Below are 57,671 nucleotides of genomic sequence, written 5' to 3' on the forward strand. Positions count from 1 at the left end.
GCTCGGGGCGATGTCGACATCCAGGCTGCGCAGGGCCAGGATCGCGTTCGACATCAGGGAGACCGCAGTGGTCCCCGGACGCAGCTCGGGAGCCCGTTCGAAGATCTGGACCTCGACACCGACCCGGCGCAGCGTGGCCGCGGCCGCGAGACCGCCGATCCCGGCCCCGACGACGAGGGCCTTGAGTGTGGGGTGCTGCGTCATTTTCCCGCTCCTCTCGGCCGGCCGCCGGTCGGGCGGCCGGCCATCGCTTCGGCGACTTTCCGGGGCTTACCGCTCAGCCGGCCACGGGCTTGCGGGCGCGGAGGATGACGTCGAACCGTCCGGGGTGCAGGCGGTCCACCGGCTCGAAGCCCGCCTCGGTGAACCACTGCTCGAATTCCCGGGGCGTGTACGTGCGGCCCTCGGGCGACGCGACGGTGTGGACGTACGCCGACATGAACGCGGCGTGCGCGGGGCCGGTCTCCTCGTCGTCCTGGGCGACGGCGACGATCACCATGTGACCGCCCGGCTCCAGCGCGCGGTAGGTCTTCGCGAAGAGGTCGCGGACCTGCTCGGGGGACCAGATCTCGAGGAACCGGGAGTACACGACGCAGTCGTGGGACGACGTGGGGAACTCGTCCGCCATGATGTCGGTGCCGACCGCGCGGACCCGGTCGGACAGACCGGCCTCGGCGATCCGCTCGTTGGCCATCTTCGCCACGTTGGGCAGTTCGAGGATGGTCGCCCGGAGGTGCGGCCAGCGCTGGGCGAAGCCGATGGAGTTGGTGCCGGTGCCGCCGCCGACGTCCAGGACGCGCTGGTACGCCGAGAAGTCCACGGCCTCGACGAGGTCCTCGACCACCGAGCGGCTCTGGTGCTCCATCATGGCGGTGAACACCTTCTCGAGGTTCTCGTCCTCGGCGAGGCGCTCGTAGAGCGTGGTCGCCGACGAGCCGGCGAGCAGTTCGCGGTGCAGACCCAGGTTCTCGTTGTTCACCAGCGACTCGTAGAGCCAGGCCACCGGCCGGTACAGCATCTCGTGGGTGTAGCGGACGATGACGGGCATGAAAGCGTCCTGATCACCCGCCAGGAGATCGGTCGCGGGCGTGTTGTGGTACCCGTCGCCGTCCTTGCGTACGAGCTCGAAAGCGCTGCAGCCCAGCATCAGCACATGACCCGCGCGTTCTTCGAGACCCAGCTCAGTGGTGATCTCGTCGAGAGTGCTGCCCGGCCGTTCCTTGAGCAGGGTGAACAATTCCAGGCGTTGTGCGGCATGCAGGAACGGAAACCGGAAACTTGTGTACACCAGTTTCCACAGCTCGTCCATGGCGGTCGCCGACGGTTCGGTCATGGTGATCCCCTTCAGGTTTCGACGCCGAAGAGGCAACAACAAACTCCGGTGGTCACACAAGGCCCCTCGGGCCGGGGACTTCTCCGTCGGTGGCGTGAATCGTGTGGTGCTTCCTCCCGCATCCCTGCACTTAGCGGCGCCGGAGCCGCACCTGCGACCCGTAACCCGTTCGCCCACAAGACCGAAAAGCTTTCCCGGAAAAGCCCGCCAGCCAAGTACTCCGACTACCAGGATTCCCGCGCTCTGGATGTGTTCCGCACGGCCGGGCAGGATCGGGCGCGGATCAGCAGACTTTGTGCGTGCGAGGGGACCGAGCTTGTGAATGCCATGGCGCATATCCCACTGACGGCGTATCAGCGTGACGTCTGGGCGGCCAATTCCAATTTTCCGGAGAATCCCCAGTTCAACTGCCAGATCTACGACAGCTTCCGGGGCTCCGTCGACCTCGGCGTCCTGGCGGAATGCCTGCACCGGGCGGCCGGGGCCGCCGACGCCTTCCGGCTGCGTTTCGGCGAGGTGGAGGGCACGCCCCACCAGTGGCTCGCCGACGCGCCCGAGGTCCGTACCGTCGACCTGAGTGCCGAACCGGATCCGGCGGCCGCCTGCCGCCGGTGGATACGCGACTCCTTCGACCGGCCCTTCGACCTGGGCGGCGGACGGACGTCCGAGCTGACGCTCCTCGTGGAGTCCGGCTCCGTCGTCCACGCGCACGTCAAGGCCCATCACATCGTCGCCGACGCCTGGGGCCTCAACCTCTTCATGACGCGGGTCCGTGCCGACTACGAGCACGTCCTGCGCACCGGTCTCCCGCTCACGGCCGACGCCCCGCAGTACGCCGACTTCGTCCGCGCCGAGAGCGCGTACCGCGCCTCTCCGGAGCACCAGGCGGACCGGGACTTCTTCCGCGCGTCCATGGCGGGCGTCGTCCCCGAGTTCTTCCCCCGCAAGGAGGCCAGCGGCGCACGCCGCAGCGCACGCCACAGCTTCGTCATCGAGCGGGCCCTGGTGAACCGCATCCGCGAGCGCGGCGAGTCGGTCTTCGCGTTCGTATCGGCCGCCTTCTCCGTCTACCTCTCCCGCGTGCTGCGCACCGACGAGGTCGTGCTCGGCGTCCCCCTGCTCAACCGGCCCGCCGACGAACAGCGACGCACGGTCGGCCACTTCGCCAACACCCTGCCGCTGACGGCCCGCCCGTCGGGCCGCAAGACCATGACCGAGCTCGTGGCCGAGGTCCAGGGCGCCACCCGCGCCCTCAAGCCGCACGAGCGGCTGGCCCTGGGCGACGTGCTGCGGGACCTCGGCCCGCACGGCGGCGACGGGCCGCGCCGCCTGTTCGACGTGACCGTCGCCCACCTGCGCTGGCCGCGGCAGCAGGAGATCCCCGGCCTGTCCTATGGGACCGTGGTGCAGGCCCGCGCCCACGACACGGACGCCCTGGCGGTCGTCGTCAACGAACTCGACGACGTCAGCGACCTCCTCGTCGACATGGACTACGGCTGCGACGTCTTCGACGAGGACTTCCCCGTCGAGGCGGTGGGCCGCCACCTGAAGGCCATCGTCGAGCGCACCCTGGACGCCCCGGACCGGCCGCTCGCCGAGATCTCCATGCTGGGCGCCGACGAGCGGGCGGCCCTCGTGGACGGCTGCAACGACACGGCCCGGGACTACGCCGCGGACCGGACGCTCCACGGGCTGTTCGAGGAGCAGGCGGCCCGCACCCCGGACCGTACGGCCGTCGTCGACGACGTCACCGGGCAGTCGCTCACCTTCGCCGCGCTCGACGAACGGGCCGACCGGGTCGCGCGGGTGCTGCGGGAGCGCGGCGTACGGCCCGGTGACCGCGTCGCGGTGCTCATGGAACGCTGTCTGTCCCTGCCGGCCGCCATCCTCGGCGTACTGAAGTCGGGCGGCGCCTACACGCCGGTGGCCCCGGACTACCCCGCGGAGCGGATCCGTTTCCTCGTCGAGGACTCGGGCGCCAAGGCCGTCCTGGTCGCAGGCGGCGCGGCCGGTGCGGCGGTGGCCGGCTTCGGCGAGGTCCCCGTCCTGGACGTGGAGGAGCTCCCGCGGCTCTCCGGCGCGCCCCTGGAGCCGGCCGCCGGGCCGCGCGACCCGGCCTACGTCATCTACACCTCGGGCTCCACGGGCAGGCCGAAGGGCGCGGTCGTCGAGCACCGTTCGGTGATCAACCGCCTGGCCTGGATGCAGCGCCGCTACCCCCTCGGCGAGGGGGACGTCCTGCTGCAGAAGACGCCCGTCTCCTTCGACGTCTCGGTGTGGGAGCTGTTCTGGTGGGCCGTCGAGGGGGCCTCGCTCGCCCTTCTGCCGCCGGGCGGCGAGAAGGACCCGCGGGAGATCCTGCGCACGATCGCCCGCCGTCGGGTGGGCGTCGTCCACTTCGTACCGTCGATGTTCGCCGGCTTCCTCGACCTCCTCGAGGACTCGCCCGCGCTGCTCGACGACGCCCGCTCGCTGCACCACGTGTTCTGCAGCGGCGAGGCGCTCCCGCCCGTCCTGGTCGACCGCTTCAACCGGCTCTTCGCCCGGGACGGGAGGACGGCGCCCCGCCTCGTCAACCTGTACGGGCCGACCGAGGCCACCGTCGACGTCTCCTCCTTCGACTGCCCCGCCGACCCCGCACGGCCGGTGGGCCGGGTGCCGATCGGCCGGCCCATCGACAACACCCGCCTGTACGTGCTCGACGCGGACGGCGGCCCGCAGCCGGCCGGCGCGCCCGGCGAGCTGTGCATCGCGGGCGTGGGCGTGGCCCGCGGCTACCTGAACCGGCCGGAGCTGACCCGGGAGAAGTTCACCGACGACCCGTTCGTGCCCGGCGGCCGCATGTACCGCACCGGCGACCTGGTGCGCCGCCTGGCGGGCGGCGACCTCGAGTACCTGGGCCGGATCGACGGACAGGTGAAGATCCGCGGCAACCGCGTCGAACTGGGCGAGGTCCAGGACCGCCTGGCGACCTGCCCCGGCGTCCGGGCGGCGGCCGTCACCGACCACCGGTCGGACGGCCGCGGCACCTTCCTCGTCGGCTACTACACCGCCGACGAGGAGCTGGACCCGGCGGTGCTGCGCGGTCACCTGGCCGCCACCCTGCCCGGCTACATGATCCCCGCCCACTTCCGGCGTCTCGACGCGATCCCGCTGACCCCGAACGGCAAGACCGACCGCCGCCGGCTCCCGGCGCCCGAGCTGTCCGCGGCCGCCGACGAGGCGCCGCGCGACGAGGTCGAGGCCGCGCTGGCCGCCGTCTGGTCCGAGGTGCTCGGCGTGGAGCGGGTGGGAATCCACCAGAACTACTACGCCCTGGGCGGCGACTCCATCCTCATGCTGAGGATCCGCGCCCTGGCGGAGAAGCGGGGCGTCCACTTCACCCTGGCCGACCTGGTGCTCGACCCCACGGTGGCCGGTCTCGCCGGACGCGTGCGCGGCTCGGCCGCCCCGGCGGACGCGGCGCCGCTCGAACCCTTCGCCCTGGTGCCGGCCGTGGACCGGGCCCGGCTGACCGGTCTGGCCGACGCCTATCCCGCGACCCGACTCCAGCTCGGCCTGCTCTACCACAGCCGCGAGCACGAGAACTCCGCCGTGTACCACGACGTGTTCCGCTACTCACTGCGCCTCCCGTGGCAGGAGGAGGCGCTGCGCACGGCGTTCGGCCGGCTCACCGCGCGCCATCCGGTGCTGAGGACGGGCTTCGCCCTGGCCGGCTTCTCCGAGCCCCTGCAGACCGTCCACCCGCAGGTCGACGGCGGGCTCGAGACCGTCGACCTGCGCGCGGCCGGTGCCGAGGAGGCCGAGGCGGTCATCCAGGCGCACATCGAGGAACGCCGCCACCACGCCTACGACTTCGAGCGCCCGCCGCTCCACCTCTTCCGCGCCCACGCGCTGCCGGACTCGGTGGAGCTCGTCCTCAGCTTCCACCACGCGATCCTCGACGGCTGGAGCGTGGCGACCCTGGTCCGGGAGCTGATCCAGGACTACCTGCACGAGCTGGGACGTGACGTGGAGCCCGTCGCGGACGGTCCGATTCCGTCCGCCGCGCACTACGTGCTCGACGAGCGGCGGGCCCTGGCCTCCGAGGCCGGCCGGAGCTTCTGGCGGCACAAGCTCGCCGGGGCGGAGCCCGTGCAGTTCGACGGCTTCCGCCCGTACGAGGCGCCGGGCTCCGAGGGCGTCTTCGCGCACCGGGTGGAGCTTCCCGACGGGCTCGGGGAGGCGCTGCGGCGCCTCACCCGGGAGCGGTCCGTTCCCGTCAAGTCCGTGCTGTTCGCGGCGCACTGTCTGCTGCTGCGGCTGTTCGGCGGCACGGACGACGTGGTGACCGGCCTGGTCATGCACGGGCGGCCGGAGCTCGCCGGTGCCGACCGGGTCGCGGGCCTGTTCCTCGGGACGACGCCCATCCGCATCGGTCCGGGCCGGCGCAGCTGGCTGGACGTGGTGCGCGAGGCCCATCTGCAGGAGCAGGAGGCGCACCCCCACCGCCACTACCCGCTGAGCGCCATCCAGGAGGACCTCGGCGGCGACACCGTGGTCGAGACGGCCTTCAACTACGTCAACCCGCGCGTCCTCAGCGAGCTGCTGCAGAACACCGGCGTGGAGCTGACGGACTTCCGCACCTACGAGGAGACGAACTTCAAGCTCCTGGTCAACGCGGTCGTCGACCCCGCGGACAAGCGGATCTGGCTGCGCATGGACCACGACGGCCGCGTCTTCACCCGGACGCAGGCCGAGCAGCTGGGCCGGGTCTACCTGGATCTGCTGCGCCGGATCGTCGAACGGCCCGACGAGGCCGTCGACTTCGGCTTCCTCGCCGAGGCCGTCGCGCCGGCACCCCGGGACGCGCTGCCCGCCCTGGTCACCGACCGTTTCGACGAGCGGGTCGCCACGACACCGGACGCGATCGCCGTGGCCTTCGAGGACCAGCGGTGGACCTACCGGCGGCTCGGCGAGGCCGCGGACCGGGTGGCCCGGCGCCTGGTGCGCCTGGGCGCCGGGCCCGGGGCACACGTGGGGCTGGCGATGGACCGCTCGCCCGAGGTGATCGCGGCGGTGCTCGGCATCGCCAAGGCGGGCGCGGCCTGCGTCCCCATGGACGTGACGTATCCCGCGGAGCGGCTCGCGCTGATGGTCGACCGCGCGAAGCCCTTCCGGGTGCTCGCTCCCGAGCGGCACGCCGCCCTCTTCCCGGGCGCCGAGGTGCTGCCGCTGGACGAGGCGCTCGCCGCGGACGACGGCCGGGAACCGGTGGCGCTGCCCGCCGTCGACGGGGAGACGACCGCGTACATCCTGTTCACGTCCGGGTCGACCGGTGAGCCCAAGGGCGTGATGCTGCCGCACCGGACGCTGGCCAACTACATGGAGTGGCAGATCCCGGCGGCCAGCGGGGCGGCCGGCGGGAAGACGCTGCAGTTCGCGCCGCTGAGCTTCGACGTCTCGTTCCAGGAGATCTTCTCGACGCTGTGCGGCGGCGGGACCCTCCAGCTCGTGCGCGAGGAGGAGCGGCGGGACATGCCCGCGCTGCTGCGGCTGCTCGACCGGGAGGCGGTCGAGCGGGTGTTCCTGCCGTACGTCGCGCTCCAGCAGCTCGCCGAGGCGTCCGAGGCCCTCGGCATCCGTCCGGCCGCGCTGCGCGTGATCGTGTCCTCCGGCGAGCAGCTGCGCGTCACGGACGAGATCCGCCGCTTCTGCGCCGCCGTGCCGGGAACGGTGCTGGAGAACCAGTACGGCCCCACCGAGACGCACCTGCTCACCAGCTTCACGATGTCCGGCGACCCGGCGGAGTTCCCGGCGCTGCCGCCGATCGGCAGGCCCCTGGACGGCATCGACCTGTACGTGCTCGACGCCGACATGCGGCCCGTGCCGCCCGGCGCGAAGGGCGTCATCCACATCGGCGGCGTGTGCCTGGCCCACGGCTACCTGGGGCGGCCCGACCTGACCGACGAGCGCTTCGTCCCCCATCCCTGGGGCCGGCCGGGCGAGCGCCTGTACCGCACCGGCGACCTGGCCCGCCTGCTGCCGGGCGGCGACCTGGTCTGGCTCGGCCGGGAGGACTCCCAGGTCAAGGTGCGCGGCTTCCGCGTCGAACTGGCGGAGGTGGAGCTGGCGCTGACCAAGCTGACCGACGAGTACCCCGGCGTCCGGGAGGTCGCGGTCGTGGCCCGCCACCGGGACGGCGCCGACGCCTTCCTCGCCGCCTTCCTGGTCGGCGAGGAGGGAGCGGCACCGGTCGACGACCTCAGGGCGCGGCTGCGCGGGCTGCTGCCCGACTACATGGTGCCCTCGCACTTCGCGTGGCTGCCCGCGCTGCCGCTGACGCCGAGCGGGAAGCGGGACGACGCGCAGCTGCGCCGCACGGCCCTGGCCTCCCGCGTGGGCGCCGGCCGGGTCGCGCCGCGCGACGACCGGGAACGCGCGCTGGCGGAGGTCCTCGCCGAGCTCCTGCACGTGCCGGAGGTCGGTGTGCACGACGACTTCTTCGCGCTCGGCGGCACCTCGTTGACGGCGATGCGGCTCGTGGTGTCGATCGAGAAGCTCTTCGGGGTCAACGTCCCGCTGTCGGCCCTCATCGCCACTCCCACCGTCGCCGGGCTCGCGGAGCGGTTGCGGGAGCGGGAGGCGGGCGTGGCCTACGACCCGGTCGTCCCGATCCGGACGACGGGCAGCCGCCCGCCGATGTTCCTCGTCCACCCGCTGGGCGGCAACGTGCTCTGCTACCTGGGGCTGACCCGGCACCTGCCCGAGGACCGGCCGGTGTACGCGCTCCAGGCCGCCGGCACCCACCCGGGCGTCGAACCGTCCGACTCCGTACCGGAGATCGCCGCCCGCTACCTGGAGGCCGTCCGGCGGGTCCGGCCCGAGGGCCCGTACGTCATCGGCGGCTGGTCGTTCGGCGGGTTCATCGCCTTCGAGATGGCCCGCCAGCTGCGCCGTACCCATCCCGAGGACGTCGCCTCCCTGATCCTCATCGACCCGATCGCCGTCGCCCCCGGTGAACGGCCGGACATCGCCGACGGCTCACTGCTCGAGTGGTTCTTCTGGGAGCTGCTGTGGATGGAGCAGGGCGGCCAGACGCCGCTGGAGGCCATCCCCGAGGGCCTCGACGCCGACGGCAAGTTCGACTTCGTCGTGGAGCGCGCCACGGCCGCGGGCATCCTGCCGGCGGAAGGCTCGCGGAGTGCGGTGCGCCGTCTCTTCGCGATGTTCAAGGCGCACTGGCACGCGCTGCTGACCTACCGTCCCGAGCGGAGCCACGAGGACCTGGTGCTGCTGCGGGCCACCGCTCCCCTGCCCGAGGTGCTGCAGCCGATGCACGGGGCGGCCCACAGCCTCCACGAGGACCCGTCGAACGGCTGGCGGGAACTGACCACCGGCCGGGTCGAGGTGGTCGAGGTGCCCGGCGACCACCTGGTGCTCCTGGAGGAGCCGCACGTCGCGGCCGTGGCCGAGCACGTGGCACGGGCGGCGGAGGGTCTGTAGCAGGACGAGCGGCGGAGCCGGCTGCCCCGACCGGCTCCGCCCTCCCTGCCGCGCCCCTCCATGGTTTGCAGCCGGAATTACACAGAAAGGACGGTCCCGGTACCCGCCGAGCACGGCCTCCAAACGTTGACTTCTCCTCAATTCATCCGCCACGTATGCCTTAAGGCTGCCTTAGGACATGCGTAGAACATGGACACACGGCGGTTGTATTGGAATTCTCAATCGGGGAAGAAGAAGTTTGATGAATGGCGTTGCTTTTGACAACGAAGTCAGCAGGCAGGAACTCGCCAGTTTCTTACGGACTCGACGCGAAAGCCTCAGCCCGGCGGACGTCGACCTCCCGAACGGACCCAGGCGGCGCACACCCGGCCTGCGCCGGGAGGAAGTCGCGGCACTCGCGGGGCTGAGCCTCACCTGGTACACGCTGCTCGAACAGGGAAGGAACGTTTCTCCTTCCTCCAAGGTCCTGGACAGCCTGGCCGGTGCGCTCAATCTGGCCGAACACGAGCGCGAGTACATCCACCAGCTCGTCCACAGCAGGACCTTTCCCCAGCGCATCGAAAGGCGGCACGCCCCCACCGAGGCCGCGCTGCAGCAGGTGGCCGACTCGCTGAGCCCCAACCCCGCCTACATCGTCAACAAGGTGGGTGACGTCCTCGGCTGGAACGAGGCCACCGCCGAGTGGTACACGGATTTCGGGCGCATGCCGGAGACCCGCCGGAACCTGCTCTGGTGGCTGTTCACCACGCCCGAGGCGAGGGTGCGACTGGCCGACTGGCGGCGCGACGCCCGGGACCAGGTGGGCCGGCTGCGCGCGGTGTCGGCCGGCCACCCCGGCCGCAGCTACGTCAGCGAGATGGTCGAGGACCTCAGGCAGGTGAGCGCCGACTTCCGGACCTGGTGGGACGAGTACCGGGTGCTCAACACGGGGCCGCAGTTCCGGCGGCTGCGCCACCCGAGGCGCGGCACGGTCCCGATGCGACTGGTCATCCTCGCCGACGGCATGCATCCGTCGCTGGAGGTCGTCTACCACCTGCCGCAGCTGTCCGGCCGCTGAGCGGCGACGAGCACGGGCAGCGGCGGGCCGGAAGGGAGACGGGCGGAACAGGGACGGACCGGAGCACGGCAACCCGTTACGGGGACGGACCGGAGCAGGGCAACCCGGGACGGAGACGAGCCGGGGCCGGGGAGCGGACTCCCCGGCCCCGGCGGACGGGAACGGCTCAGCGGGCGCCGACAAGAGAGCGCGGGCTGATGACGTGGTCGATCAGGCCGAACTCCAGGGCCTGCTCGGCGGTGAGGACGTTGTCCCGCTCGACGTCCTCGCGGATCTGGGGCAGGTCCCGCCGGGTGTGCGCGGCGAGCATGCCCTCCACCAGCTCGCGCTGGCGCTGCACCTCGCCGGCCTGGATCACCAGGTCGGAGATCTGGCCCTGCGTGCCGTGGCTGTGCGGCTGCTGCAGGGTGATCCGGGCGCTGGGCAGGGCGGTGCGCTTGCCGGGCGTACCGGTGGCCAGGATCACGGCGGCCACCGAACTGGCCTGCCCGAGGCAGACGGTCTGGATGTCGGGCTTGACGAACTGCATGGTGTCGTAGACGGCGGTGAGCGCCGTCAGCGACCCGCCGGGCGAGTTGATGTACAGGGAGATGTCCCGGTCGGGGTCGATGGACTCCAGGCATAACAGCTGGGCCATGACGTCGTTCGCCACGACGTCGTCGACCTCCTGGCCGAGGAAGATGATGCGCTCCTCGAAGAGCTTGGCGTACGGGTCGTACTCCCTGGTGCCCTGCGACGTGCGCTCGATGAAGCGCGGCACGATGTAGCGGCTCTGCGGGAGCATGGCGCCGGAGCCTGCCGGACCGGGTGCCGGGGAAGAGGTGGGCGTGCTCATGGGCGGGGTCCTCCGGGTGGGATGGGTGCTGGATCCGCCGGGAGGCGGGAGAGGGTCAGCGGGGCAGGACCGCGCCCACGCCGGGGGCGTCGGACGTCGCCTGGATGACCTCGTCGATCAGGCCGTAGTCCTTGGCCTCCTGGGCGGTGAACCAGCGGTCGCGGTCCGAGTCGCGGGTGATCGTCTCGGTGGTCTGCCCGGAGTGCTGGGCGATGAGCTCGGCCATCTCCAGCTTGGTGCGCTTGAGCTGGTCCACGTAGATCTTGATGTCCGAGGCGGAGCCGGCGAATCCGGCCGAGGGCTGGTGCATCAGGATCTTGGTGTGCGGCAGCGCGAAGCGCTTGCCGGGCGTGCCCGCGGTGAGCAGGAACTGGCCCATGGAGGCGCAGAACCCCATGGCGATGGTGACGACGTCGTTCTTGATGTACTGCATCGTGTCGTACACGGCCATTCCCGCGGTGACCGAGCCGCCGGGGGAATTGATGTACAGATAGATGTCACGGGTCGGGTCCGTGGCGAGCATCAGCAGCTGAGCGGTGATGCGGTTCGCGATTTCGTCGTCGACTTCCTTTCCGAGGAAGACGATCCGGTCGTTCAGAAGCCGGTTGTAGACGGCGTCACCGCCGTGGCTGTCACCGGGTCCTTCGAGGCCGTAAGGCGGCATCCGGTGTGACGCGAGCGGGAACTGCTGAGCGCCCATCTGATTTCACTCCTCTTTCCTTGCGAGGCCCCGGTCCGGCCGGGCTCCGTCCGTTCGGTCAGCGAAGCGGGAGTGAACACCCCCACCCTCACATATGGCGAAGCTAACACGCGCTCAAGCCGGTGGCGCCGTGGCTGCCGATTCGTTCGCTGAGAGCGGAGACAGTCCCCGGTTGTGAGTTCCGAATGGCTTGAAAGGGTGTCTGTTTGCGCTTGCGACAGGGCTGGTGGCCACAGGTCACCGGCCGAGGTCCCACCGAGAACGGTGCATACCGAAAGAATGGGAAAACAAATTCGGCCAGGTCCGGTGCGGCCCGCTCACCATGGCGCCGGCTCGACGATCACTAGAATCCGGCCACATGACGACGGTGACCACGCGGACGATCGCGTACCCGGCGGACGGCCTGACGATGGTCGGGCACCTCGCGCTCCCCGCCGGCGCCGACCGCAGGCCCGCGGTCCTGGTCGGACCGGAGGGGCCGGGGCTCAACGACTTCCAGCGCCGCCGGGCCGACGCCCTCGCAGAGCTGGGGTACGTGGCGCTCGCCTTCGACATCAACGGCGGGCGCTGGTACACCGACCCCGAGGAGATGCTGGCGCGCGTGCTGCCCCTGCTCGCCGACCCCGACCGGATGCGGGCCATCGGCCACGCGGCGCTCGACGTGCTGCGCGCCGAGCCGCGCACCGATCCCGACCGCATCGCCGCCGTCGGCTACGGCACCGGGGGCGCCATCGCGCTGGAACTCGGGCGCGACGGCGTCGACCTGCGCGCGATCGGGACGGTCAACGGCCTGACCACGGGCAGACCGGGCGAGGCCGCACGCATTCGCTGCCCGGTCTGGGCCGGCGTCGGATCCGCGGACCCGATCATGCCGTCCGCGCAACGGGAAGCGTTCACCGCGGAGATAGAGGCCGCCGGCGTCGACTGGCGGCTCGTGGTCTACGGCGGCGCCCTGCACGCCTTCCACCACCCGCCCGTCGACCAGGCCGTGGTCCCCGGCGTCGGGTACCACCCACGGCACGCGCGGCGGGCCTGGCGCGACGTCGTCGACCTGCTCGCCGAGTGCGTGCCCCTGACGGAGTGCCCGCCCGTGACCGAGCGGCCGCTCGTGCCGGAGTGAGCGGGGATCCGGAGTGATCGGGGATCCCGTCGGCGACCGCGGTCCCGGCTCCTGCCGGGACCGCCGCGCCGTCCTAAGGTGGGCCGATGCACGCTCAGCGAATTGACCGGCCGGCCGATCTCGACGTCGTACGCGAGTCCTACGACCGGGTGGCCGACAACTACGCCGACATGGTCGTGACCACGGGAATCGGCGACATCCGCCGCCATCCCTGGCTCAAGGCGTCGATCGACGCCTTCGCCGACAGCGTGGGCGGCCTCGGCCCCGTCCTCGACGTCGGCTGCGGCCCCGGCACGGTGACCGCCTACCTCGACGAACGCGGTCTCGACGTGTCCGGGGTGGACCTGTCCCCCCGCATGATCGAGAACGCACGCCGCCTTCATCCGCAGTGCCGCTTCGACGTCGCCTCCGCCACCGACCTCGAGCTCGGGGAGGCGTCCCTCGGCGGCGTGCTCGGCTGGTGGTCGCTGTTCAACCTGCCCCGTGACGTGCTTCCCCAGGTCCTCGCCTCGTTCTCGCGCGCGTTGAAGCCCGGCGGGTTCCTCATCGCCGCGACCCACGTCGGCGACGGCGACCTGCTGCGCACCGAGGCCTACGGAGGCGTACCCGTCCGCTGGACGACGCACCGATGGCAGCCGGAACAGCTCGTGGACCTGATCGAACGGGCCGGACTGCACACGGTGGCCGAACTCCGGATCCCGGCGGACGAGCACACCGGGCCGGGCGTGGTCGTCATGGCCGGAAAGGAGGTCTGAGATCCCGGTCCCTCCGGCGGCCCGGCGGAAGTGGTAGTCGGACTACCACCATGGCGACGTTCTGGTTACGCGCGCTCCCGCCGTGAAGGGTGATCCCCGAACAGCTGTCAGTTCGAGGGAGCTTCCATGCAGGAACGCCTTGCCGTCGTCACCGGGGGGACCAAGGGAATCGGGGTGAGCCTCAGCCGGCGGCTGGTGGCGACGGGCCACCGGGTCGTCGCCCTCTACCGGAGCGACCAGGAGTCCGCCGACCTCGCCGCGAAGGAACTGGGCGACGGTTTCACGGCGTTACGGGCCGACGTGGCCGACGCCGACGACGTCGCCCGGGTGACCAGGCTCGTCCTGGCGGACCACGGGACCCCGGCCGTGCTCGTCAACAACGCGGGCCGCAACATCGACGGGCCCTTCCTCGACATGACCGTCCCGGACTGGGACCAGGTCATCGCGGCGAACCTGTCCGGCCCCTTCTACATGACCAGGGCCCTGGCCCCGGCCATGCTCGAGGCCGGCGGCGGATCCGTGATCAACGTGGCCGCCACCACCGGCATCCGGCCGCGGCTCAACGGCGCCAACTACTGCGCCAGCAAGGCCGGTCTGCTCCACCTCACCAAGTGCCTGGCGCTGGAGCTCGCCCCGGCCGTCCGCGTCAACGCGCTGATCCCCGGAATGATCGACACCGAGGAGATGCGCACGCGCTTCCGTACGGACGAGCCCGAGCACCTGGACCGGCTGCTCGCCGAGATCCCCCAGGGCCGGATCGGCAGTCCGGAGGAGATGGCCGACGCGCTGGAGTTCCTGGTGGGCCCGAAGGCCGCCTACATCACGGGCCAGAAGTTCATCGTCGACGGCGGCCAGTTCATGTGGTAGCGGCGCACCCGTCGCGAACCCCCGAGGTCCCCCACCCCCAGGACCTCACCCCTCACGGACAAGCGAAAGGGAACACCCCCATGCAGTCGCGCATCGATCGGTACGAGGAGTTTCTGACCAAGCAGTACCGGGACGGCTTCCGCAAGCCGGACGAGTACTCGATCGCCGAGATCACCCCCGCCCTCCGGGACCGGATGAAGAACGGTCACTTCAAGCGGGTCGTCTTCACCGGCATGGGCTGCTCGGCCATCGTCTCCGACGTCGTGCGGGCCTTCTTCACCTCCGTCGACACCGAGCTCGAGTTCCACGTCTTCAACGACTACGACTTCCGCTACCTCATACCGGAGTCCGTCATCGAGGACGAGCGCACCCTCGTCATCCTCAGCTCCTACAGCGGCCACTCCAACGAGCCGCTGCACGTCTTCCACCGGCTCGCGCACGCCCACGACCGGGTACTGCTGCTCACCTCGGGCGGCAAGCTGGGAGACCTGGGCAAGGAGCACGGAGTCTCCATCGCCCGCTGGCAGCTCAGCGAGCCGGACCGCGAGTACCCGCTGTTCCACGTCGGGCAGTACTTCGCGATCCTCCTCGACATGTTCTACGAACTGGGCCTGATCTCGCAGGACTTCCGCGCCGAGGTGGCGGCGCTCCCCGACCACCTGGCGAGCGACTTCACCCCGGCCCACCGCGAGCTGGCCCGCGCCGCCGCGGCGCGCAGCGAGAACGCCAACGTCATCATGGTGGCCTCCCCCAAGTGGCACGAGAGCCTGCTGAAGCTGGCCAAGATGCACCTCAACGAGATCGCGATGGTCCCGGCCACGCGGAACTACTTCCACGAGTTCTGCCACAGCGAGGTCGCGACCCTCTCCGACCCCTCGCGCAAGCACAGCGTGCTGATCCTCCAGGACGACGAGGACGACGCGTACACGAAGGAGAAGATGGCGAACCTGATCGGCCTGCTGACCAGCGACCTGCCGCAGAACCGCAACATCGAGGTGACCGCGGTCCCGCTGGACCAGCCCACCTTCATGCGGAAGTACTTCACCGCGCTCGAACTGATCCAGTACCTGACGCTGGACCTGGGCCGGGTGTACGACACCGCGTCGCGCAACCTGATCTCCGAGGCCGCCGGCAACCCCTGGTACCACGGGGACACCATCCGCGCGGAACTGGCCCGGGACTAGGACGGAGGCCCCGGACACCGTGCGCGAGCCCGACCGCCCGCCGGCCCCGGTCCGTGACCGGGCCGACCGTATACAGCACTTCCGGCCCTCGGTCTTCAGCGAGATGAGGGAACTGGCCGTCCGTACCGGGGCCGTCGACGTGGGACAGGGAGCGCCCGCCATGGCCGCTCCCGCCGGCCTGACGGCCGCGGTCACCGCGGCCGTGGAGCAGGGACTCAACCAGTACTCCCCGGCGGCCGGGCTCCCCGAGCTCCGTGAGGCCGTGGCCTCCTACCGGCGGCGCACCACCGGTGTCCGGTACCGGCCGGACACCGAGGTGGTCGTCACCGCCGGCGCCACCGAGGCGCTGTCCGCCGCGATGCTCGCCTTCTGCGACCCGGGGGACGAGGTCCTCACCTTCGACCCCTGCTACGACGCCTACTCGGCCTGCGCCGACCTGGCCGGCGCCCGGCTGGTGACCGTACCCCTGGCCGCGGCGGACGAGGGCTTCGTCCTGGACGAGGCCGCCCTGCGGGCCGGCTTCGGGCCGCGCACCCGGGTACTGCTCCTCAACACCCCGCACAACCCGACCGGAAAGGTGTTCACCGACGAGGAACTCGCCGTCGTCGCCGGCCTGTGCAGGGAGCACGGGGTGGTCGTCGTCGCCGACGAGGTCTACGAGCACCTGACCTACGACGGCCGGCGCCACCGCACCATCGCCGCGCTGCCCGGCATGCGGGAGCGCACCCTCGTCGTCTCCGGGGCGGGCAAGACGTTCAACGTCACCGGCTGGCGGATCGGCTGGGCCTGCGGGCCGGCCCCGCTGGTGGACGCCCTCCTCTCCGTCAAGCAGTTCGTCACCTTCGCCGCCGGCACGCCCTTCCAGGCCGCGGTGGCCGGGGCGCTGTGGGACGTCGAGGAGTGGGCCGGCGAACTCCGCGAGGAACTGTCCTGCCGCCGCGACCTGCTGAGGAACGGCCTCGAGGCGGCGGGGCTGCCCGCCTTCCCCGGCGAGGGCGGCTACTTCGTCCTGGCGGACGTGCGGGGCTGGGGCTACACCGACGACGTGGAGTTCTGCCGCGACCTTCCGGTGCGCGCCGGAGTGGTGGCGATCCCCTGCTCCGCCTTCCACCGGCGGGCCGACGCGCCCCGGTGGCTGGCCCGCTTCGCGTTCTGCAAGTCCGCGGAGGCCGTCGCCGAGGCGGTGGCGCGCCTCGGGGCGGCGGCGAAGGAGGGCGCGGGGGCGAGGTCCACGGGCGCCGCGGAGCGGTCCTCCTGACACTCGAAAAAAAATCTTCGCCGGAGGCGAATCCTTTCCGGACCTCCCCTCCTCCTATGTGTGTACCGGCCGAACGGGCCGGCCGAACCGGGAGGAAACACCAATGATCACTGCGCTCATCGTCGTCGGAGTCCTGGCTGTGGGCGCTTGCAGCTGGCACCTGCTGCGCCGCTTCAAGAAGAGCCGCGCCTGACCCGCGCCCTGCGCGCGGGGCGCCTTCCGGGTATGAGTTAGCACATGAATCCACGCTTCCAATGGCCGGACGATCGCTTGATCAAGGCCGCGCAGGACGGTGACGTCTCGTCGCTCACCACCGTCGTCATGGAGTCGCAGCCTCATGTGCGCAAGTTCGCCATCTCGCTGTGCGCCTCGCCGCAGGACGCGGAGGACGCGGCACAGGAGGCGTTGATCATCCTCTACAGGAAGATCGGCACCTTGCGGGCCACCGGCGCGCTTGCCTCATGGATGTTCCGGATCGTGCGCAACGAATGCCTCCGGCAGGTACGGCTGCTCGTCTCGCGGAGCGACGAGACGTCGGCCGAGCCGGAGGTCTGCGCGGAACCGTCCGCCGAGGACGCGGTGCTGCACCGGCTGGAGGTGGAGCGGATCGCCGCGGCGGTCAGCGCCCTTCCGCGTGACCAGCGACAGGTCCTGATCATGCGTGACATCCAGGGCCTGCCCGGCAAGACCGTCGCCCATGCGCTCGGTCTGAGCACCGCCGCGATGAAGTCGCGGCTGCACCGGGCCCGCGCCACGCTGCGCCAGTCACTCACCGCGACCGAACAACCACTCGACCAAGCCGCCGATCGGGCGTCGGACGACGCCGTCGGCCAACAAGTCGGAGGAGAACCACGACCGTGAACACCGTGAAGACCGCTCCCACGCAGCTCCAGGTCACCACGCCCGCGAAGCCCGCGGCGCCCAACTTCGCCAGCAAGTCCGTCCCGCGCCACCTGGCGCGCGGTGTCATCGGCTTCGGGCTGATCATCGGCTCGATCGCCATGGTGCCGGTCGCCGGCCCGGCTGTCCTGCTGGCGGCCCCGCTGTCCCTGATCGCCTTCAAGGGCTGCCCCACCTGCTGGATGGTCGGCCTCGCGCAGACGATCTCCCGCGGCCGCCTCGAGCGCCAGTGCGTCGACGGCGTCTGCACCATCACCAAGGCCAACCCGGCGGCGAAGGCCGGCGAGGGCCACACCGCCGACACCAAGGTGCCGGCCGCTTCCCGGTGACCGGTCCACGGCCTGCGCCGTGGACCGCCCGCCGGAGAACACCCGTCCCGTCGGCATCAACCCCTTGCGGGGACGCGCCGTTTACGCATCGTTGACGGGATGGTTACGAGAATCACCGACACTCCCCCCGGCTGTCCGGAATGCCTATTTCCGCAGGCCGACTCCATGCCGTGGCCATTGGTTTACGGAGCGCCGACTCGGTGCTAGGGTCCGAATTGAATCTGGCTGGACCGCCGAGTCGGCCGCGCCGTTCAACGTGCTTCACGGGGGGAGCAAGAACACCATGATCCGCCATGCCCGAATACCGGCGGCAGCACCAACACCTGATGGTATCGACGACCGGACCGTTGCCGTCGTCGGACTCTCCTGTCGCTTTCCCGGCGGGGCCAACCCCGCCGAATTCTGGGACCTCCTCAAGAACGGCCGCGACGCCATAGCGGAACCGCCCGCGGATCGTGCGCATCTCGCCACTTTACCGGACGGCTCGCCGCGCCCCGGCGGCTTTCTCCCGCGTGTCGACGCCTTCGACGCCGAGTTCTTCGGCATATCGCCGCGGGAAGCCGCCGCGATGGACCCGCAGCAGCGGCTCGTCCTCGAACTGGCCTGGGAGGCGCTCGAAGACGCCCGCATCGTGCCGGCCGCGCTCGCCGGCACCAGCACCGGCGTCTTCGTCGGCGCGATCGCCGACGACTACGCGGCCCTGACCCACGCGGCCGGACCCGACGCCACCTCCGCGCACACGGTCACCGGCCTGCACCGCGGCATCATCGCCAACCGGGTCTCCTACGCCCTCGACCTGCGGGGCCCCAGCATGGTGGTCGACACCGCGCAGTCATCGGCGCTGGTCGCGGTGCATCTGGCCTGCGAGAGCCTGCGCCGTGGCGAGTCCGTCGTGGCACTGGCCGGCGGGGTCAACCTGAACCTCGCCCCCGAGAGCACCCACGCCCTGGAAGCCTTCGGCAGCCTCTCGCCCGACGGGCGATGTCACGCTCTCGACTCCCGTGCCAACGGGTACGTACGCGGCGAGGGCGGCGGGGTGGTGGCGCTGAAGCTGCTCCGCCAGGCCGTCGCCGACGGGGACCGCGTCCTCTGTCTCCTGCACGGCGGCGCCGTCGGCAGCGACGGCGCGAGCGACACCCTCCCCACACCCAGCGGGAAAGCGCAGGAACGCGTCATCCGAGACGCGTGGGAAGACGCGCGAATTCCACTGGAACAAGCTCAGTACGTCGAAATCCACGGGTCGGGCACCCGGGTCGGTGATCCCATCGAAGCCTCTGCTCTGGGCGCCGTTTTCGCCTCGTCCCGCACTCCGGACAATCCACTCCGCCTCGGTTCCGTCAAGACGAACATCGGTCACCTCGAAGGCGCCTCCGGTATAGCGGGACTCGTCAAGACCATTCTCTGCCTCAAAGAGCGGGAACTCGTCCCGACCCTGAATTACCGCGCTCCTAATCCGCAGATTCCCTTTGAGGATCTACGGATCACCGCCATCACCGAGAACAGGCCATGGCTCGATTCCGACGGTCCGCTTGTGGCGGGTGTGACGTCGGTCGGAATGGGCGGAACCAACTGCCATCTGGTACTCGGCGAGTGGGCCGGAACTCCGGTTACCGCCGGAAACGATCAGGAATCGCGCGAGGAATCGGCAACCGGTGAATCCGTCGCCTGGGTGCTGTCCGGACGCGGCGAGAAGGCCCTGCGCGCCCAGGCGGGGCGACTGCGCGAGCACCTCGCCGCCCACGAGGACCTCGGCGCCGCCGAGGTCGCCCGGGCCCTCGCCCACGACCGCACCGCCTTCGGCCACCGGGCCGTACTGGTCGGCTCCGACCGGAGCGAGCTGCTGGCCGCCCTCGACGCCGTCGCCGACGCCAAGGTCACCCAGTCCGCCGTCCAGGGCAGCAGCCACCGGAACACCCGCGAAGCGGTGTTCGTCTTCCCCGGCCAGGGCTCCCAGTGGGCCGGCATGGCCGCCGGACTCCTCGACAGCGCCCCCGTCTTCGCGAAGGTCATCGAGGACTGCGAGCGCGCGCTCCGCCCGTACCGCGACTGGTCGCTCACCGACGTGCTGCGCGGCCGCCCGGGCGCGCCCGCCCTCGACCGCGACGACGTCGTGCAGCCCGCCCTGTGGGCCGTCATGGTCGGGCTCGCCGCGCTGTGGCGGGCGGCGGGCGTCGAACCCGCCGCGGTCGTCGGCCACTCCCAGGGCGAGATCGCCGCCGCCACCGTCAGCGGCGCCCTCACCCTGGACGACGCGGCCCGGCTCGTCGCCGTGCGGAGCGCCGCCCTCGGCGAACTGGCCGGACGCGGCGGCGGCATGCTCACCGTGTCGCTGCCCGCCGACCGGGTGCGCGCCGACCTCGCCGCGTACCCGCAGCTGAGCGTCGCCGCCGTCAACTCCCCCGGCATGACCGTGGTGGCCGGTGACGGGGACGCCCTGGACGCGTTCGCCGCGCAGTACGGCGAGGACGTCCGCACCCGGCGCGTCCCGGTCGCCTACGCCTCGCACAGCCCGCACGTCGACGCCGTGCGCGACACCCTCCCGGCCGCGCTCGCCGGGATCGCGCCGCGCGCCGTAAGCGTGCCCCTGCACTCCACGGTGACCGGCACCGCACTGGACGGCTCCGAGCTCGACGTCGACTACTGGTACCGCAACCTGCGGGAACCCGTGGGGTTCGAGCCCGCCGTACGGGCCCTGCTCGAAGCGGGCCACGAGCTGTTCATCGAGATGAGCCCGCACCCGGTGCTCGCGCTCGCCGTCCAGCAGACCGCGGAGGCCGCGGACCTGCCGGTGACGGCGCTCGGCACCCTGCGCCGCGAGGAGGGCGGTCCGCAGCGGCTGCTGCTCGCGTTCGGCGAGGCGTTCTGCCACGGCGCGGAGGTGGACTGGTCCGCCGTCCTGCCCGCCGGCACCACGCACGCCGACCTCCCGACGTACGCCTTCCAGCGGCGCCGCCACTGGATCACCGGAAAGCCCGGCGGCGCAACGGCCCCGACGGCGCGCGCCACGGCGCTGCCGGACCTGACCGTGGACGCAACGGACGGCGCGGACGACGCGTACGCCGACGAGGCCGGGGCGCACGGCCCGCTGACCGGACCGGCCGCCCTGGAACTCGTGCGGGCGCACACCGCCGCCGTCCTCGGCTACGAGTCCGCCGCCGAGATCGAGCCGCGGCGGACGTTCAAGGAGCTGGGCATCGACTCGGCGACCGTGGTCGAGCTGCGCAACCGGCTCGTCACCGCCACCGGGCGCAGGCTCCCCACCACGGTCGTGTACGACCACCCCAGCCCCGCCCGGCTGGCCTCGCTTCTCGCCGACGCGCGGAGCGACGAGGCGGCGCCCGAGGCCGGTCCCGACCAGGACGACCCGATCGTGATCGTCGGCATCGGCTGCCGCTTCCCGGGCGGGGTGGACTCGCCCGAGGCGCTGTGGCAGGTCGTCGCGCAGCAGCGTGACGTGATCTCCGGCTTCCCGGCCGACCGCGGCTGGGACCTCGACGGCCTGTACCACCCGGATCCCGCCCACGTGGGCACCACGTACGTGCGCAACGGCGGATTCCTCGAAGGCGCCGCGGAGTTCGACGCCGAGCTGTTCGGGATCTCGCCGCGCGAGGCGCTGGCGATGGACCCGCAGCAGCGCGCCTTCCTCGAGGTGTCGTGGGAGGCCCTGGAGCGGGCCGGCATCGCCCCGGACTCCCTGCGCGGCACGCAGACCGGTGTGTTCGCCGGTGTCATGGCGCAGGAGTACGGGCCGCGGCTGGGCGAGGCGGGTGCGGGTGCCGCCGGGTTCGGCCTGACGGGTACCACGTCGAGCGTCGCGTCGGGCCGCGTGGCCTACACGCTCGGCCTCCAGGGCCCGGCCCTGACCGTGGACACGGCGTGCTCGTCGTCCCTCGTCGCGCTGCACCTCGCGGTCCGCGCGCTGCGCTCCGGCGAGTGCTCGCTGGCCCTGGCCGGCGGCGTGACCGTCATGTCGACGCCGGGCATCTTCGTCGAGTTCTCGCGTCAGCGCGGACTGGCGACTGACGGCCGCTGCAAGTCGTTCTCGGCCGACGCGGACGGAACGGCGTGGGCCGAAGGCGTCGGCGTGCTCGTCGTCGAGCGCCTGTCGGACGCCCGGCGCCGCGGCCACCAAGTCCTGGCCGTCGTCGCCGGCTCGGCCGTGAACCAGGACGGCGCGTCCAACGGGCTCACCGCGCCCAGCGGCCCCGCCCAGGAGCGCGTCATCCGCGCCGCCGTCGAAGACGCCGGTCTGACCTTCTCGGCCGTCGACGCCGTCGAGGCGCACGGTACGGGCACGGTGCTCGGCGACCCGATCGAGGCACAGGCCCTCCTCGCCACCTACGGCAGCCGGCGCGACGGCGGCGAACCGCTGCGGCTCGGCTCCCTCAAGTCCAACCTGGGCCACGCCCAGGCCGCCGCCGGCGTCGGCGCCGTCATCAAGATGGTCATGGCGCTGCGCAACGGCGAACTGCCCGCCACGCTCAACGTCACCAAGCCCAGCGAGCTGATCGACTGGGAGTCGGGCGGCGTGGAACTCCTCACGGAGCGGCGTCCGTGGCCCGCCAAGGACGACAGGATCCGCCGCGCAGGCGTCTCCTCCTTCGGCATCAGCGGCACCAACGCCCACGTCATCCTCGCCGAAGCCCCCGACGACACGGACTCGCCCGAGGACACGGCAGAAGCACCGCTCGACGGCGCGACCCCGCTGTGGGTGCTGTCCGGCCGCACCGAGCCGGCGCTGCGCGCCCAGGCCACGGCACTCGTCGAGGCCCTCGACGAGCTCGGCGACGTGCCGGCCCGTGACCTCGGCCGCGCCCTGGCCACCACCCGTACCGCCCTGGACCACCGCGCGGCGATCACCGCCGAGGACCGCGCCGAGGCCGTCGCGGCGCTGACCGCACTCGGCCGCGGCGAGCCGCACTCCGCCCTGGCCCTCGGCACGGCCCGCCCCGACGACGGGCTCGCCTACCTGTTCACCGGACAGGGCAGCCAGCGCCTCGGCATGGGCAGCGAGTTGTACGCGTCCGAGCCGGTCTTCGCCGCCGCCCTCGACGCGGTGTGCGCCGAACTCGACGCCTGCCGCGGCTCCGTACCCGGTACGCCGCCGATCCTCGACGTGATGTTCCACGACGCGGAGGCGCTCGACCGGACCGAGAACACCCAGTGCGCGCTCTTCGCGCTGCAGGTCGCGCTGTTCCGGCTCCTGGAGCACCGGGGCCTGGCGCCGGACGCCGTACTCGGCCACTCCATCGGCGAGTTCGCCGCCGCGCACGTCGCCGGGATCCTCACCCTGTCCGACGCCTGCACCCTGGTCACCGCGCGCGGCCGGCTCATGCAGGCCCTGCCGGCCGGCGGTGCGATGACGGCGGTGCAGGCCTCGCAGGACGAGGTCCGGCCGCTGATCGAGGGCCGCGAGCACGAGGTGAGCATCGCCGCCGTCAACGGCCCGACGGCCGTCGTCGTCTCCGGCGACGTCGAGGCCGTGGAACGGGTCGCCGCCGTCTTCGCCGAGGCCGGCCGCAAGACGCGCCGCCTGGTCGTCAGCCACGCCTTCCACTCGCACCGCATGGACGGGATGCTCGACGCGTTCGCCGCCGTCACCGCGGGAGTCCGCTACGCGGAGCCGCGCATCCCCATGGTCTCCACCGTCACCGGGCGGCCGATCGAGGTCACCGCCGACTACTGGATCCGGCAGGTGCGCCAGGAAGTCCGGATGTCCGACGGCCTGGCCGCCCTCCACGAGCTCGGGATGCGGACCTTCCTCGAACTCGGCCCGGACGGCGTGCTGTCGGCGCTGGGCCAGGACTGCCTGGACGACGACGCGCTGGCCTTCGTGCCGGTGCTGCGCCGCAACAGGCCCGAGGGCCGCACCCTGGCCGCCGCGCTCGGCGCGCTGCACGTGCGCGGCCGGAGCGCGGACTGGCAGGCCGTGTTCGGCCCGGGCCGGACGCCCGTCCTGCCCACGTACGCCTTCCAGCGGGAGCGCTACTGGCTGACCGCGCAGGGCACCGAGGGCCCGGCCGGCCACCCGATGCTCGGCCCCGCCGTCGAGCTCGCCGAGTCCGGAAAGACCGTGCTGACCGCGCGGCTCGGCCGCCGTACGCACCCCTGGCTCGCCGACCACGCCGTGCTCGGCTCGGTCCTGCTGCCCGGCACCGCGTTCCTGGAACTCGCCGCCCGCGCGGGCTCGCGGACCGGTACGCCGCGGGTCGCCGAACTCACCCTGATCGCGCCCCTGGTGATCCCCGAGGACGGCCGCACCGAGGTACAGGTCGTCGTGGCCGCGCCCGGCGAGGACGGGCAGCGCACGCTGACCGTGCACGCCCGCGTCGAGACGGCGGACGGCGCCACCGAGCCGTGGACGCTGCACGCCACCGGCGCGCTCGCCCCGCACGACGGAACGCCCGCGACCGCCGCGGGGCTGCCCGTCGCCGAGGCCGAGCCGCTGGCCGTCGAGGGCTGCTACGACGGCCTCGCCGCCGCGGGCTACGCCTACGGCCCGGTCTTCCAGGGCCTGCGCGCCGCGTGGCGGCACGGGTCGGACCTGATCGCCGAGGTCGCCCTGCCGTCGTCCGTCACCGACGCCGCCTCGTACGGACTGCACCCCGCGCTGCTCGACGCGGCCCTGCACCCGATCGTCATCACCGCGCTGGACGACGGCGACCGCCGTCTGCTGCCCTTCTCGTGGCGCGGCGTGACCGTCCATCAGCCCGGCGCCCGCGCCGCCCGTGTCCTGATCGCCTCCACCGGACCGGACGCGGTGTCGCTGACGCTGCTCGACGAGTCGCACGCGGTGGTCGCCGAAGTCGAGGAACTGGTGCTGCGCCCGGTCAGCGACGAGGTGACCGTGCCGCGGTCGCTCCACCGTCTGGACTGGAAGCCGGTCGGCGCGGACCGGACGGCCGGCGCGGAGCCGGCTCCGTCGGCCGCCGCGCTCGGCGCCGCCGACCTGGGCGTCGGCCCGCGGTACGCCGACCTCACCGCCCTGGGGCAGGCCCTCGACGCGGGGCTTGCGGCCCCCGCCGTGGTCTTCGCACCGGTGACCGACCTGGGTGACCGGGCCGACCCCGCGGACGGTCCGGACGGCGGCACCCGGTCCGCCGTGCACCGCGCGCTCGCCCTGCTCCAGGCCTGGCTGGCCGACGACCGGTTCGCCGACTCACGGCTCGTTCTCGTCACCCGGGCGGCCGTGGCGACGGCACCGGACGCCGACGTGGAGCCCGAGGCCGCGGCCGTCTGGGGCCTGGCGCGCTCCGCGCAGACCGAGAACCCGGGCAGGGTCGCACTGCTCGACGCGGAGTCGGCGGCGGACTGCCTCACGGCACTGCCCGTGATCGGCGCCGAGACGCAACTCGCCGTACGGGACGGGGCTTTGCTGGCGCCCCGGATCGGCCGGGCGACGGCCGACGGCGCGCTGGTTCCGCCGGCCGGAGTGGCCGCCTGGCGGCTCTCGGTGCGCGACCGCGGCACCCTGGACCACCTGGCGCTCGAACCCTGCCCGGAGTCCGAGGCACCGCTCGGCGACGGCGAGGTGCGCATCGCCGTACGCGCCGCCGGCGTCAACTTCCGCGACGTCCTGAACACCCTCGGCCTCTACCCCGGCGACCCCGGTCTCCTCGGCCTCGAAGGGGCCGGCGTGGTCACCGAGGTCGGTCCCGGCGTCACCGGATTGGCCGTCGGCGACCGGGTCATGGGCCTGCTCTCCGGGGCGTTCGGCCCGGTGGCCGTCGCCGACCACCGACGGGTCGCCGTCATGCCCGCCGACTGGACGTACGCCCAGGCGGCGTCCGCGCCCATCGTGTTCCTGACCGCCTACCACGCCCTGGTCGACCTCGCCGGACTCGCGGCGGGCGAGCGCGTCCTGATCCACGCCGCCGCCGGCGGTGTCGGCATGGCCGCCGTCCAGCTGGCCCGGCACCTGGGCGCGGAGGTCTACGGCACGGCCGGCCCCGGCAAGTGGGACGCCCTGCGGGCCATGGGTCTGGACGAGGCGCATCTGGCGTCGTCCCGCACCCTGGACTTCGAGACCGCGTTCGGCGCGGCCACCGAGGGCCGCGGCATGGACGTCGTACTGAACTCCCTCGCCGGTGAGTTCGTGGACGCCTCCCTGAGGCTGCTGCCGCACGGCGGCCGCTTCGTGGAGATGGGCAAGACCGACCTGCGCGACCCGGACGTGGTCGCGGCCGATCACGCCGGGGTGGCCTACCGCTTCTTCGACCTGCTCCAGGAGCCGACCGAACGGATCGCCGAACTGCTCACGGCCGTCCTCGGGTTGCTGTCGTCGGGCGCGCTCACCCCGCTGCCGGTCAGCACCTGGGACGTCCGCCGGGCGCCGGAGGCGTTCCGCCACGTCAGCCAGGCACGGCACATCGGCAAGGTCGTCCTCACCCTGCCCGCGGCCATCGACCCGGACGGTACGGTCCTGATCACCGGCGCCACCGGCGCCCTCGGCGGTCTGGTCGCGCGGCACCTGGTCACCGAGCACGGTGCCCGCCGGCTGCTGCTCGTCAGCCGTCGTGGTCCCGACGCGCCGGGCGCGGCCGAACTCGCCGCCGAGCTCACCGGGTCGGGCGCCGAGGTCACCCTCGCCGCCTGCGACACCGGCGACCGCGACGCGCTCGCCCGGCTCCTGTCGGACGTACGGCTCACCGCCGTCGTCCACGCCGCGGGAGTGCTCGACGACGGCGTGATCACCGCGCTCACTCCCGAGCGGCTCGACACGGTGCTCGCGGCCAAGGCCACCGCGGCCCGCAACCTGCACGAACTGACCGTGGACCAGGACCTGGCGGCCTTCGTCCTCTTCTCCTCCGTCATGGGCGTCATCGGCGGTGCCGGACAGGGCAACTACGCCGCTGCCAACGCCTACCTGGACGCGCTGGCGCAGCACCGGAAGGCCCGGCGCCTGCCCGCCCTGTCCCTGGCCTGGGGCATGTGGGCGGACACCGCGGGACGGCCGGGAGCCGCCGGAATGGCGGGCTCGCTGTCCGAGGCCGACCGTGGACGGATCGCCAGGACCGGTCTCGCGCCCATCGACCGGGCGGAGGGCCTGGCCCTGCTCGACGCGGCCATGCGCACGGACGCCGCCGCGCTCGTGCCCGCGCCCTTCGACCGTGCCGCCCTCGGCGCGCTCGGAGCGCAACTGCCCGCCGTGCTCCGTGATCTGGCCCCGGCCGCACCGCGACCGGCCCAGGAAGCGCAGGCCACCGCCGCCGCTCCGGCGACGGCGACCCTGCGCGACCGGCTCGCCGTGCTGAACCCGGCCGAGCGGCAGGACCTGCTCCTCGACCTCGTCCGGGTGCAGACCGCCGCCGTGCTCGGCCGGTCCGACGCGGCCGGCGTACCCGCCGACCGGCCCTTCAAGGACATGGGCTGCGACTCGCTCACGCTCGTGGAGCTGCGCAACAGGCTGCAGACCAGTGCCGGTCTGCGGCTGCCCGCCACCTTCCTCTTCAACTATCCGACGCCGCTCGCGGTCATGGCCCACCTGCACGAGGAACTGGCCCCGGACGAGGCGGAGTCCGCCGACCCCGCCGTCCCGACGGCCGAGACGACGGCGGGCCTCGGCACCGCACCCGGACTGGTCGAACTCGACCGGCTGGAAGCGGCACTCGGCAGCCTGCCCGACGACACCCAGGACGACGTCAGGGACGAGATCGTCCAGCGCCTCCACGCGCTGGCCGCCCTCACCCTGGTGCCGGCCCAGCGGGTCCGGTCCGACGACGAACTGACCGCGCGGGTCGAGTCGGCCTCGGTCGACGAGCTCCTCGCGTTCATCGACTCCGAACTCTGATCCCGGTCCGCTCCGGCGGACCTCTCACTCTGCTCGTCCTGTTCGCCGCGCGCGGCTCGAACGGGCACGTCGCGCGGACATCCGCGCGACGTGCCCCGCCCGCGCGCACGCACGGCTCCACAACGCCTACGGGGGCATCAAGACCATGACAACTTCGGACAACGAGAAACTCGTCGCCTACCTCAAGCGCCTCACCGTCGACCTCCACCAGTCCCGTCAGCGGGTCCGTGAACTGGAGGCGGGAGCGGCAGCCCACGCCGACTCCACGTCCGACCCCGACCCCCACGCCGACGACCCGATCGTGATCGTCGGCATGGGCTGCCGCTTCCCGGGCGGGGTGGACTCGCCCGAGGCGCTGTGGAAGGTCGTCGCCGAGCGGCGCGACGTGATCTCCGGGCTGCCGGCCGACCGCGGCTGGGACCTGGACGGCCTCTACCACCCCGACCCGGAGCACCCCGGCACGTCCTACGTGCGCGACGGCGGTTTCGTGACGGGCGCCGCCGAGTTCGACCCCGAGTTCTTCGGCATCTCGCCGCGCGAGGCGCTGGCGATGGACCCGCAGCAGCGACTGCTGCTCGAAGTCTCGTGGGAGGCCCTCGAGCGGGCCGGCATCACGCCCGGTTCCCTCCACGGGTCGTCGACGGGCGTGTTCCTCGGCGCGATCGCCCAGGAGTACGGTCCGCGCCTCGGCGAGTCGGGCACCAGTGCCACCGGCTTCGCGCTCACCGGTACGACCTCGAGCGTCGCGTCGGGCCGCGTGGCCTACACGCTCGGCCTCCAGGGCCCGGCCCTGACCGTGGACACCGCGTGCTCGTCGTCCCTCGTCGCACTGCACCTCGCGGTCCGCGCGCTGCGCTCCGGCGAGTGCTCGCTGGCCCTGGCCGGCGGCGTGACCGTCATGTCGACGCCGGGCATCTTCGTCGAGTTCTCGCAGCAGCGCGGACTCGCGGCCGACGGCCGCTGCAAGTCGTTCTCGGCCGACGCGGACGGAACGGCGTGGGCCGAAGGCGTCGGCGTGCTCGTCGTCGAGCGCCTGTCGGACGCCCGGCGCCGCGGCCACCAGGTCCTGGCCGTCGTCGCCGGCTCGGCCGTGAACCAGGACGGCGCGTCCAACGGCCTGACGGCGCCGAGCGGCCCCGCGCAGGAGCGGGTGATCCGTGCGGCCGTGGAGGACGCCGGGATCTCCTTCGCCGGTGTCGACGCCGTCGAGGCGCACGGTACGGGCACGGTGCTCGGCGACCCGATCGAGGCCCAGGCCCTCCTCGCCACCTACGGCAGCCGGCGCGACGGCGGCGAGCCGCTGCGGCTCGGCTCGCTCAAGTCCAACCTGGGCCACGCCCAGGCCGCCGCCGGCGTCGGCGCCGTCATCAAGATGGTCATGGCCCTTCAGAAGGGCGAACTGCCCGCCACCCTCAACGTCACCAAGCCCAGCGAGCTGATCGACTGGGAGTCGGGCGGCGTGGAACTCCTCACGGAGCCGCGTCCGTGGCCCGCCAAGGACGACAGGGTCCGCCGCGCAGGCGTCTCCTCCTTCGGCATCAGCGGCACCAACGCCCACGTCATCCTCGCCGAAGCCCCCGACGACGCGGACTCGGCCGAGGACGCGGCGGAGGCCCCGCTCGACGGCGCGGCCCTGCCGTGGATCGTCTCGGGCCGTACGGCCGACGCCCTCGCTCAGGCGGCGGGCGAGCTGGCCGCGTTCGTCCGGGCGCGGCCCGAGCTGAGCCCGGCCGACGTGGCGCACTCCCTGGCCACCGGGCGCTCGTCCTTCGAGACCCGCGCCGTGATCCCCGGTACGGAAGGACGTGACGGGCTGCTCGCGGGCCTGGACGCCCTCGCCTCCCGCGAGGTCGACCCGGTGGCCGCGGCCGTGTCCGGTGCGAAGCCGGGTCGTGCGTCGGGTGCCTCCGTCGTGTTCGTGTTCCCGGGGCAGGGCTCGCAGTGGGTGAGCATGGGATCCGAACTCCTCGACTCCTCCCCCGAGTTCGCCCGCGTCATCGCCGAGTGCGAGACGGCCCTCGAACCGTTCGTGGACTGGTCGCTCACCGCCGTCCTCCGCGGTCAGGAGGACGCGCCGGGTCTCGACCGGGTGGACGTCGTCCAGCCCGCCTCCTGGGCCATGATGATCGGCCTCGCCGCCCTCTGGCGCGCCAACGGCGTCAACCCCATGGCCGTCGTCGGCCACTCCCAGGGCGAGATCGCCGCAGCCGTCGTCGCCGGCGGCCTCTCCCTCGAAGACGGCGCCCGCGTCGTCGCCCTGCGCTCCAAAGCCCTGCGCGTCCTGTCCGGCGGCGGAGGCATGGCCTGGCTCGGCATCCCCGAAACCCAGGCCGAAGAACTCCTCACCACCTGGTCCGGCCAGATCTCCATCGCCGCCGTCAACGGCCCCTCCTCCACCGTCGTCGCCGGCAAGCCCGACGCCCTCGACGCCCTCCTCGCCCACTGCGAGGCCACCGACGTCTGGGCCCGCCGCATCCCCGTCGACTACGCCTCCCACTCGGCGCACGTCGACGAGATCCGCGACACCCTCGCCCACGAACTGGAAGGGGTCAGCCCGCAGTCGGGCCGCATCGCCTTCCACTCCACCGTCACCGGCGGCCCGATCGACACCCGCGAGCTGGACGGCACGTACTGGTTCCGCAACCTCCGCAGCCGCGTGAGGCTCGCCGAGGTCATCGAACAACTCGCCGCACCCGACGTCGTCTTCATCGAAGTCAGCGCCCACCCCGTCCTCATCAACGGCATCACCGAGACGTTGGAGGCCGGGGGCGGGACCGGCGCCGCCGTCGGCACCCTCCACCGCAACACCGGCGGCCTCCACCGCTTCACCGAATCCGCCGCCCAGGCCTGGACCCACGGCGTCACCGTCGACTGGCCCACGCTCCTCAAGCCCTACCGCGCCGGCACCGTCGAGCTGCCCTCCTACCCCTTCCAACGCCGCCGCTACTGGCTCGAGACCGAACCCGCCTCGACCGACGCGCGCGGGCTCGGCCTGGCCTCGGCCGGGCACCCGCTGCTCGGCGCGGTGGTCGAGCTCGTCGAGGAGGACCGGCTGGTGTACACGGGGCGGCTCGCCCTGGACACGCAGCCGTGGCTCGCCGATCACGCCGTGCACGGCACCGTGCTGCTGCCGGGCACCGCGTTCCTCGAGCTCACGATGGCGGTGGGCGCCCGGACGGGCTGGCGACGGCTCGCCGAACTCACCCTCCAGGCACCGCTGGTGCTTCCGGCCGGCGAAGCCGTACAGCTTCGTGTGACCGTCGAGCCGCCCGCCGCCAACGGGCAGCGGGAGCTGGCCGTGCACTCCCGGTCGCAGGACGCCGACCCGGGTGACCCGTGGACGCGGCACGCCGCCGCGGTGCTCGACATCGACGACGACGCGGCGGACTTCGACCTCGTCGAGTGGCCGCCCCCGGGCGCCCAGGAGATCGACGTCGAGACCCGTTACGACGCGCTCGCGGAGGCGGGCTACGACTACGGCCCCGCCTTCCAGGGCCTGCGCGCCGCCTGGCGCTCCGGTCGCGACGTGTTCGCCGAGGTCAGCCTGCCCGCCGAACTCGACGCCGCCTCCTTCGGGCTGCACCCGGCGGTGCTCGACGCGGCCCTGCACGCGGTCGGCCTGCTCCGCGAGGACAGCCGTACCGTCCTGCCCTTCTCCTGGTCCGGCGTCACCCGTCACGCCGACGGCGCGGACGCGCTGCGGGTGTGGCTCGGCGCCCGGGGCGAGGACGGCGTGACCCTGCGCGTCACCGACAGCTCGGGCAAGCCCGTGCTGTCCGCGGAGTCCGTCACGATGCGGCCGTTCACCGCCGCTCCGGACGCCTCCGGTGGCGCCGACTCGCTGTTCCGGCTGGACTGGCAGCCGGTCCCGGCCGGCCCGGGCGGCCTCGACGTGTGCCTGGTCGCGGACCTGTCCGAGGTGCCGGACCCGGTGCCGCAGGTGGTCGCCGTCCGATGTCCGGTCGACGAGCGATGTACGGACGCGTCGCAGCACCCCACCCACACGGGCGCCGGCCTCGCCGGTGCCGCGCACCGGGCGGCGGGCTGGGCGCTCGACCTGGTCCAGCAGTGGCTGGGCGACCCCCGCTTCACCGGCTCCCGCCTCCTGGTGCTGACCGAGGGCGCCGCGGGCCCCGAGGTCACGAACCCCGCCCAGGCCACCGTATGGGGTCTGATCAGGACCGCGCAGTCCGAACATCCCGACCGTTTCGCCCTGCTGGACTCCGACGCGGAGCACCGGGCGGACACCGTCCCCGGGGCCGTGCTCACCGAGCCCCAGCTCGCCCTCCGGGCGGGCGCGACCCTCGCCCCGCGACTGGTCCGGCACACCGACGTCGCCGGTCTCGACGCCGTCCGGCTCGACCCCGAAGGCACCGTCCTGATCACCGGCGGCACCGGTGTGCTCGGCGCGTCGGTCGCCCGCCACCTGGTCACCCGGCACGGCGCCCGCCACCTGATGCTGGTCAGCCGCCGCGGCGCCGACGCACCGGGCGCCGGAGAACTCTCCGCCGAACTCACCGGGTTGGGTGCCGAGGTCACGCTGGCCGCCTGCGACACCGCCGACCGGGAGGCCCTCGCGCAGCTCCTGTCGGGGGTACGGCTCACCGCCGTCGTGCACACCGCGGGTCTGCTGGACGACGGCGTGATCGGCTCCCTCACCGGGGAACGGCTCGCCGCCGTGCTGCGGCCCAAGGTGGACGCCGCCGCGCACCTCGACGAGCTGACCGCGGACCAGGACCTCGCCGCCTTCGTCCTGTTCTCCTCGGTGGCGGGCGTGCTCGGCAACCCGGGCCAGGCCAACTACGCCGCCGGCAACGTCTTCCTCGACGCGCTCGCCGCCCGCCGCCGGGCCGCCGGCCGTCCGGCGACCTCGCTCGCCTGGGGCCTGTGGGCCGAACGCACGGGCCTCACCGGCCACCTGGACGACGACACGATCTCGACCCGGGGCATCGCCCCGCTCTCCACCGACGAGGGCCTCGAACTCCTCGACCGGGCGCTCGCCGACGACCAGGCGCTGCTCGTGCCGGCCCGTCTCGACCCGGCCGGGCTGCGCTCCGACGCGCTCGCCGGCACCATGTCGCCGGTGCTGCGCTCGCTGGTGCGGGTCCCGCAGCGCCGGGCCGGCGAGTCCGGTCTGCGTCGCAGGCTCGGCCGGATGTCCGAGGAGGAGGGCCGCCGCCTGCTGCTCGACCTGGTGCGCACCCAGCTCGCCGCCGTCATCGGGCGCGACTCGGCGGACGGGATCGACCAGGACCAGCCGTTCAAGAACCTCGGCGTGGACTCGCTGCTCGCGGTGCAGCTGCGCAACCGCCTCAACTCCGCCACCGGTCTGCGGCTTCCGGCCACCCTCGTCTTCGACCACCCGACGACGGCCGCCGTCGTCGACTTCACGCTCGCGCTGGCGCTGGAACGCGCCGAGACCGCCGCCCCGCAGCCCGCCGCCGTCGCGGTCGCGCCGCGCACGGACGAGGACGACCCGGTCGTGATCGTCGGCATGGGCTGCCGCTTCCCGGGCGGGGTGGACTCGCCCGAGGCGCTGTGGAAGGTCGTCGCCGAGCAGCGCGACGTGATCTCCGGTTTCCCGGCCGACCGCGGCTGGGACCTCGACGGCCTCTACCACCCCGACCCGGACCACCCCGGCACGTCCTACGTGCGGCACGGTGGCTTCCTCCACGAGGCCGCCGAGTTCGACCCCGCGTTCTTCGGGATCTCGCCGCGCGAGGCGCTGGCGATGGACCCGCAGCAGCGACTGCTGCTCGAGGTGTCGTGGGAGGCCCTGGAGCGGGCCGGCATCGCGCCCGGATCGCTCCACGGCAGCGACACCGGCGTCTTCACCGGTGTGATGTACCACGACTACGGAGGCGGCGGCCGGCTGCCGGAGGAGGCCGAGGGCCACTTCCTGACCGGCACCGCCGGCAGCGTCGCGTCGGGCCGCGTGGCCTACACGCTCGGCCTCCAGGGCCCGGCCCTGACCGTGGACACGGCGTGCTCGTCGTCGCTCGTCTCCCTGCACCTCGCGGTCCGCGCGCTGCGCTCCGGCGAGTGCTCGCTGGCCCTGGCCGGCGGCGCCGCCGTGATGTCCACTCCCCACACCTTCGTCGAGTTCTCGCGTCAGCGCGGGCTCGCCGAGGACGGCCGTTGCAAGTCGTTCTCGGCGGACGCCGACGGCACCGCCTGGGCCGAGGGCGTGGGTGTCCTGGTCGTGGAGCGGCTGTCGGACGCCCGGCGCCTGGGCCACCGGGTCCTGGCCGTCGTCGCGGGCTCGGCCGTGAACCAGGACGGTGCGTCCAACGGGCTCACCGCGCCCAGCGGTCCCGCCCAGGAGCGCGTCATCCGCGCCGCCGTCCAGGACGCCGGTCTGACCTTCTCGGCCGTCGACGCCGTCGAGGCGCACGGTACGGGCACGGTGCTCGGCGACCCGATCGAGGCCCAGGCCCTCCTCGCCACCTACGGCAGCCGGCGCGACGGCGGCGAGCCGCTGCGGCTCGGCTCGCTCAAGTCCAACCTGGGCCACGCCCAGGCCGCCGCCGGCGTCGGCGCCGTCATCAAGATGGTCATGGCCCTTCAGAAGGGCGAACTGCCCGCCACCCTCAACGTCACCAAGCCCAGCGAGCTGATCGACTGGGAGTCGGGCGGCGTGGAACTCCTCACGGAGCCGCGTCCGTGGCCCGCCAAGGACGACAGGGTCCGCCGCGCAGGCGTCTCCTCCTTCGGCATCAGCGGCACCAACGCCCACGTCATCCTCGCCGAAGCCCCCGACGACGCGGACTCGGCCGAGGACGCGGCGGAGGCCCCGCTCGACGGCGCGGCCCTGCCGTGGATCGTCTCGGGCCGTACGGCCGACGCCCTCGCTCAGGCGGCGGGCGAGCTGGCCGCGTTCGTCCGGGCGCGGCCCGAGCTGAGCCCGGCCGACGTGGCGCACTCCCTGGCCACCGGGCGCTCGTCCTTCGAGACCCGCGCCGTGATCCCCGGTACGGAAGGACGTGACGGGCTGCTCGCGGGCCTGGACGCCCTCGCCTCCCGCGAGGTCGACCCGGTGGCCGCGGCCGTGTCCGGTGCGAAGCCGGGTCGTGCGTCGGGTGCCTCCGTCGTGTTCGTGTTCCCGGGGCAGGGCTCGCAGTGGGTGAGCATGGGATCCGAACTCCTCGACTCCTCCCCCGAGTTCGCCCGCGTCATCGCCGAGTGCGAGACGGCCCTCGAACCGTTCGTGGACTGGTCGCTCACCGCCGTCCTCCGCGGTCAGGAGGACGCGCCGGGTCTCGACCGGGTGGACGTCGTCCAGCCCGCCTCCTGGGCCATGATGATCGGCCTCGCCGCCCTCTGGCGCGCCAACGGCGTCAACCCCATGGCCGTCGTCGGCCACTCCCAGGGCGAGATCGCCGCAGCCGTCGTCGCCGGCGGCCTCTCCCTCGAAGACGGCGCCCGCGTCGTCGCCCTGCGCTCCAAAGCCCTGCGCGTCCTGTCCGGCGGCGGAGGCATGGCCTGGCTCGGCATCCCCGAAACCCAGGCCGAAGAACTCATCACCACCACGTCCGGCCAGATCTCCATCGCCGCCGTCAACGGCCCCTCCTCCACCGTCGTCGCCGGCAAGCCCGACGCCCTCGACGCCCTCCTCGCCCACTGCGAGGCCACCGACGTCTGGGCCCGCCGCATCCCCGTCGACTACGCCTCCCACTCGGCGCACGTCGACGAGATCCGCGACACCCTCGCCCACGAACTGGAAGGGGTCAGCCCGCAGTCGGGCCGCATCGCCTTCCACTCCACCGTCACCGGCGGCCCGATCGACACCCGCGAGCTGGACGGCACGTACTGGTTCCGCAACCTCCGCAGCCGCGTGAGGCTCGCCGAGGTCATCGAACAACTCGCCGCACCCGACGTCGTCTTCATCGAAGTCAGCGCCCACCCCGTCCTCATCAACGGCATCACCGAGACGTTGGAGGCCGGGGGCGGGACCGGCGCCGCCGTCGGCACCCTCCACCGCAACACCGGCGGCCTCCACCGCTTCACCGAATCCGCCGCCCAGGCCTGGACCCACGGCGTCACCGTCGACTGGCCCACGCTCCTCAAGCCCTACCGCGCCGGCACCGTCGAGCTGCCCTCCTACCCCTTCCAGCGCCGCCGCTACTGGCTCGAAGCGGCTGTCGAAGCCGGGCCCGCCGGCCGGCACAGCGCCGCGCGCGCCGATTCGCCGTCGGCTCCGCAACCGGCAGAGGCTGGAGGCCTGTTGGGCGTACGGCTGCCGTCGTCGCCGCTCGCGCAGGCGCAGTTCGCCCCGCGACTCGACCCGACGGCGCACCCGTGCCTCGGTGACTTCGTGGTCGGCGGTCGGCCGGTGGTCAGCGCCGGTGTGTTCCTGGCGTCGGTGATCGAGGCGGTCACCGAGATCGCCGGGCCGGGTCCGGTGTCCGTCGAGGACCTGGAACTGCCCGTCGACCTGGTGCTCGAACCGGTCGGTGCCGAGGGTCCGGCACCCGCCGGCGAGCGGGCCGCCCAGCTCGTCGTCGACGACGGCCGGTTCCGTCACTACGCGCAGGACCGGTCCGGTGCCTGGCAGCTGCACGCGCAGGGCCGGGTCCAGCCGGGTGCGTCCGCCGCGGCCACGGTGACGCTGGCGCCGGTCGGGTCGGGCCGCGAGCTGACCGGCGACGAGCTGTACCGGCTGCTGTGGCAGCGCGCGATGTACCTCGGTTCCGCCGCCCGCTGGGTGGAGCGGATCAGGCTCGGCCGGGGCGAGGCCACGGCCGAGATCCGCCCCGCCCTGCCGGGCGAGGCGGAGCCCTACCTGATCCACCCGGGCCTGGTCGACGCGATGTTCCAGACCGCGCTGGCCTGCTTCCCCATGGACGGCCCGGCCCTCGTGCCGGTCGGCGTCGAGCGCTTCGTCCACTACGACCGCGGCGGTCTGCGGGACGGGCTGCGATGTCACGCCGAACTGTTCGACGGCGGCACTCGGGCGCGCATCCGGCTCGTCGGCGCGAACGGCCGGCTGGCCGCGGAGGCGGACGGCGTGCGCTTCGCCCCCGCCCTGGCCCGCCCCGCGACCGAGCCCGCGGCCGGGCCGGCGCCCGCCGCCGAGCCCGTACGCACGGTGCTGCCCGAGCCGCGTCGCCAGGTCACCGCCCCGGCGGTCCCGGCCGACGCGCCCGAGACGGCTCCCGCGACGACGGCGACCGCGTCGCGCGCCGCGGCGCCCGAGGCCGTGCGGGACCTGGTGGCCCGGACCGTCGCGCAGGCGCTCGGCATCCCGGCGGCCCGGCTCGACGCCCGGCAGTCGCTGCAGGCGCTCGGTCTGGACTCGCTGATCGCGATGAAGATCCGGACGACGCTGAACCGTGAGTTCGAGGTCCAGCTGCCGATGAAGGCGTTCCTCGACGGCCGTTGCACCGACGACATCGCCGAGGACGTCCTCACCGCCCTCGGCGCCGGAGCCGAGGGCGAGGGCGGGAACGAGACCGGAGCCGCAGCGGAGGCGGAGTCCGAGGCCGAGGCCGACGACGCCGACCGCTACGAACCCTTCGCCCTGACCGACCTCCAGCAGGCCTACCTCGTGGGCCGCGGCGACGCCTTCGAACTCGGCAACACCTCCACGTACTTCCAGATCGAGATCGACCTGGAGAACGTGGACCTCGAGCGGCTCGGCGCGTCCTTCCGGGCGATGATCGAGCGTCACGACCAGCTGCGGGCCGTCTTCACCGCCGAGGGCGAGCAGCGCGTGCAGCGTGAGGTCCCCGCCTACGTGATCCGTGAGACCGACGTCTCCGGCCTGGACGAGGCCGGGCGCGAGGCCGCGCTGGCCGCCGTCCACGAGGAGATGCGCCACCAGGTCTTCGACACCGCCCGCTGGCCGCTGTTCGACGTGCGGGTGACCCGGATCGACGACCGCGCAATCCGGCTGCACGCCGGCTTCGACGCCCTGATCATCGACGGTTTCAGCACGTCGATCCTGTTCAAGGAGTGGGCCGCGCACTACCGCGGCGAGACGCTGCCCGAACTGACGCTGCGCTACCGGGACTACGTGCGGCAGGCCCGCGCGCTGGAGTCCGGCCCCGAGTACGACCGGGCGCTCGCGTACTGGCGTGACCGCTTCGACACCCTGCCGGGCGCGCCCCAGCTGCCGCTGGCCGTGAGCCCGTCGAGCCTGGAGCAGCCGGTGTTCACGCACCGCGGCGCGACGCTGGCGAAGGAGGACTGGCAGCGGTTCAAGGAGCACGCGGCGGCCGCGGGCATCAGCCCCTCGGCGGCCCTGTGCACCGCGTACTCGCAGGTGATCGCGGAGTGGAGCGCCACGCCCCACTTCTCGCTGAACCTGCTGTACTTCAACCGGCAGCCGCTGCACCCGCAGGTCGGTGACGTCATCGGCAACTTCTCCACGACGCTGATGCTGGAGATCCGCGACCGGGCGGGCGACGCGTTCGCCGCCCGCGCCGCGGACGTGCAGAGCCAGCTGTGGAGCGACATGGAGCACAGCCAGGTCAGCGGCGTGCAGGTGCTCAGGGAGCTGAACCGGGCCCGTGGCGCCTCGATGCGGGCGGCCGCGCCGGTCGTCTTCACGAGCCTGGTGAACTTCGCGGGCCAGCAGGACACGGAGCAGCGCGGGGTCGTCCAGTACCTGGGCGGCATCGGCGAGAACGGCCGTCAGGTGAGCAGCTCGGTCCGCACCCCGCAGGTGTGGCTCGACCACCAGGCGGTCGAGGAGGCCGGTGAACTCGTCCTGAACTGGGACGTGATCGAGGAGCTGTTCCCGGAGGGCTGCGTCGACGCCATGTTCGCCGCGTACCAGGGTCTGCTGCGGGAGCTCTGCCGTGACGCGGGTGCCTGGCAGCGGCCGAGGCCCGTGCTCACGCCGGCGGCCGACATGGAGGTACGGGCGGCTGCCAACGCGACGGACGGTCCGGTGCCCGACGGGCTGCTGCACGACGCGGTGCTCGCGCAGGCCGCGGCCACGCCGGACGCGCCCGCGGTCCTCACGCAGGCGCTGAGCCTGACGTACGCGGACCTCGACCGCAGGTCCAACGAGGTGGCGCACCGGCTGCGCGACCTGGGAGCCGGCCCCGGCGACCTGGTGGCGATCGTCATGGACAAGGGCTGGGAGCAGGTCGTGGCGGCCCTCGGCATCCTGCGGGCCGGGGCGGCGTACGTCCCGATCGACGCGAAGGTGCCGGCCGAGCGGCTGCACGTGCTGCTCGACAGCGCCGGGATCGGCCGTGTCGTCACCCAGCCGTGGGTGGACGGGTCGGCGGACTGGCCGCAGGACGTGGCCAGGATCGTGGTGCGGGCCGAGGACAAGGGTGACGAGCGTCCGTTCGGGCCGTCCGGCGCCAAGCCGGCCGACCTCGCCTACGTGATCTTCACGTCGGGTTCGACCGGACTGCCCAAGGGCGTGATGATCGAGCACGGCGCGGCACTGAACACGATCGTCGACCTCAACGAGCGCTACGGCGTCACCGCGGCGGACCGGGCCCTCGGACTGTCGGCGATGAACTTCGACCTGTCGGTCTACGACGTGTTCGGACTGCTGTCGGTGGGCGGCGCCCTGGTGCTGCCCGAGCCGGCGGCGCACCGCGAGCCCGCCCGCTGGGCGGAGCTCGTCACCGAGCACGGGGTGACGATCTGGAACAGCGTGCCCGCGCTCATGGAGATGTTCACCGAGCACGCCCTCGCGAACGGGCTCACCGGGCTGCCGGTGCGGCTGGTCATGATGAGCGGGGACTGGATCCCGGTGACCCTGCCGGGCCGGATCCGGCTGCTGCTCCCGGACGCCGAGCTGTGGAGCCTCGGCGGCGCCACCGAGGCGTCGATCTGGTCGATCCTGCACCCGATCGGCGAGGTCCGGGACGACTGGGTGAGCATCCCCTACGGCAGCCCGATGCGTAACCAGCGCTTCCACGTGCTCGACGGCGCGATGCGGGACTGCCCCGTGTGGGTGCCGGGCGACCTCTACATCGCCGGTGTCGGTCTGGCCCGCGGCTATCTGAACGACGAGGCCAAGACCAGCGCCGCCTTCATGCACCACCCCGTGACCGGCGAGCGGCTCTACCGCACCGGTGACCTCGGGCGCTATCTGCCGGACGGCACCATCGAGTTCCTCGGCCGGCAGGACTCCCAGGTCAAGATCGGCGGCTACCGGATCGAGCTGGGCGAGGTCGAGGCCGCCCTCACCCAGTGCGAGGGCGTGCGTGCCGCGGCGGTCGTCGCGGCGGGCGAGCAGCACGGACCGAAGCGCCTGATCGCCTACGTGGTCCTGGACGAGGGCCGCGAGGACACCGAGCAGCAGATCTCCGGGGCGCTGCGCCAGGTGGTGCCGCAGCATCTGGTGCCGCAGCGCATCCTCGTCCTGGACGAGTTGCCGCTCAGCGACAACGGGAAGGTCAACCGGGCGGCGCTGCCCGCGCCCGACGAGGTCGCGGCCGAGGGCTCCGGCTTCGTCGCCCCGCGCGACGAGGTGGAGCGCCGGCTGGCGGAGATCTGGGCGGAGTTCTTCGGCGTGACCGAGATCGGGGTGACCGCGAGCTTCTTCGAGCTCGGCGGTGACTCGCTGCTCGCGGTGCGCCTGATGGCCAGGATCGCCCGCGGTCTGGGCCGCAGCCTGCCGCTGTCCAGCCTCTTCTCCCGGCCGACGATCGAACTGCTCGCCCAGGCGGTCCGGGAGGCGGGCGGCGATGAGGGCCGCAGGGCGCTGGTGCCGGTGCGCACCACCGGCTCGCGGATTCCGCTGGTGTTCGTCCACCCGGTCGGCGGCGACGTGCTCTGCTACGCGGAGCTCGCCGAACTCCTCGGTGACGAGCAGCCGTTCTACGCGCTGCAGCTCCCCGACACGGAGCTGCTCAGCGTCGAGGACATGGCCGCGCACTACGTCGCCGCGGTCCGCGAGGCACTGCCGGAGGGCCCGTACCGGCTCGGCGGCTGGTCGATGGGCGGCGTGATCGCCCTGGAGATGGCGGCCCAGCTCACCGCGGCCGGTGCCGAGGTGGATCTGCTGGCCGTGGTCGACCTGATGGTGGAGCCCGGCCCGGCCAAGGGCGAGCCCGTCTCCGACGAGGTGCTGCTGTCGTGGTTCGCCCGGGACCTGGCGGGTCTCGCCGGAGTGGAGTGGGAGCTGGCGCCGGAGGCGTTCGACGGACGTCCGCCGGTGCGGGTGCTGCACTCCGAGGCCCGTGCCGCGGGCGCGCTGTCCGAGGACATCGACCTCGACACGCTGAGCGCGATCGTGGACCGGTTCCGGAACAACTACCGGGCCCTTCTGCGGCACGCTCCCAGCGGCTTCGCCGGCCGGGTGCTGTCGCTGCGGGCGGCGGACGGCGGTGCGACGGTCGAGACCGCGGGCCGCTGGATGGAGTACTTCTCCGGTGACGCCACCCTGGTCGACGTTCCGGGCGACCACTACACGGTGATGCGCGGCGAGCGGCTGCGCGTGCTCGCCGGTGAACTGCGCCGGGCGCTCGACGCCCGCTGACGCGGGGTCGGCCGGCCGAGGGCGGGCCGATCCGACGTCAACCGAACCGAACACCGGCCGGGCCCGTCCCGTACGCGGCCCGGCCACCCCGGACCGGTCCTGCGGGTCGGGGGATCCAGGTCCACGAAGTGAGGACATGCGGTATGCGAATTGATCAGACCGGCCGGAACAGCGCCGGAGCGGGCCGATGAGCGCGCTGCCGGCCGAGGTGCCGGTCGCCGTCGTCGGAGCGGGCCAGTCCGGGCTCGCCGTCGGCTACCACCTGCGGCGGGCCGGCGTGCGGTGCGTGCTGCTCGACGCGGGCGGCGAGGTGGGCGAGAGCTGGGAGCGGCGCTGGGACTCGCTGAAGCTGTTCACGTCCGCCCAGTTCTCCGGACTGCCGGGCCTGCCCTTCCCGGGCGAGGGCGCGCACTACCCCGGCAAGGACGAGGTCGTGGCGTATCTGCGCGACTACGCCGCGCGCTTCGACCTGCCGGTGCTGACCGGCCACCGGGTGCTGTCGCTGCGCAGGGACGGCGACGGCTACGTCCTGACCACCGCGCACGGCGAGTGCCGGGCCGGTCAGGTCGTGATCGCGACCGGCGCGTTCGGCGTCCCCCGGCTCCCGGAGTTCGCCTCCGGGCTGAGCCCGGAGGTACACACGGTGCACACCAGCGACTACCGCGGCCCCGGCCAGGTGCCGCCGGGCACCGTGGTCGTGGTCGGCGACGGCAACTCCGGCCGGCAGATAGCCGTGGAGCTGGCCAAGACCCATGACGTGGTGCTCAGTTGCAGCGAGGCCGCCTCGCCACCGCTGCCGCAGACCGTCGTCGGCCGGGACATGTTCTGGTGGATGAGCGTCCTCGGCGTCATGAGCCTGCCGGTGAACATGCAGGCGCCGGACCCGGTCGTCGGCGACCGGGTGCCCGAGCTCCTCGCGGCGGGCGAGCTGCGGACGGTGGGCCGGATCACCGGCGCCGAGGGCGCCGAGCTGCTGGTCGCGGACGGCGAGCGCGTCAAGCCGTCCGCGGTGGTCTGGGCGACCGGCTACCGCACCGACTGGAGCTGGCTCGACCCGGAGATGCTCGACGAGGACGGGCAGCCCCGGCAGACCGAGGGCGTCGGCGCGGTGCCCGGCAGCTACTACCTGGGCCTGTACCGGATGCGTACGCGCGGCTCGGCGCTGATCGGCTTCGTCGGCCGGGACGCCGAACACGTCGCGGCGGCGATCGTCGCCGCCCAGGGCACCACGACCGCATCCCCCACGGCAGAAGGCGAGCCGTCATGACCGACACCACCACCTCCACCGGCAACGCCGTCTCCGCCGAACTCGACGTCCTGGGCGCGCTGCTGGCGTTCGACTTCATCGGCTTCGCGCAGAAGGGCGGCGCGCTCGACCCGTCGGACCCGCTCTTCGGGCGGGCGGTCGGCGCCGGTTTCGGCATCGTGGCCCGTCGCCGCTTCCCGCAGGGCGCTTCGCCGGAGGAGATCGGCGGCTACGTCGCGGACTTCCTCGGTTCGCTGGAGGCCGGCGCGGAGGACTTCGACCCGGCCTTCCTCGCCGAGCTGATCGCCGCCGGACTGCGCGGGGAGGCGACGCCGCCCGGCGAGCGCCCGGACCCGCGCACGACGATCCAGGCGCGGCTGGTGCTGACGCTGCGGATGGTACGGGAGCTGGGCCTCGGCCCGGACGAGCAGCGCGAGCTGCTGGCCGAGGCGGCCCGGCTGACGGCGGCCTGAGAGACCAGGGCGGAGGCGCCCCGGGAGCCCGGTGATCCGGGTGCTCCGGGGCGCCTCCGCGTGATGCGGGGGCGCCCGGGCGCCGCTCAGCCCTGGGTCGGTCCGGCCTTCGTCGGCCCCTGCGCTGCGGCCCCGCTGGGGAGCCAGACGTCGAGCGCGCCGTCCGCGTACAGCGTGCGCACCGCCCGCTTGTCGTACTTGCCGACGCTGGTCTTGGGCACCGCGTCCACGAACGACCAGCGTTCCGGCACCCACCAGCGGGCCACCCGGCCGGTCAGGAACTCCCGTAGCCCGTCGCCGTCGACCTCGGCTCCGGGCACCAACGACACGCAGGCCAGCGGGCGTTCCTCCCAGCGCGGGTCGGGCACGCCGACCACGGTCACCTCGAGGACCGCGGGGTGCTCGATGATGGCGTTCTCCAGCTCGATGGTGGAGATCCACTCGCCGCCGCTCTTGATGCCGTCCTTGAGCCGGTCGCTGACCACCACCCAGCCGCCCGGCTCGATCACCCCCAGGTCGCCGGTGCGCAGCCAGCCGTCGTGGAACTTCTCCGAAGAGTCCTCGGTGTTGAAGTACGAGCCGGTGACCCACGGCCCGCGCAGCTCCAGTTCGCCCACGGAGGTCCCGTCCCAGGGCTGCTCGCTGCCGTCCTCGGCGATCAGCCGTGCCTCGACGAAGGGCATCAACCGGCCGCTCTTGGCCAGCCAGTCGACCTCGTCCTCGTCCGGTGTGCCGTGCGGCGGGACCGCGAAGGTGGCCAGGGGGCTGGTCTCGGTCAGGCCCCAGCCCTGCTTCAGGCGGACGCCGTAGCGGTCCTTGAGCTGCTGGAGCAGGGCGCGCGGCGGGGTAGCGCCGCCGCAGCCCGCGAGCCGTACGCTGCTCAGGTCGAGCGGGTGCCGCTCGCCGTGGTGCACGAGACTGTTCCAGATCGTGCAGATCGCGGCCACCGCGGTGGGCCGCTCCTCGTTGATGACGCGGGTCAGGTCCTCGGTGTGGAGCAGCCGCCCGTTCATGATCAGGTCGGAGCCCGCCAGCCATGCGGCGTACGGCCAGCCCCAGGCGTTGGCGTGGAACATCGGCACGATCGGCAGGACGCGGTCGCCGTCGTGCATCGCGAAGCCGGCGCTGGCCGAGACGCCGAGCGTGTGCAGGATGATCGAACGGTGGCTGTAGGCCACGCCCTTGGGGTTGCCGGTGGTGCCGGTGGTGTAGCAGAGCGCCGCCGCTTCCCGCTCGTCCAGGTCGGGCCAGACGTAGCCGGGCCGCTCGGCCGCGAGCAGCTCGTCCCAGCGGTGGACGGCGATGTCCGCGGGCAGGTCCAGGTGCGCGACCGGGTCCGCGTCGGGGTTCTGGTCGGGCGCGTCGCCGATGACGACCAGGTGGCGTACGCTGCCCAGCCGGTCGCGTATCGGGGCCAGCATGTGCAGGAGGGTCGCGTCGACCAGGAGGAAGGCGTCCTCGGCGTGCTCGACGATGTAGCCCAACTGGTCCTGGTGGAGGCGCAGGTTGAGGGTGTGGAGCACCGCGCCCATGCTCGGTACGGCGAGGTAGGCCACCAGGTGCTCGGGCGTGTTCCAGGCGAGCGTGGCGACGCGTTCACCCGGCAGTACTCCCAACCGGGAGAGTGCGGCGGCCAGTTGTTCGGCCTGGCCGGCGACGTCGGCGAAGGTCTGTAAGGAGCGGGCGGTCGGCCCGTCGGCACATCGCACCACCCGGCTGGCCGCGTGGACGCGTTGCCCGTGCGTGAGGATGTCGCGGACGAGCAGCTCGCGGTCCTGCATCGTGCTCTTCATGGTGCGGCTCCCTTGGAGGTGCGTGGGAAGAAGGAAGAAGCCGGCCCCGATGGCGGAGCCGGCTTCGACGGCGGGTGACGGCAGCATGCCGTCACCCGCCACTGTCCGAACAGGGCGCGGAATCAGCCCAGGTACTCGATGTCGCCCACCAGCCTGCTGCTGACGTGGTCGTGGTCCAGCATGTTGACAGTGGCGCTCATCTGGCCGCTGCCTCGCGCGAACGCGTAGTTGCCGGTGCTTCCGGTGATCGTGAACGTACCCGTCGGGTACACCATGGTGTCCGAGGTGACCGGCGCCGTGAGGCTGTAGCTGATGGTGAGCTTGTCGCCGTTGGGCTCCGTGATGGTCCCCGTCCCCTTGATGTCCCACTTGCCGGGGATGGTGGCCTTGCAGGCCGTCTCGACCTGGGACCAGGTGCCGCCGTTGCTGAGCGGCTTGCCGAGGGAGGTGCCCGAGCCGGTCACCTTGTAGCCGTTGCAGCCCACGGTGTCCGGGTGCGTGGTGGCGACCACCGCGAAGTTGTTGTTGATCTCGACCGTGGGAAGCCAGGCGGTCTCGGCGCGGACGCCCGTGCCGGTGGTGTCCGCGGCGAACGAGACGCCCGCAGTGCCGCCCGCGACCAGTACCGCTCCCGCCACCGCGCCCGCGACGCGCGCAGCCCATCTGTAGCCGGTTCTTGCCATCCCAAATCCCCCCGTAAATCGGCAGATGTTGTCCAACTGGGCCTGCTCTTCGGCCAGTTGGGGACAGTTTTGCCCACCGGAAGCGCTTCCGTCGAGCCGTTCGGCCGATTGACGGGGTTCCGTTTCGCCGCGGCATCCGCCCGGGTGCCTCAGCCGGTCGGCGTCCGGCTGAACCAGCCGCTGAAGGCCGGGGACTTCGCGTCCGTGCCGCGGCCGTGCCGTTCGGCCTCCGCCAGCATCCGTGCGGCCTCCGCCCGCCAGGTCGCCGCGTCCGCGCGCGGCGTCGGCAGGAAGGGGCCGCGCAGCGGCGCCTCGGCGGCGGCGCCGAAGAAGTCGCCGCCCTTGCGCCTGGCGTCGTCCGTGCCCCACGGACGTCCGGCGCCGCCCGCCGTCACCTTCTGGAGGTGGGGGATGTGCTTGGCGCAGTGGACGTACGCCTCCTCGACGGTGATCTCCACCCACACCAGGGAACGGCGGCCGGGCACGGGATCGGTGCCGAGGCCGTGCCGGGAGCGGCGCATCTCCTCGTCGGCCACGACCCGCGCCCGCCCGTTGACGTGCAGACCGATCCGGTGCCGCAGGAAGTCCACCATGAGGATGCCGACGTGCGGGTTCTCCTCGATGTTGCCCAGGCTCGCGTGCACGCCGTTGCCGCGGTACTCGGGGTAGGCGAGCGTCGCGTCGTCGAGGACGTGGAGGAAGCCCGCCGGCCCGGCGCGGAACGTGTTGTCGCACTCGCCGTGCCGGTCGGCCGTGGCCAGGAAGAACATCTCCTGCTCCCCCACGAACTCCCGCATCCGGGCGTTGAGCCGGTCGAGGACCTGGTCGGCGTAGAACCGGTCGGCGCGCTCGGTGCTGCCCATGCGCCGCTGGACGAGGTGTTCGCCGTCGCTGCCCGGGCGGGTGGTGCGTACGGGCAGGTGGTCGTACCGGTGCCCGGTGTGTTCGAAGGTGCTCAATTCCCTGCCCCGGCCAGTTCTTCGAGGGAGTCGTGTCGTATGCGCTGCGCCGGGATGCCGATGCCGACGAGGGCGTCGACCCCGCGCCGGATCAGACCGGGCGGACCGGACAGGTACGCGTCGTGCGCGTCCCACGGGCCCGAGGTGCGCACGGCCTGCGGCAGTCCGCCGGTGGGCAGCCCGGCCGCGTCGTCGTCGACGACGGGATGGACGGAGAGCCACGGGTGCGACTGCTGGAGGCGCAGCATGGTGTCGATGTCGTACAGGTCGTGGTCCCGGCGGGCTCCGTAGAACACGTCGACGGTCCGTCGGCGGCCGTGCCGGGCCACGTCCTCGACGAGGGCCTTGATGGGGGCGATGCCGGTGCCGCCGCCGAGGCACAGCAGGGCGCTGTCCCGGTTGTGGTCCACGGTCATGGAGCCGGTGGGCGGGCCGAGACGGAGCACGTCGCCGGGACGGGCCCGGTGGACGAGCGCGTTCGACACCCAGCCGGCCGGCACGGCCTTCACGTGGAAGGACAGCAGTCCGTCCGAGCGGGGCGCGGAGGCGAAGGAGTAGTGCCGCCAGATCCTCGGCCACCAGGGCGTCTCGAGGGCGGTGTACTGGCCGGCGAGGAAGGGGTACGGCTGGTCGGGCCTGACCGTGACGACCGCGACGTCCGGTGTCCGCCGCTCGTGCGCGACCACCTCCGCGTGCCACCAGGCGGGGGCGCGCAGCCCGTCCGCGGCCGCCGCGTCGATCATGATCTGGGAGACGGTGGTGTACGCGCCCACCCACGCCGCCTCCGTCCGCGGACCCCAGGTGCCCGGCGCGTACCGGGCCAGTGCGCCGATGAGCGCCTCGCCGACGGCGGGGTAGTGCTCGGGCAGCGTGCCGTACTTGCGGTGTCCGCAGCCCAGCCGGGTCAGGTAGGCGGTCAGGACCGCGGGGTCGTCCGCGTGGGTCGCGGCCGCGAGCAGCGCTTTGAAGAGCCGGTCGCGCTGGGTGTCCATCGCCGCGGGGAAGAGCTCCCGCACCTCGGGGTGGCGGAGGAACAGCAGGGCGTAGAAGTACGAGATCGCCTTGTCGGCGACCGGCTCGAGCTCGGCCATCGTGCGGCGCAGGAGCCCGGCGTCGGAGGTGTCCTCGACGGCGGCGTCCGGCCCCGCCGGGCCATGCCCGAACCAGCCTCCCCCGCCACCGCCCCCGGCCGACGTGCTGGTCGGACCATCCATCGGTGTGCCTCGCCTCGAACGTCCTCGGTCGGTCTTGTCGTGCGAAGTCACTCGGGTGAGTGAACCGGGCAGACCATACCCGTCCGATGCGAACACCAGCGCGGGCCGCCGACACTCCTTCTCGCCGTGTTCTGGCAGGTCAGAGCGGGTTACCAAAGAGTTCGACAAGTGGCGTCCGGCCCGCCCGCACGGTGGACCACCGGGAATCCCCGTCAAAGACTCACGAGCGCGCACGATCTCCTTGGCCGAACCCACGCGGAAGCTTCACAAGCGAGACCGCCGGACGGGATCCGGTTCCGCGGACGTGTCCCACGGCGTGTACGGCGAGCGCGGCGACCACGCAGCAGACGCCGCCCCCGAACAGCACGCCCCGGACTCCGAGCTCCCGGGCGAGCACGCCGACGAGCAGCGCGCCGAGCGGGGTGGAGCCCTGCAGGATCACCGTGTAGAGGGCCAGGACGCGGCCCCGGAAGCCCGGGTCGCAGCCGAGCTGCACGCGGTGGTTGGCGGCCTGGGCGAAGCCGATCGCGGCGAAGCCGGTGAGCGCGAGCAGCACCGCGGCGGCCGCATGGCTCGGCGCCCGCCCGGTCGCGGCCTCCAGCACGCCGAGGCCGAGGGCCGCCGTCGTGACGGTCCGGGCGGACGGGCGCTCCCGGCGGGCCGTACCGGCGAGGGCGCCGAGCAGCGCGCCGCCGGCGAAGGCGGTGGACAGCAGCCCGAAGGAGGTGGCGTCGGCGTGGAACACGGTCTTGGCGAGGAGCGGCACGGTGAGCTGGAAGTTGAACCCGACGACGCCGAGCAGCCCGACCAGGACCAGGCAGTGGAGCACGTCCGGGCGGTCCCTGGCGTGCCGCAGCCCGTCGCGGATCCGGCCCCGCCCGGCGGGCGGAACGGCCCGCAGCAGTTCGCCGGGGCGCATCGCGCGCAGCGCGGCGACGGTCGCCAGATAGCTGGCGGCGTTGAGGGCGATCACCGGCCCGGTGCCCCAGCCGGCGATCAGGAGTCCGGCGAGGGCCGGGCCGAGGACCCGGGCGAGGCTGAAGTACGCGCCGCTCAGCGCCGAGGCGTTGGGCAGCAGCTCGGGGCCCACCATCTCGCCGACGAACGACATGCGCGTGGGCACCTCGACGGAGTTGACGACGCCGAGGCAGAACGCGAGCAGACCGATCTGCCACACGGTGACCGCGCCACGGACGACCAGGACGAGCAGCGCGAGGGCGCACAAGGCGGAGGCGAGGTTGCAGCCGACGAGCAGCCGCCGTTTGTCGTGGCGGTCGGCGAGCCGCCCGCCGTACAGCGTGAGCAGCAGCATCGGCGTGAACTGGAGGGCGGTGACCGTGCCCAGGGCGGTGGCGGAGTCGTCCGTCAGGGACAGCACCAGCCAGTCCTGGGCGACGACCGTCATCCAGGTGCCGGCCACGGAGACGATCTGGCCGGCGACGAAGAGCCGGAAGTTGCGCACGGCGAGCGAGCGGAAGGCGTGCGTCGCGTTCATGGGTGCGGGTCCTCCTGGAGTCGCTCCAGGCACCTTGTACGCGGGAGCGCTCGAAGGCCGCTGTGAGGGGCCTCGGGCCCGGCTCAGGGAGACGTCGTGGAGACCACGTACACGCGCGGGAAGGCCGGGTCCGTCAGGTCGACCGTGATGTCGCTCGTGGGCCGGGGCCGCTCGCGCTTCACCGTGGTGCCGGACCAGCCGCGGTCCGGGGTGAAGTTCCAGCCGACGATGTCGGCGTCGCGCTCGCCGACGGTCACCTCGCCGGGCTGCAGCGCGTTCCGGCCGGCGCCGCTGTCGTGGAGGAAGGTGTCGAGACCGCCCGCGGTGGTCGTGAACTGCACGTACAGCCGGCTGGTCTTCCAGTTGCTGGTCTCGTAGTAGGCGACGTTCCAGGCGTCGGACGGGACCGGGACCTCGAAGACCCGGCGCTTCATCTGGGAGGGCCGGTTGTCCTGGAGCCCGACGACCGAGGACTCGCGTTCCTTGTCGCGCCCGCTGTCGCGGCTCTGGCCGGCGGAGATCATCAGATAGCCGGCCGGAACGCCGATGAGCAGCACGATGGTGAGCAGGGTGAGCACCCGGCGGCGCAGCATGTGCCCGCGGTCCTCGGGGAGCCGGCCGGGCGGCCGCTCGGGCGGGAACGCGGAGTGTTCGGGCGGCAGGGTCGGGTGGGGCACGGTCATGACTGCGGGTCCTGGGTGGCGCGGGGGGCCCGGTCGGCCGCGGTGCCGCGCAGCACCTGCGCGTAGCGCCCGTACCGCTCGTAGCGCTCGACCCGGCGGCGGTTGGCCCGGCGGAAGCGGCGGGCGACGAGCCGGGCGAGGTCGGCGGCGCCGACCATGCCGGCCTCGGGGCCGAGCTGGGCGCGGGCGATCCGGGCCTCGGGGCGGTAGCCACGGCCGGTGAGGTGGCGGCGGAAGGCGTCCCTCGCGGGGCCGATGAGCAGGTCGTCGGCGGCGGAGACGCCGCCGCCGATGACGAAGCAGGAGGGGTCGAGGGCGGCGGCCAGGTTGGCGATGCCGACGCCGAGCCACTGGCCGATGTCCTCCAGGAGCTCGACGCACATGGCGTCGCCCTCGCGGGCCAGCTCGGTGATGAGCGGGCCGGTGATGTCGGGGACGTTGCCCTTGACCCGCTCGATGATGTTGTACGCCACCGGGGAGTCGGCGGCGGCCAGCTCGCGGGCCTCGCGGACCAGCGCGTTGCCGGAGCTGTACTGCTCCCAGCAGCCGCGGTTGCCGCAGGGGCAGCGGTGGCCGCCGGGGACGACCTGCATGTGGCCGAACTCGCCGGCGACCCCGTACTTGCCGCGCTTGACCTGGCCGTCCTCCAGGATGGCGCCGCCGATGCCGGTGCCGAGGGTGATCATGACGAGGTGGTCCTCGCCGCGCCCGGCGCCGAAGCGCCACTCGGCCCAGGCGGCGGTGTTGGCGTCGTTGTCCACCATGACGGGGACGGCGAGCCGGTCCTGGAGGGCGTCGCGCAGCGGCTCGTTGCGCCAGGCGAGGTGGGGGGCGAAGAGCACCCGGGCCCGGTCGGCGTCGACCCAGCCGGCCGCGCCGATGCCGACGGCGTGCACGTCGTGGCGGTCGGACAGGTCCAGGACCAGCTCGACGATGGTGTCCTCGACGACCTTGGGGCTCTTGGACTTGTCGGGCGTCTCGGTGCGGACCTTCTCCAGGATGTTCCCGTCCGCGTCGACGACACCGGCCATCACCTTCGTACCGCCGATGTCGATGCCGACGGTCGGCACCCGGGGCGCGGTCAGGTGCGAGCGCCGCTCCCGGGGGCCGACGGTCCGCAGGACCGTGCCGCGGGCGGAAGCGCGCTGGGTCAGGTCACGGTAGGTACTCATCGGCTCGATTCTGCCAGGTGGGGTGTGAGGGGCGCGTCACGAAGCGGACGACGGGCCGGTCGGCCTCTCCAGTTCGTGGCGGAGGTCCTCCAGCTCGCTGCCGCCGGCCATCTGGCGGGTCAACTCGTCGAGGGTGATGGAGTTCTTAGTGTGGCTGCCCGCCATGACACCGCGCTTGAGCAGCACGAAACGATCTCCGACGAGGTAGGCGTGGTGCGGGTTGTGGGTGATGAGGACCACGCCGAGGCCCTGGTCACGTGCGGCCGCCACGTACTTCAGGACGACCCCCGACTGCTTGACGCCGAGCGCGGCGGTCGGCTCGTCGAGGACGAGGACCTTGGCGCCGAAGTGGACGGCCCGGGCGATGGCCACGCACTGCCGCTCGCCGCCGGAGAGGGTGCCGATGGGCTGGTCGACGTCGCGCAGGTCGATGCCCATGCGCAGCAGCGCCGTACGGGTGGTCTCGCGCATGAGCTCGACGTCGAGGCGCCTGAAGGGGCCCTTGCCGCGGGTGGGCTCGGAGCCGAGGAAGAAGTTGCGCCAGACGGGCATCAGCGGGACGACGGCGAGGTCCTGGTAGACGGTGGCGATGCCGCGGTCCAGGGCTTCGCGCGGGTTGGCGAAGGTGACCTCGTCGCCCTCGATCCGGAAGGTTCCGGCGTCGTGCCGGTGCAGCCCGGCGACGATCTTGATGAGGGTGGACTTGCCGGCGCCGTTGTCGCCGAGGACGCAGGTGATCCGGCCCGCGTCGACCTCGAGGGAGACTCCTTCGAGGGCGCGGATGTTGCCGTAGTACTTGCTGACGTCGTCGAGCTCGACGAGGGGCTTGGCTTCCGTGGTCACTTGGTGGCCTCCACGCGCTTGCGGATCCAGGCGTTCAGGAGCGTGGCGAGCAGCAGCATCGCGCCGAGGAAGAACTTGAACCAGTCCGGGTTCCACTCGGCGTACACGATGCCCTTGCCGGTCATGCCGAAGATGAACGCGCCGACCGCGGAGCCGATGGCGGAGCCGTAGCCGCCGGTGATCAGGCAGCCGCCGATGACGGCCGCGATGATGTAGATCAGCTCGTTGCCGACGCCCTCGCCGGACTGGACGACGTCGAACGAGAAGAGCAGGTGCTGCCCGGAGATCCAGGCGCAGAAGGCCACGCCCATGTAGAGGCCGATCTTGGTCTTGTGGACCGGCACGCCGACCGCGCGGGCGGCGTCGGCGCCGCCGCCGACGGCGAAGATCCAGTTGCCGAAGCGGGTGCGCAGCAGGATCCAGGTGGCGAGGGCGACCAGGCCGAACCACCAGAGGATGGTCACCTTGAGCTCGACGCCGCCGACCGTCCAGGTCGAGGCGAAGAGCTTGCGGGCCGAGGGGAAGCCCTCCATGTCGGCGATCGACTTGGTGGAGACGGTGCCGCTGATCAGCTTGGTGAAGCCGAGGTTCAGGCCGGTCAGCATGAGGAACGTGCCGAGCGTGATGATGAAGCTCGGCAGCTTGGTGCGGGTCAGCATGAAGCCGTTGAACGCGCCGACGGCGAGGGTCACGAGCAGCGAGACGCCGACGCCGACCCACACGTTCGCGGTCATCTGGTAGCTGAACATCGACGAGACCAGCGCCGAGGTGGTGACGAGCACGCCGGCCGACAGGTCGAACTCGCCGCCGATCATCAGGAGCGCGACCGGCACGGCCATGATCCCGATGGTGGAGGCCGCGTAGAGCACCGTGCCGAGGCTGGAGGCGCGCAGGAAGCTGTCGGCGACGGCCGAGAAGAAGACGAAGACGGCGACGGCGCCGACGACCGAGCCCAGCTCGGGCCGGGCGAGGAGCTTCTTCAGCGGGGAGGTGCGCAGCAGCCGTTCGTCGACGTGGTCGAGGCCGTCCGAGGGCGGGGAGGCGGCGCTCATCGCGTACCCCGCTCCGTGTAGCCCTTCAGTGCCGCGGCCTGGTCCTTGGTGATGATCTGCGGGCCGGTGAGGACCGGCTTGCCGCCGCCGAGGACGTCGGCGTTGTACTTGTACAGCCAGAGCAGGTCGACGGCCTCGTAGCCCTGGAGGTACGGCTGCTGGTCGACCGCGAAGCCGAGGGTGCCGGACTCCAGGCCGGAGGCCACCTTGGCGTTGAGGTCGAAGGTGTCGACCTCGGCCTTGCTCCCGGCGCTCTTCTTCGCCTGGGCGGCGGCGTCGGCGAAGGGCGCCCCGAGCGTCACCACGGCGTCGACGGACGGGTCCGACTGGAGCTTGGCGAGGATGGAGGCCTGCACGTCGGGCATGTTGGTGCCGTCGACGTAGAGGTTCTGCAGCTCGCCGCCGAAGGTCTTCCTCGCGCCGGCGCAGCGCTGCTCGTGGCCGACGTTGCCCTGCTCGTGCAGGACGCACAGGGCCTTCTTGCGGCCGCGCTTGTCGAGCTCCTCGCCGACGGCCTCGCCGGCGACGGTCTCGTCCTGGCCGATGTGGGTGAGCGCGCCGAAGGCCTTGGACTGCTCGGCGCCGGAGTTCACCGTGATCACCGGGATGCCGGCCTTCACGGCCTTCTCGACCGCCGTCCTCATCGCGTCGGGCTTGGCGAGGGTGACGATGATGCCGTCGACCTTCTTCGCCACGTACGAGTCGATGAGCTGGGCCTGCTGCTGTGCCTCGTCGCTGTGGGCGTAGAGGAAGTTGACGTTGTCCTTGACGGCGGCCTGCTTGGCGCCGTTCTGGACGATGTCCCAGAAGGTGTCGCCGTCGCCCGAGTGGGTGATCATGGCGAAGGTCCAGCGGGGGGTGTCGACGGCCGCCCGGCCCTGGGCCGCGGCCGCCTTGCGGGCGTCCTCCGCGCGCTTGCCGCCGGTGCTGCTGCATCCGGCGAGCGCGGCGGTCAGCGCCACCGCGAGCACGGCGCCGACCGCCGCGCGTACCCCTCCTGTGCGAACCCTGGTCACGAGGCCGTGCCCTCCTTTGTGTCCTTCTGCGTGCATTGCAGTATCGGTCATGGGGGTGGCACCGATCTTCGGCGGGGCCCGGGACCGGCCCCGTCCGTCCTACCCGCGGGAGAGCGGCTGGAACGCGCGGGCGGTGGCTCGTCGATCAGGCCGGATCAGGGAGAGGCGTCCGGTGCCGTGCATCGCAAGGCGCCGGAGCATGCCGATAGCGGGGCCATCGGGATGTTTCGGCAACGCGGCGAGGTGCGGTTCCAGACACCGCGAGCCCGGCCTGATCGACGAGCCACCCCCTGGGGGGCGTCCTTGACACCCGGTCCGTTCCGAACGACCTTGGGGCCATGCGGATCGGACTGGTCGGGACGGGACGGATCGGGGCGTTTCACGCCGGGGTGCTGGCACGGCATCCGGAGGTCGGGGCGCTGGTCCTCGCGGACGCCGACGCGACGCGCGCCGCGCGGGTGGCCGGAGCGCTCGGGGCGGAGGCGGCGCCGACGGTCGAGGCCCTGTTCCGGCACCACGCCCTGGACGCGGTCGTGATCGCCTCGGCGACGGCCGCGCACGCGGAGCTGATCGGGCGGGCCGCGACGGCCGGGCTCCCGGCGTTCTGCGAGAAGCCGATCGCCCTCGACGTCCCGGGGACGCTCGGGGCGCTGCGGGCCGTCGCGGCGGCCGGGACCGAGTTGCAGCTGGGGTTCATGCGGCGGTTCGACGCCGGGTACCGGGCGGCGCGGGAGGCCGTCGCGGCCGGACGGCTCGGCCGGCTGCACACCGTACGGGCGGCGAGCTCGGACCCGGCGCCGCCGCCCGTCGCGTACCTGCCGCTGTCGGGCGGGCTCTACCGGGACTGCATGGTGCACGACTTCGACATCGTGCGCTGGGTGACCGGGCGGGAGGTCGTGGAGGTGTACGCGACGGGCTCGGACGCGGGTCCGGCGATGTTCCGTGAGGCGGGCGACGTGGACACGGCGGCGGCGCTGCTCACCCTGGACGACGGCACGCTGGTGACGGCCACCGCGACCCGCTGCAACGGCGCCGGGTACGACGTACGGATGGAGCTGGCCGGGGAGCTGGCGCAGCTGGCCGTCGGCCTGGACGAGCGCACTCCGCTGGAATCGGTCGAGCCGATGGGCCCGCCGCCGCCCGGCAAGCCGTGGCCGGGCTTCCTGGAGCGGTTCGCCCCGGCGTACGAGGCGGAGCTGGACGCCTTCGTACGGCTGGTGCGCGGGGAGCGCGAGAACCCCTGCGACGGGGCGGAGGCGCTGGAGGCGCTGCGGGTCGCGGAGGCGTGCGTGCTGTCGCGCCGTGAGCGGCGGCCGGTGCGGCTCGCGGAGATCCCCGCGGCCTGAGGGGCGCGCCGTCGAAGGCCGCGGGGCGGGGTGTCACCGGACTGAAGCGACCGGACGGCTGTCACCGACGGCCGTCACCGGACGGCTGCCACCAGGCGGCTGCCGTCGGCGGGCCCTCATCGGACCGCCGTCACCGGACCGCCGCAGCCTGGCCCTGCCGTCGCACGGCCCTCATCGGGCGGCCGTCACCGGCCGGCTGTCACCAGACGGATGCCCGTCGGACGGCCGTCACCGGACGGATGTCCGTCGGGCGGCTGTCACCAGACGACGGGGAGCCGGCGCGTGCCGCGGATGAGCATGCCCGGGAGCCATGCGTACGGCCCGGCCTCGGGGTCGAGCTCCAGTCGCGGGAAGCGCTCCAGGAGTGACCGGATCGCGATCTTGCCTTCCAGGCGGGCGAGCGGGGCGCCCAGGCAGTAGTGGATGCCGTGGCCGAAGGCGAGGTGGCCGCGCGGGTCGCGGCGGATGTCGAAGCGGTCGGGCTCCGGGAAGCGGCCCGGGTCGCGCCCTCCGGAGGCGATGCCGACCACGACGACGGCGCCGGCCGGGATGACGGCCCCGCCGATCGGGACGGGCTCGGCGGCGAACCTGAGCGTCGCCGTCTCCACCGGCCCGTCGTAACGCAGGCCTTCCTCGACGGCGCCGTCGATCAGGCCGAAGTCGGCGCGCAGGGCCGCCAGTTGCTCGGGGTGGGCGAGCAGGGCGCGGACGGTGTTGGCGATGAGGTTGACGGTGGTCTCGTGGCCCGCGATGAGCAACAGGTAGGCGAGGGCCCGGAGTTCGGGCAGCGAGAGCCGGTCGCCGTCCTCGGCGCGGGTGCCGATGAGCGCGGACAGCAGGTCGTCGGCGGGACCCGCGGCCCGCTTGTCCTCGATGAGTTCGTCGAGGTAGCCGCCGAAGCCCTCGACGGCCTCCCGGTCGGTCATGGCCCCGGTGGGTGCGACGAGTTCGTTGGACCAGGCCCGGAAGGAGTCCCGGTCGGCGGCCGGGACGCCGAGCAGCTCGCAGATCACGGTGATCGGCAGCGGGAAGGCGAAGGAGTCGACGAGGTCGGCGCGGCCGGCCGGCGCCATGGCGTCCAGGAGTTCGTCGGTGAGCTGCTGGATCCGCGGGCGCAGCGCCTCGACGCGGCGGCCGGTGAACTCGCCGGCGACGAGCTTGCGCAGCCGGGTGTGGTCGGGCGGGTCGACGATGAGCAGGTTGGGACCGACGACCTCCTCCTCCGGCAGCGGTATGCCCATGGACGAGAAGGACTTGGAGAACCGCTGGTCCGCGAGGGCGGCGCGGGCCTCCTCGTAACCGACGACGAGCCAGGCCGGCATGCCGTCCGGAGTGATGACCTCGTGGACCGGACCGGCCTCGCGGAGCTTCGCATAGTACGGGTACGGGTTCGCGGTGAAGTCCGCGCCGTATTCCCCCAGATCGATGACGGACATCGGCCCAGCCTATGCGCCGCCCTCACCGTCGGGGAGGTCCAGGAGTCCCGCGTCGTGGACGAGCAGCGCGATCTGGACACGGTTGTTGAGGTCGAGTTTGGCCAGGATCCGCGAGACGTGGGTCTTGACGGTGGGGACGCTCATGTAGAGGGCCGCGGCGATCTCGGCGTTGGAGCGGCCCTGGCCCACGGCGACGGCGACCTCGCGCTCGCGCCCGGCGAGCGGCGCGAGGCGTTCACGGGCGGTGGCGCGGCGGGGCCGCTGCCGTGGGGTGGCGTCGGGCCCGGCGACGTGGCTCATGAGCTGGCGGGTGACGGCGGGCGAGAGCACGGGATCGCCGGCGGCGACCCGGCGGACGGCGGCGACGATCTCGGCGGGCGCGGTGTCCTTGAGGACGAAGCCGGCGGCCCCGGCACGCAGGGCGCGCAGCACCTGCTCGTCGGCGTGGAAGGTGGTGAGCACGACGACCTCGGGGGCGCCGGGCCGGGAGCGCAGTTCCTCGGTGGCGGTGAGGCCGTCGACCGCGGGCATGCGGATGTCCATGAGGACCACGTCGGGGGCGAGCCGGTCGACGAGGGCGGGGACCTCGGAGCCGTCGGCGCCCTCGCCGACGATCGTGATGTCCTCGGCGCCGCCGAGCATGAAGGAGAGGCCCGCGCGGACCAGGGGGTCGTCGTCGACGATCAGCAGCCGGATGGTCATGCGGGCCACGGTAGCCAGGCGTGGAGGGCGAAGCCGCCGTCGGGGGCCGGTCCGTGGTCGAGACGGCCGCCGGCGAGCGTGGCGCGTTCCGTGAGACCGATGAGGCCCTGCCCGGAGCCGGGGACGTGCGGGACGGGTCCGACGGGCGCGGGGTTGCGGACGTCGACGGTGAGGCCGTCGCCGGGGCGGCCGCGCACGGTGACGGTGACCTCGGCGCCGGGGGCGTGCTTGCGGGCGTTGGTCAGGGCCTCCTGGGCGATCCGGTAGACGGTGCGGCCGGTGGCGACGGGCACCGTGTCCGGGTCGGTGACGGTGGAGTCGAGGACGACCTTCATGCCGGCCTCGCGGACCTCGGCGACCAGGGTGTCGAGGGTGGCGAGGGTGGGCTGCGGCCGGTCCTCCGCGCCCTCGCCGGGGGACCGCAGCACGCCGATGATCTGCCGCAGGTCCTGGAGGGCCTCGTGGGCGCTGTCCCGGATGACCCCGGCGGCC

Annotated in this window: 30 protein-coding genes and 1 pseudogene (2 of these 31 cut by a window edge); 14 read left to right on the forward strand and 17 right to left on the reverse strand. The window is 72.9% G+C overall.

Features of this window, described 5'->3' with window-relative positions; genetic code table 11:
* Positions 1-204 carry the beginning of an FAD-dependent monooxygenase gene (locus tag ACFY8W_RS07225; protein ID WP_391101260.1) on the reverse strand. The gene continues 984 nt to the left of window position 1, outside the view, so 204 of the gene's 1,188 nt are visible here — the first part of the coding sequence; the start codon lies at positions 202-204; the stop codon falls past the left edge of the window.
* 73 nt (positions 205-277) lie between these two features.
* Positions 278-1,333 carry a methyltransferase gene (locus tag ACFY8W_RS07230; RefSeq protein WP_391101262.1) on the reverse strand — a complete coding sequence of 352 codons (1,056 nt, stop codon included), beginning with the start codon at positions 1,331-1,333 and terminating at the stop codon, positions 278-280.
* A gap of 327 nt (positions 1,334-1,660) precedes the next feature.
* Here ACFY8W_RS07230 and ACFY8W_RS07235 point away from each other — a divergent pair, with 327 nt between their 5' ends.
* Positions 1,661-8,818 (forward strand): amino acid adenylation domain-containing protein, encoded by a 7,158-nt coding sequence (locus ACFY8W_RS07235; protein ID WP_391101264.1) that lies wholly within the window; start codon positions 1,661-1,663, stop codon positions 8,816-8,818.
* A 241-nt stretch (positions 8,819-9,059) separates the two neighbouring features.
* The gene (locus tag ACFY8W_RS07240) at positions 9,060-9,875 is read left to right on the forward strand and encodes a helix-turn-helix domain-containing protein (protein ID WP_391101266.1); all 816 of its coding nucleotides are present in this window, start codon (positions 9,060-9,062) and stop codon (positions 9,873-9,875) included.
* Between the two features lie 166 nt (positions 9,876-10,041).
* Here ACFY8W_RS07240 and ACFY8W_RS07245 read toward each other — a convergent pair whose 3' ends face one another.
* Positions 10,042-10,710, reverse strand: a complete 669-nt coding sequence (locus ACFY8W_RS07245; RefSeq protein ID WP_391101268.1) for an ATP-dependent Clp protease proteolytic subunit — start codon at positions 10,708-10,710, stop codon at positions 10,042-10,044.
* A 55-nt stretch (positions 10,711-10,765) separates the two neighbouring features.
* Positions 10,766-11,374 (reverse strand): ATP-dependent Clp protease proteolytic subunit, encoded by a 609-nt coding sequence (locus ACFY8W_RS07250; RefSeq protein ID WP_391101773.1) that lies wholly within the window; start codon positions 11,372-11,374, stop codon positions 10,766-10,768.
* Positions 11,375-11,768: 394 nt separating this feature from the next.
* Here ACFY8W_RS07250 and ACFY8W_RS07255 point away from each other — a divergent pair, with 394 nt between their 5' ends.
* The 11 genes and pseudogenes from ACFY8W_RS07255 to ACFY8W_RS07305 all read left to right on the forward strand — a co-directional run bounded on the left by ACFY8W_RS07255 (position 11,769) and on the right by ACFY8W_RS07305 (position 42,785).
* Positions 11,769-12,530, forward strand: coding sequence for a dienelactone hydrolase family protein (locus ACFY8W_RS07255; protein ID WP_391101270.1), 762 nt, complete (start codon positions 11,769-11,771; stop codon positions 12,528-12,530).
* Between the two features lie 86 nt (positions 12,531-12,616).
* Positions 12,617-13,285, forward strand: a complete 669-nt coding sequence (locus tag ACFY8W_RS07260; RefSeq protein ID WP_391101272.1) for a methyltransferase domain-containing protein — start codon at positions 12,617-12,619, stop codon at positions 13,283-13,285.
* Between the two features lie 126 nt (positions 13,286-13,411).
* Complete coding sequence (locus tag ACFY8W_RS07265) at positions 13,412-14,152, forward strand: glucose 1-dehydrogenase (RefSeq protein ID WP_391101275.1); 741 nt, start codon at positions 13,412-13,414, stop codon at positions 14,150-14,152.
* 80 nt (positions 14,153-14,232) lie between these two features.
* Positions 14,233-15,336, forward strand: a complete 1,104-nt coding sequence (locus ACFY8W_RS07270; RefSeq protein WP_391101277.1) for an SIS domain-containing protein — start codon at positions 14,233-14,235, stop codon at positions 15,334-15,336.
* A 19-nt stretch (positions 15,337-15,355) separates the two neighbouring features.
* Positions 15,356-16,594 (forward strand): aminotransferase class I/II-fold pyridoxal phosphate-dependent enzyme, encoded by a 1,239-nt coding sequence (locus tag ACFY8W_RS07275; RefSeq protein ID WP_391101279.1) that lies wholly within the window; start codon positions 15,356-15,358, stop codon positions 16,592-16,594.
* Between the two features lie 237 nt (positions 16,595-16,831).
* Positions 16,832-17,455: a sigma-70 family RNA polymerase sigma factor gene (locus ACFY8W_RS07280; protein ID WP_391101281.1), complete on the forward strand. Its 624-nt coding sequence runs from the start codon at positions 16,832-16,834 to the stop codon at positions 17,453-17,455.
* A complete protein-coding gene (locus tag ACFY8W_RS07285; RefSeq protein WP_391101283.1) occupies positions 17,452-17,823 on the forward strand; it encodes a hypothetical protein in 372 nt (123 codons plus the stop codon). Before ACFY8W_RS07280 ends, ACFY8W_RS07285 begins: the two co-directional genes overlap by 4 nt.
* A gap of 283 nt (positions 17,824-18,106) precedes the next feature.
* Entirely contained in the window at positions 18,107-27,613 is a 9,507-nt protein-coding gene (locus ACFY8W_RS07290) for an SDR family NAD(P)-dependent oxidoreductase (RefSeq protein WP_391101285.1), read from the forward strand.
* Between the two features lie 157 nt (positions 27,614-27,770).
* A pseudogene (locus ACFY8W_RS07295) lies at positions 27,771-41,066 on the forward strand (amino acid adenylation domain-containing protein); the annotation flags it as partial.
* A gap of 187 nt (positions 41,067-41,253) precedes the next feature.
* Entirely contained in the window at positions 41,254-42,333 is a 1,080-nt protein-coding gene (locus ACFY8W_RS07300; protein ID WP_391101287.1) for an NAD(P)-binding domain-containing protein, read from the forward strand.
* Complete coding sequence (locus tag ACFY8W_RS07305) at positions 42,330-42,785, forward strand: hypothetical protein (protein WP_391101290.1); 456 nt, start codon at positions 42,330-42,332, stop codon at positions 42,783-42,785. The genes ACFY8W_RS07300 and ACFY8W_RS07305 overlap by 4 nt, the downstream gene beginning before the upstream one ends.
* An 86-nt stretch (positions 42,786-42,871) precedes the next feature.
* On the opposite strand, the gene ACFY8W_RS07310 is transcribed toward ACFY8W_RS07305, so the two are convergent.
* From ACFY8W_RS07310 to ACFY8W_RS07355, 10 genes are all read right to left on the reverse strand, one after another.
* On the reverse strand, positions 42,872-44,578 hold the full coding sequence (locus ACFY8W_RS07310) for a long-chain-fatty-acid--CoA ligase (protein WP_391101292.1): 1,707 nt from the start codon (positions 44,576-44,578) through the stop codon (positions 42,872-42,874).
* A 122-nt stretch (positions 44,579-44,700) separates the two neighbouring features.
* Positions 44,701-45,261, reverse strand: a complete 561-nt coding sequence (locus ACFY8W_RS07315) for a hypothetical protein (RefSeq protein WP_391101294.1) — start codon at positions 45,259-45,261, stop codon at positions 44,701-44,703.
* A gap of 149 nt (positions 45,262-45,410) precedes the next feature.
* Complete coding sequence (locus ACFY8W_RS07320) at positions 45,411-46,124, reverse strand: pyridoxamine 5'-phosphate oxidase family protein (RefSeq protein WP_391101775.1); 714 nt, start codon at positions 46,122-46,124, stop codon at positions 45,411-45,413.
* A 92-nt stretch (positions 46,125-46,216) separates the two neighbouring features.
* Positions 46,217-47,434, reverse strand: coding sequence for a globin domain-containing protein (locus tag ACFY8W_RS07325; RefSeq protein ID WP_391101296.1), 1,218 nt, complete (start codon positions 47,432-47,434; stop codon positions 46,217-46,219).
* 220 nt (positions 47,435-47,654) lie between these two features.
* A complete protein-coding gene (locus ACFY8W_RS07330) occupies positions 47,655-48,929 on the reverse strand; it encodes an MFS transporter (RefSeq protein ID WP_391101298.1) in 1,275 nt (424 codons plus the stop codon).
* An 83-nt stretch (positions 48,930-49,012) separates the two neighbouring features.
* Entirely contained in the window at positions 49,013-49,612 is a 600-nt protein-coding gene (locus ACFY8W_RS07335; protein ID WP_391101300.1) for a hypothetical protein, read from the reverse strand.
* Complete coding sequence (locus tag ACFY8W_RS07340) at positions 49,609-50,784, reverse strand: ROK family glucokinase (protein WP_391101303.1); 1,176 nt, start codon at positions 50,782-50,784, stop codon at positions 49,609-49,611. Before ACFY8W_RS07340 ends, ACFY8W_RS07335 begins: the two co-directional genes overlap by 4 nt.
* Before the next feature lie 36 nt (positions 50,785-50,820).
* Positions 50,821-51,627, reverse strand: coding sequence for an ATP-binding cassette domain-containing protein (locus ACFY8W_RS07345; RefSeq protein ID WP_391101305.1), 807 nt, complete (start codon positions 51,625-51,627; stop codon positions 50,821-50,823).
* Complete coding sequence (locus ACFY8W_RS07350; RefSeq protein WP_391101308.1) at positions 51,624-52,679, reverse strand: ABC transporter permease; 1,056 nt, start codon at positions 52,677-52,679, stop codon at positions 51,624-51,626. The genes ACFY8W_RS07345 and ACFY8W_RS07350 overlap by 4 nt, the downstream gene beginning before the upstream one ends.
* Positions 52,676-53,695, reverse strand: coding sequence for a substrate-binding domain-containing protein (locus ACFY8W_RS07355; RefSeq protein WP_391101310.1), 1,020 nt, complete (start codon positions 53,693-53,695; stop codon positions 52,676-52,678). The genes ACFY8W_RS07350 and ACFY8W_RS07355 overlap by 4 nt, the downstream gene beginning before the upstream one ends.
* Positions 53,696-54,033: 338 nt before the next feature.
* Between ACFY8W_RS07355 and ACFY8W_RS07360 the strand changes: the two genes are divergently transcribed.
* Positions 54,034-55,041, forward strand: coding sequence for a Gfo/Idh/MocA family oxidoreductase (locus ACFY8W_RS07360; protein WP_391101313.1), 1,008 nt, complete (start codon positions 54,034-54,036; stop codon positions 55,039-55,041).
* A 257-nt stretch (positions 55,042-55,298) separates the two neighbouring features.
* On the opposite strand, the gene ACFY8W_RS07365 is transcribed toward ACFY8W_RS07360, so the two are convergent.
* The 3 genes in view from ACFY8W_RS07365 to ACFY8W_RS07375 are tightly spaced (at most 9 nt apart) and all read right to left on the reverse strand, a layout consistent with a single transcriptional unit that may run on beyond the window.
* On the reverse strand, positions 55,299-56,477 hold the full coding sequence (locus tag ACFY8W_RS07365; protein WP_391101316.1) for a cytochrome P450: 1,179 nt from the start codon (positions 56,475-56,477) through the stop codon (positions 55,299-55,301).
* Positions 56,478-56,486: 9 nt separating this feature from the next.
* Positions 56,487-57,179, reverse strand: a complete 693-nt coding sequence (locus tag ACFY8W_RS07370; RefSeq protein ID WP_391101318.1) for a response regulator — start codon at positions 57,177-57,179, stop codon at positions 56,487-56,489.
* Positions 57,176-57,671 carry the end of a histidine kinase gene (locus ACFY8W_RS07375; RefSeq protein WP_391101320.1) on the reverse strand. 719 nt of this gene lie beyond the right edge of the window, so only the last 496 of its 1,215 coding nucleotides appear in the window; its start codon lies beyond the right edge, outside the window; it ends in the stop codon at positions 57,176-57,178. Before ACFY8W_RS07375 ends, ACFY8W_RS07370 begins: the two co-directional genes overlap by 4 nt.

It is taken from the genome of Streptomyces sp. NPDC012637 (genome assembly GCF_042954805.1).
Lineage (GTDB): Bacteria > Actinomycetota > Actinomycetes > Streptomycetales > Streptomycetaceae > Streptomyces.

What these genes read in the sequence shown, in the direction of transcription:
- ACFY8W_RS07230 (WP_391101262.1), bottom strand. Translation starts at nt 1,333, where the DNA reads ATGACCGAACCGTCGGCGACCGCCATGGACGAGCTGTGGAAACTGGTG.
- ACFY8W_RS07235 (WP_391101264.1), top strand. Translation starts at nt 1,661, where the DNA reads ATGGCGCATATCCCACTGACGGCGTATCAGCGTGACGTCTGGGCGGCC.
- ACFY8W_RS07240 (WP_391101266.1), top strand. Translation starts at nt 9,060, where the DNA reads ATGAATGGCGTTGCTTTTGACAACGAAGTCAGCAGGCAGGAACTCGCC.
- ACFY8W_RS07245 (WP_391101268.1), bottom strand. Translation starts at nt 10,710, where the DNA reads ATGAGCACGCCCACCTCTTCCCCGGCACCCGGTCCGGCAGGCTCCGGC.
- ACFY8W_RS07250 (WP_391101773.1), bottom strand. Translation starts at nt 11,374, where the DNA reads ATGCCGCCTTACGGCCTCGAAGGACCCGGTGACAGCCACGGCGGTGAC.
- ACFY8W_RS07255 (WP_391101270.1), top strand. Translation starts at nt 11,769, where the DNA reads ATGACGACGGTGACCACGCGGACGATCGCGTACCCGGCGGACGGCCTG.
- ACFY8W_RS07260 (WP_391101272.1), top strand. Translation starts at nt 12,617, where the DNA reads ATGCACGCTCAGCGAATTGACCGGCCGGCCGATCTCGACGTCGTACGC.
- ACFY8W_RS07265 (WP_391101275.1), top strand. Translation starts at nt 13,412, where the DNA reads ATGCAGGAACGCCTTGCCGTCGTCACCGGGGGGACCAAGGGAATCGGG.
- ACFY8W_RS07270 (WP_391101277.1), top strand. Translation starts at nt 14,233, where the DNA reads ATGCAGTCGCGCATCGATCGGTACGAGGAGTTTCTGACCAAGCAGTAC.
- ACFY8W_RS07280 (WP_391101281.1), top strand. Translation starts at nt 16,832, where the DNA reads ATGAATCCACGCTTCCAATGGCCGGACGATCGCTTGATCAAGGCCGCG.
- ACFY8W_RS07290 (WP_391101285.1), top strand. Translation starts at nt 18,107, where the DNA reads ATGATCCGCCATGCCCGAATACCGGCGGCAGCACCAACACCTGATGGT.
- ACFY8W_RS07300 (WP_391101287.1), top strand. Translation starts at nt 41,254, where the DNA reads ATGAGCGCGCTGCCGGCCGAGGTGCCGGTCGCCGTCGTCGGAGCGGGC.
- ACFY8W_RS07305 (WP_391101290.1), top strand. Translation starts at nt 42,330, where the DNA reads ATGACCGACACCACCACCTCCACCGGCAACGCCGTCTCCGCCGAACTC.
- ACFY8W_RS07310 (WP_391101292.1), bottom strand. Translation starts at nt 44,578, where the DNA reads ATGAAGAGCACGATGCAGGACCGCGAGCTGCTCGTCCGCGACATCCTC.
- ACFY8W_RS07315 (WP_391101294.1), bottom strand. Translation starts at nt 45,261, where the DNA reads ATGGCAAGAACCGGCTACAGATGGGCTGCGCGCGTCGCGGGCGCGGTG.
- ACFY8W_RS07320 (WP_391101775.1), bottom strand. Translation starts at nt 46,124, where the DNA reads ATGGGCAGCACCGAGCGCGCCGACCGGTTCTACGCCGACCAGGTCCTC.
- ACFY8W_RS07325 (WP_391101296.1), bottom strand. Translation starts at nt 47,434, where the DNA reads ATGGATGGTCCGACCAGCACGTCGGCCGGGGGCGGTGGCGGGGGAGGC.
- ACFY8W_RS07330 (WP_391101298.1), bottom strand. Translation starts at nt 48,929, where the DNA reads ATGAACGCGACGCACGCCTTCCGCTCGCTCGCCGTGCGCAACTTCCGG.
- ACFY8W_RS07335 (WP_391101300.1), bottom strand. Translation starts at nt 49,612, where the DNA reads ATGACCGTGCCCCACCCGACCCTGCCGCCCGAACACTCCGCGTTCCCG.
- ACFY8W_RS07340 (WP_391101303.1), bottom strand. Translation starts at nt 50,784, where the DNA reads ATGAGTACCTACCGTGACCTGACCCAGCGCGCTTCCGCCCGCGGCACG.
- ACFY8W_RS07350 (WP_391101308.1), bottom strand. Translation starts at nt 52,679, where the DNA reads ATGAGCGCCGCCTCCCCGCCCTCGGACGGCCTCGACCACGTCGACGAA.
- ACFY8W_RS07360 (WP_391101313.1), top strand. Translation starts at nt 54,034, where the DNA reads ATGCGGATCGGACTGGTCGGGACGGGACGGATCGGGGCGTTTCACGCC.
- ACFY8W_RS07365 (WP_391101316.1), bottom strand. Translation starts at nt 56,477, where the DNA reads ATGTCCGTCATCGATCTGGGGGAATACGGCGCGGACTTCACCGCGAAC.
- ACFY8W_RS07370 (WP_391101318.1), bottom strand. Translation starts at nt 57,179, where the DNA reads ATGACCATCCGGCTGCTGATCGTCGACGACGACCCCCTGGTCCGCGCG.